The sequence below is a fragment of the Chelativorans sp. J32 genome (assembly GCF_000518985.1).
GTDB lineage: Bacteria > Pseudomonadota > Alphaproteobacteria > Rhizobiales > Rhizobiaceae > Chelativorans.
Window position 1 is genome coordinate 1 of the sequence record NZ_JAEQ01000019.1, and the last position, 56440, is coordinate 56440.

At 61.0% G+C, this 56440-nt stretch carries 55 protein-coding genes (1 of these 55 cut by a window edge); 24 read left to right on the top strand and 31 right to left on the bottom strand.

All coding sequences use genetic code 11. The features are described 5' to 3' along the window. On the top strand, positions 1–508 hold a 508-nt coding region (locus CHEJ32_RS25360), incomplete at its 5' end, for a cbb3-type cytochrome c oxidase subunit I (protein ID WP_034658807.1). Between the two features lie 49 nt (positions 509–557). Here CHEJ32_RS25360 and CHEJ32_RS0119510 read toward each other — a convergent pair. Continuing rightward, positions 558–1211 carry a PQQ-binding-like beta-propeller repeat protein gene (locus CHEJ32_RS0119510; RefSeq protein ID WP_028035297.1) on the bottom strand — a complete coding sequence of 218 codons (654 nt, stop codon included), beginning with the start codon at positions 1209–1211 and terminating at the stop codon, positions 558–560. Positions 1212–1251: 40 nt separating this feature from the next. Further along, positions 1252–2472 (bottom strand): hypothetical protein, encoded by a 1221-nt coding sequence (locus CHEJ32_RS0119515; protein ID WP_028035298.1) that lies wholly within the window; start codon positions 2470–2472, stop codon positions 1252–1254. Between the two features lie 92 nt (positions 2473–2564). Between CHEJ32_RS0119515 and CHEJ32_RS0119520 the strand changes: the two genes are divergently transcribed. Beyond that, a complete protein-coding gene (locus tag CHEJ32_RS0119520) occupies positions 2565–3362 on the top strand; it encodes a thioredoxin family protein (protein ID WP_028035299.1) in 798 nt (265 codons plus the stop codon). Between the two features lie 330 nt (positions 3363–3692). Here the strand turns inward: CHEJ32_RS0119520 and CHEJ32_RS0119530 are convergent, their stop codons facing one another. From CHEJ32_RS0119530 to CHEJ32_RS0119555, 6 genes are read right to left on the bottom strand one after another with little or no spacing between them, the layout of a single operon-like run. Continuing rightward, entirely contained in the window at positions 3693–4259 is a 567-nt protein-coding gene (locus tag CHEJ32_RS0119530) for an ATP-binding protein (RefSeq protein WP_028035301.1), read from the bottom strand. A gap of 6 nt (positions 4260–4265) precedes the next feature. Continuing rightward, positions 4266–5111, bottom strand: a complete 846-nt coding sequence (locus CHEJ32_RS0119535) for a class II fructose-bisphosphate aldolase (RefSeq protein ID WP_034658809.1) — start codon at positions 5109–5111, stop codon at positions 4266–4268. After that, positions 5108–5908 carry an ROK family protein gene (locus CHEJ32_RS0119540; RefSeq protein ID WP_028035303.1) on the bottom strand — a complete coding sequence of 267 codons (801 nt, stop codon included), beginning with the start codon at positions 5906–5908 and terminating at the stop codon, positions 5108–5110. Before CHEJ32_RS0119540 ends, CHEJ32_RS0119535 begins: the two co-directional genes overlap by 4 nt. Continuing rightward, the gene (locus CHEJ32_RS0119545) at positions 5905–6723 is read right to left on the bottom strand and encodes a carbohydrate ABC transporter permease (protein WP_028035304.1); all 819 of its coding nucleotides are present in this window, start codon (positions 6721–6723) and stop codon (positions 5905–5907) included. Before CHEJ32_RS0119545 ends, CHEJ32_RS0119540 begins: the two co-directional genes overlap by 4 nt. Further along, the gene (locus CHEJ32_RS25365; protein WP_034658810.1) at positions 6716–7600 is read right to left on the bottom strand and encodes a carbohydrate ABC transporter permease; all 885 of its coding nucleotides are present in this window, start codon (positions 7598–7600) and stop codon (positions 6716–6718) included. The genes CHEJ32_RS0119545 and CHEJ32_RS25365 overlap by 8 nt, the downstream gene beginning before the upstream one ends. Before the next feature lie 10 nt (positions 7601–7610). Beyond that, a complete protein-coding gene (locus CHEJ32_RS0119555) occupies positions 7611–8876 on the bottom strand; it encodes a sugar ABC transporter substrate-binding protein (protein WP_028035305.1) in 1266 nt (421 codons plus the stop codon). Between the two features lie 180 nt (positions 8877–9056). On the opposite strand from CHEJ32_RS0119555, the gene CHEJ32_RS0119560 reads away from it, so the two are divergent. The 6 genes from CHEJ32_RS0119560 to CHEJ32_RS25370 all read left to right on the top strand — a co-directional run bounded on the left by CHEJ32_RS0119560 (position 9057) and on the right by CHEJ32_RS25370 (position 15041). Further along, the gene (locus CHEJ32_RS0119560) at positions 9057–9881 is read left to right on the top strand and encodes a MurR/RpiR family transcriptional regulator (RefSeq protein ID WP_256375695.1); all 825 of its coding nucleotides are present in this window, start codon (positions 9057–9059) and stop codon (positions 9879–9881) included. A 253-nt stretch (positions 9882–10134) separates the two neighbouring features. Next, on the top strand, positions 10135–10965 hold the full coding sequence (locus CHEJ32_RS0119565; RefSeq protein WP_028035307.1) for an alpha/beta hydrolase: 831 nt from the start codon (positions 10135–10137) through the stop codon (positions 10963–10965). Positions 10966–11180: 215 nt separating this feature from the next. After that, the gene (locus CHEJ32_RS0119570) at positions 11181–12104 is read left to right on the top strand and encodes a dihydrodipicolinate synthase family protein (protein ID WP_028035308.1); all 924 of its coding nucleotides are present in this window, start codon (positions 11181–11183) and stop codon (positions 12102–12104) included. Then, positions 12101–13300 carry an FAD-binding oxidoreductase gene (locus CHEJ32_RS0119575; RefSeq protein WP_028035309.1) on the top strand — a complete coding sequence of 400 codons (1200 nt, stop codon included), beginning with the start codon at positions 12101–12103 and terminating at the stop codon, positions 13298–13300. The genes CHEJ32_RS0119570 and CHEJ32_RS0119575 overlap by 4 nt, the downstream gene beginning before the upstream one ends. Positions 13301–13302: 2 nt before the next feature. Continuing rightward, positions 13303–13605 carry a (2Fe-2S)-binding protein gene (locus CHEJ32_RS0119580; RefSeq protein WP_034658826.1) on the top strand — a complete coding sequence of 101 codons (303 nt, stop codon included), beginning with the start codon at positions 13303–13305 and terminating at the stop codon, positions 13603–13605. Beyond that, on the top strand, positions 13605–15041 hold the full coding sequence (locus CHEJ32_RS25370) for an FAD-dependent oxidoreductase (RefSeq protein ID WP_051469777.1): 1437 nt from the start codon (positions 13605–13607) through the stop codon (positions 15039–15041). The genes CHEJ32_RS0119580 and CHEJ32_RS25370 overlap by 1 nt, the downstream gene beginning before the upstream one ends. Here the strand turns inward: CHEJ32_RS25370 and CHEJ32_RS25375 are convergent. Next, positions 15038–16012 carry a LysR family transcriptional regulator gene (locus CHEJ32_RS25375; protein WP_051469778.1) on the bottom strand — a complete coding sequence of 325 codons (975 nt, stop codon included), beginning with the start codon at positions 16010–16012 and terminating at the stop codon, positions 15038–15040. The genes CHEJ32_RS25370 and CHEJ32_RS25375 overlap by 4 nt on opposite strands. 189 nt (positions 16013–16201) lie before the next feature. Here CHEJ32_RS25375 and CHEJ32_RS0119595 point away from each other — a divergent pair, with 189 nt between their 5' ends. The 5 genes from CHEJ32_RS0119595 (at position 16202) to CHEJ32_RS0119615 (ending at position 20000) form a co-directional block, all read left to right on the top strand. Continuing rightward, complete coding sequence (locus CHEJ32_RS0119595; RefSeq protein WP_028035311.1) at positions 16202–16684, top strand: TRAP transporter small permease; 483 nt, start codon at positions 16202–16204, stop codon at positions 16682–16684. 3 nt (positions 16685–16687) lie between these two features. Then, a complete protein-coding gene (locus CHEJ32_RS0119600) occupies positions 16688–17977 on the top strand; it encodes a TRAP transporter large permease (protein WP_028035312.1) in 1290 nt (429 codons plus the stop codon). Positions 17978–18001: 24 nt separating this feature from the next. Next, positions 18002–19045, top strand: a complete 1044-nt coding sequence (locus CHEJ32_RS25380) for a TRAP transporter substrate-binding protein (protein WP_051469779.1) — start codon at positions 18002–18004, stop codon at positions 19043–19045. Between the two features lie 71 nt (positions 19046–19116). After that, positions 19117–19524 (top strand): RidA family protein, encoded by a 408-nt coding sequence (locus CHEJ32_RS0119610; protein ID WP_028035313.1) that lies wholly within the window; start codon positions 19117–19119, stop codon positions 19522–19524. Then, on the top strand, positions 19524–20000 hold the full coding sequence (locus tag CHEJ32_RS0119615; RefSeq protein ID WP_028035314.1) for a VOC family protein: 477 nt from the start codon (positions 19524–19526) through the stop codon (positions 19998–20000). The genes CHEJ32_RS0119610 and CHEJ32_RS0119615 overlap by 1 nt, the downstream gene beginning before the upstream one ends. Before the next feature lie 113 nt (positions 20001–20113). On the opposite strand, the gene CHEJ32_RS25385 is transcribed toward CHEJ32_RS0119615, so the two are convergent. The 12 genes from CHEJ32_RS25385 to CHEJ32_RS0119675 all read right to left on the bottom strand — a co-directional run bounded on the left by CHEJ32_RS25385 (position 20114) and on the right by CHEJ32_RS0119675 (position 31375). Beyond that, positions 20114–21286 (bottom strand): PLP-dependent cysteine synthase family protein, encoded by a 1173-nt coding sequence (locus tag CHEJ32_RS25385; RefSeq protein WP_371179815.1) that lies wholly within the window; start codon positions 21284–21286, stop codon positions 20114–20116. Positions 21287–21298: 12 nt separating this feature from the next. Continuing rightward, complete coding sequence (locus tag CHEJ32_RS0119625) at positions 21299–21673, bottom strand: Rid family detoxifying hydrolase (RefSeq protein WP_084032871.1); 375 nt, start codon at positions 21671–21673, stop codon at positions 21299–21301. Positions 21674–21694: 21 nt separating this feature from the next. Then, positions 21695–22273, bottom strand: coding sequence for a peroxidase-related enzyme (locus CHEJ32_RS0119630; protein ID WP_028035316.1), 579 nt, complete (start codon positions 22271–22273; stop codon positions 21695–21697). Further along, positions 22270–22761 carry a CMD domain-containing protein gene (locus CHEJ32_RS0119635; RefSeq protein ID WP_028035317.1) on the bottom strand — a complete coding sequence of 164 codons (492 nt, stop codon included), beginning with the start codon at positions 22759–22761 and terminating at the stop codon, positions 22270–22272. Before CHEJ32_RS0119635 ends, CHEJ32_RS0119630 begins: the two co-directional genes overlap by 4 nt. Positions 22762–22791: 30 nt before the next feature. Further along, a complete protein-coding gene (locus tag CHEJ32_RS0119640) occupies positions 22792–23724 on the bottom strand; it encodes an ABC transporter ATP-binding protein (RefSeq protein ID WP_051469781.1) in 933 nt (310 codons plus the stop codon). Next, a complete protein-coding gene (locus CHEJ32_RS0119645) occupies positions 23717–24733 on the bottom strand; it encodes an ABC transporter ATP-binding protein (protein ID WP_028035319.1) in 1017 nt (338 codons plus the stop codon). The genes CHEJ32_RS0119640 and CHEJ32_RS0119645 overlap by 8 nt, the downstream gene beginning before the upstream one ends. Beyond that, positions 24730–25587, bottom strand: a complete 858-nt coding sequence (locus CHEJ32_RS0119650; RefSeq protein WP_028035320.1) for an ABC transporter permease — start codon at positions 25585–25587, stop codon at positions 24730–24732. The genes CHEJ32_RS0119645 and CHEJ32_RS0119650 overlap by 4 nt, the downstream gene beginning before the upstream one ends. 7 nt (positions 25588–25594) lie before the next feature. Continuing rightward, positions 25595–26512, bottom strand: a complete 918-nt coding sequence (locus CHEJ32_RS0119655) for an ABC transporter permease (protein WP_028035321.1) — start codon at positions 26510–26512, stop codon at positions 25595–25597. A 97-nt stretch (positions 26513–26609) separates the two neighbouring features. Then, entirely contained in the window at positions 26610–28085 is a 1476-nt protein-coding gene (locus CHEJ32_RS0119660; protein ID WP_051469782.1) for an NAD(P)-binding domain-containing protein, read from the bottom strand. A gap of 126 nt (positions 28086–28211) precedes the next feature. Further along, positions 28212–29717 carry an ABC transporter substrate-binding protein gene (locus CHEJ32_RS0119665; RefSeq protein ID WP_034658812.1) on the bottom strand — a complete coding sequence of 502 codons (1506 nt, stop codon included), beginning with the start codon at positions 29715–29717 and terminating at the stop codon, positions 28212–28214. 30 nt (positions 29718–29747) lie between these two features. Continuing rightward, the gene (locus tag CHEJ32_RS0119670; RefSeq protein WP_028035324.1) at positions 29748–30599 is read right to left on the bottom strand and encodes an alpha/beta fold hydrolase; all 852 of its coding nucleotides are present in this window, start codon (positions 30597–30599) and stop codon (positions 29748–29750) included. Between the two features lie 137 nt (positions 30600–30736). Then, on the bottom strand, positions 30737–31375 hold the full coding sequence (locus CHEJ32_RS0119675) for a GntR family transcriptional regulator (protein WP_028035325.1): 639 nt from the start codon (positions 31373–31375) through the stop codon (positions 30737–30739). 136 nt (positions 31376–31511) lie between these two features. Here CHEJ32_RS0119675 and CHEJ32_RS0119680 point away from each other — a divergent pair, with 136 nt between their 5' ends. Genes CHEJ32_RS0119680 through CHEJ32_RS25390 form a run of 3 tightly spaced genes read left to right on the top strand, consistent with a single transcriptional unit; the run spans position 31512 to position 36285 of the window. Next, complete coding sequence (locus CHEJ32_RS0119680) at positions 31512–33587, top strand: hydantoinase/oxoprolinase family protein (protein WP_028035326.1); 2076 nt, start codon at positions 31512–31514, stop codon at positions 33585–33587. Then, positions 33584–35248, top strand: coding sequence for a hydantoinase B/oxoprolinase family protein (locus CHEJ32_RS0119685; RefSeq protein WP_028035327.1), 1665 nt, complete (start codon positions 33584–33586; stop codon positions 35246–35248). Before CHEJ32_RS0119680 ends, CHEJ32_RS0119685 begins: the two co-directional genes overlap by 4 nt. Next, complete coding sequence (locus CHEJ32_RS25390) at positions 35245–36285, top strand: NAD/NADP octopine/nopaline dehydrogenase family protein (protein WP_051469783.1); 1041 nt, start codon at positions 35245–35247, stop codon at positions 36283–36285. Before CHEJ32_RS0119685 ends, CHEJ32_RS25390 begins: the two co-directional genes overlap by 4 nt. A 105-nt stretch (positions 36286–36390) precedes the next feature. Here CHEJ32_RS25390 and bhcA read toward each other — a convergent pair whose 3' ends face one another. After that, positions 36391–37587 (bottom strand): L-aspartate--glyoxylate aminotransferase BhcA, encoded by a 1197-nt coding sequence (gene bhcA / locus CHEJ32_RS0119695; RefSeq protein WP_028035328.1) that lies wholly within the window; start codon positions 37585–37587, stop codon positions 36391–36393. A gap of 158 nt (positions 37588–37745) precedes the next feature. Here bhcA and bhcR point away from each other — a divergent pair, with 158 nt between their 5' ends. The 8 genes from bhcR (at position 37746) to CHEJ32_RS0119735 (ending at position 46782) form a co-directional block, all read left to right on the top strand. Next, on the top strand, positions 37746–38597 hold the full coding sequence (gene bhcR, locus CHEJ32_RS25395; RefSeq protein WP_034658813.1) for an HTH-type transcriptional regulator BhcR: 852 nt from the start codon (positions 37746–37748) through the stop codon (positions 38595–38597). A gap of 128 nt (positions 38598–38725) precedes the next feature. Further along, positions 38726–40024 (top strand): amidohydrolase family protein, encoded by a 1299-nt coding sequence (locus tag CHEJ32_RS25400; protein WP_084032872.1) that lies wholly within the window; start codon positions 38726–38728, stop codon positions 40022–40024. Positions 40025–40063: 39 nt separating this feature from the next. Next, complete coding sequence (locus CHEJ32_RS0119710; RefSeq protein ID WP_028035329.1) at positions 40064–41044, top strand: BMP family protein; 981 nt, start codon at positions 40064–40066, stop codon at positions 41042–41044. Positions 41045–41085: 41 nt separating this feature from the next. After that, entirely contained in the window at positions 41086–42069 is a 984-nt protein-coding gene (locus CHEJ32_RS0119715) for a BMP family protein (RefSeq protein ID WP_028035330.1), read from the top strand. 158 nt (positions 42070–42227) lie between these two features. Continuing rightward, on the top strand, positions 42228–43229 hold the full coding sequence (locus CHEJ32_RS25405) for a sugar ABC transporter permease (RefSeq protein ID WP_034658842.1): 1002 nt from the start codon (positions 42228–42230) through the stop codon (positions 43227–43229). A gap of 9 nt (positions 43230–43238) precedes the next feature. Next, positions 43239–44171 carry an ABC transporter permease gene (locus tag CHEJ32_RS0119725; protein ID WP_028035331.1) on the top strand — a complete coding sequence of 311 codons (933 nt, stop codon included), beginning with the start codon at positions 43239–43241 and terminating at the stop codon, positions 44169–44171. A 9-nt stretch (positions 44172–44180) separates the two neighbouring features. Then, positions 44181–45737 carry an ABC transporter ATP-binding protein gene (locus CHEJ32_RS25410; protein WP_051469785.1) on the top strand — a complete coding sequence of 519 codons (1557 nt, stop codon included), beginning with the start codon at positions 44181–44183 and terminating at the stop codon, positions 45735–45737. 112 nt (positions 45738–45849) lie between these two features. Further along, the gene (locus tag CHEJ32_RS0119735) at positions 45850–46782 is read left to right on the top strand and encodes a LysR family transcriptional regulator (protein ID WP_028035332.1); all 933 of its coding nucleotides are present in this window, start codon (positions 45850–45852) and stop codon (positions 46780–46782) included. Between the two features lie 53 nt (positions 46783–46835). Here the strand turns inward: CHEJ32_RS0119735 and CHEJ32_RS0119740 are convergent, their stop codons facing one another. From CHEJ32_RS0119740 to CHEJ32_RS0119780, 9 genes are all read right to left on the bottom strand, one after another. Further along, positions 46836–47858: a GTP-binding protein gene (locus CHEJ32_RS0119740; protein ID WP_028035333.1), complete on the bottom strand. Its 1023-nt coding sequence runs from the start codon at positions 47856–47858 to the stop codon at positions 46836–46838. 1 nt (position 47859) lies between these two features. Then, positions 47860–50160 (bottom strand): xanthine dehydrogenase family protein molybdopterin-binding subunit, encoded by a 2301-nt coding sequence (locus CHEJ32_RS0119745; protein WP_028035334.1) that lies wholly within the window; start codon positions 50158–50160, stop codon positions 47860–47862. Next, positions 50157–50642 (bottom strand): (2Fe-2S)-binding protein, encoded by a 486-nt coding sequence (locus CHEJ32_RS0119750; protein WP_028035335.1) that lies wholly within the window; start codon positions 50640–50642, stop codon positions 50157–50159. Before CHEJ32_RS0119750 ends, CHEJ32_RS0119745 begins: the two co-directional genes overlap by 4 nt. After that, positions 50639–51502: a xanthine dehydrogenase family protein subunit M gene (locus CHEJ32_RS0119755; protein WP_028035336.1), complete on the bottom strand. Its 864-nt coding sequence runs from the start codon at positions 51500–51502 to the stop codon at positions 50639–50641. Before CHEJ32_RS0119755 ends, CHEJ32_RS0119750 begins: the two co-directional genes overlap by 4 nt. A 34-nt stretch (positions 51503–51536) precedes the next feature. Beyond that, positions 51537–52970, bottom strand: coding sequence for a UbiD family decarboxylase (locus CHEJ32_RS25415; protein WP_051469786.1), 1434 nt, complete (start codon positions 52968–52970; stop codon positions 51537–51539). Positions 52971–53057: 87 nt separating this feature from the next. Then, positions 53058–53975: an amidohydrolase family protein gene (locus CHEJ32_RS0119765; protein WP_028035337.1), complete on the bottom strand. Its 918-nt coding sequence runs from the start codon at positions 53973–53975 to the stop codon at positions 53058–53060. A 35-nt stretch (positions 53976–54010) separates the two neighbouring features. Continuing rightward, positions 54011–54937: an amidohydrolase family protein gene (locus tag CHEJ32_RS0119770; protein WP_028035338.1), complete on the bottom strand. Its 927-nt coding sequence runs from the start codon at positions 54935–54937 to the stop codon at positions 54011–54013. Positions 54938–55171: 234 nt separating this feature from the next. Beyond that, a complete protein-coding gene (locus CHEJ32_RS0119775; RefSeq protein WP_028035339.1) occupies positions 55172–55984 on the bottom strand; it encodes an ABC transporter ATP-binding protein in 813 nt (270 codons plus the stop codon). A 17-nt stretch (positions 55985–56001) separates the two neighbouring features. Continuing rightward, positions 56002–56440: the 3' portion of an ABC transporter permease gene (locus CHEJ32_RS0119780; protein WP_028035340.1), read on the bottom strand. Its footprint extends 335 nt past the window's final position; only the last 439 of its 774 coding nucleotides appear in the window; its start codon lies off the right edge, out of view; the stop codon is at positions 56002–56004.

The following is a 56440-nucleotide window of genomic DNA, read 5'->3' on the forward strand; positions in this document are numbered from 1 at the left end:
CCTGTTCACCGTCGGCGGCGTCACGGGTGTGCAGCTCGCCAATGCCGGCCTCGACCGGGCGATGCACGACACCTATTACGTCGTGGCGCACTTCCACTACGTGCTGTCCATGGGTGCGGTGTTCGCCATCTTCGCCGCCTGGTACTACTGGTTCCCGAAGATGACGGGCTACATGTACAACTCCTTCGTNGCGAAGCTGCACTTCTGGATCACGTTCATCGGCGTGAACCTGATCTTCTTCCCGCAGCACTTCCTGGGCCTTTCCGGCATGCCGCGGCGCTATATCGACTATCCGGACGCCTTCGCCGGCTGGAACATGGTNTCNTCTTANGGNTCNTANCTNNCNGCCNTNGGCGTGCTGGTGTTCCTCTATGGCGTGATCGAAGCCTTCGCGAAGAAGCGCGTCGCTGGCGCCAATCCGTGGGGCGAAGGCGCAACCACCCTCGAGTGGCAGCTTTCCTCTCCGCCGCCTTTCCACCAGTGGGAAGAGCTGCCGAGAATCCGATAATGAGCACAGAGGCACGGACCGTAGAAAGCCGGTCCGTGCCGATCGCCGTTCACCGCTGGGTCGAGCCGGTTGCCTTACTTGGCCGCCGGACGGCTCTCACTTTGCCGCTGTTGCCTCCGCCGCAGAAAAAGAGATCGCCGCCATCGGATTCCAGCCCTGATATGCCCGCTCCGGCGGGCATATGAATTCTTTCCAGAACCATTCCCGTTTGCGGGTCGATGCGTCGCAACTCGCTCTCGTCGCCTTCCCACGTGCCGTGCCAGAGTTGATCATGGACCCAGGTGACGCCGGTCACAAATCGATTGGATTCGATGGTGCGGAGAACGGCTCCCGTTTCGGGATCGACCTGATGGATCTTGCGGTCCCGGTACTGCCCGACCCAAAGCGTTCCTTCAGCCCAGGCAAGGCCGGAGGCCCCGCCGCTCGGTGTCGGTATGGTGGCAAGCACATCGCCGGTTTCCCAATCGATCTTCTGGATGCGATCCTCCGAGATCTGGAACAGGTGCCGACCGTCAAACGCCGTTCCCGCATGTGCAGGAACATCGATCGAGCGCAATATCTTCCCGCTCTCAGGATCGAGCGCATTGATCTTGTCTCCCGAGGCGAACCAGACATTGCGGCCGTCATAGGTGAGGCCGTGCACGTTGTCGACGCCAGGAAATGGGCCGTATTCGCTAAGGATTTCCGCTTCTTGTCGGTTCATGACTTCACTCCGTGCGGGTTCTGGTTCTGCCACGGTCATATTAGCCACCAGGCAGCGCGGCAGGGAGTAACAAGGTTGTCGGGAATCCTGGGACCGGCGGGGTCATCCACCGGCGCGCCCGCGCGCGGCCGAAAGACTGCACCTTTCCCTGCGCGGCGAGTTGCTCGAGCGCCCGCTGCACGGTTCTCTGGCTGGTTCCGAGCGCAACAGCCAGGGCAGAGCTGGACCAGGCCTCGCCGTCCGCCAGCAGGGCAAGCACCGCTGCGTGCTCTTCCTCTACCGGCTGCGCCAGGACGGCCACCTCCCTCGCGCCCCGCGGCAAAAGTTGAAATCCGTCAGGCGTCGCGTTTACTCCAGCAACCGCCTCAATTTCGGCCCGGAGCCGTCCGATCTCGACACGCAGTCGCGCCCGATGCGATTCGTCGGCATGCCTTGCCCGGAAAGCACGTGCAAGAAGTGTAGCCCTCGAAACATCCCCGGGCCATGCTTCAGCCAGCGCACGCGCAAGGACGAACAGGACCGGGCGTCTCGCGAGCGAAATGGTGGTGCCCGCGTGGCGCACAGCAAAACGGCATGCATCTATGATGAGGGTTTGCGATGCCAGCAAAGCCTCAACTTCTTCGAGCAGGACAGGGCGTTCGTGCCCATGTTCGAAAAGACGCGCCGCAGGCTTCTCCATCACGAGAGAAACGCTTTCGACCTCCGCGGTTAGCGCGGGTATCGCAGCGTGGATTGCCGCACGCTCCGCCCTTGCCAGCGCTGCGCGGGCAGGCTGTGACCGGAGGCGGCGCATGGCAATGCCTGCGACGACAAGTTCGTATGCCGCCCGCGACGCCGGGGGAAACGGAGACGAATCCATCTCGGCGAGCCCACGCTCCGCCTCGTCGAGGCGGCCGATCAGGAGGAGGCGCCGCACTTCTAGATACTGCGCATAAGAAGAATTGAGCTGGTCGCCATGTCTTTCCAGCGTGGCCCTGGCTTCTCTGAGCAACTTCGTAGGCCATGCGAGATCGCGCGAAACGAGCGCGATCTCCGCTTCGGCGACGATGCAGCGCGCGCGTGCCGCCGCTTCCTTCGGTCCAAAGGCGCGCGCGGCCTCTTTCAACAGGGCCTTCGCGCGGGCGAGATCACCGAGTTGGGCCATCGCGATGCCGCGAAGCGCGAGTGCCGGGGGATCGTCGCGCAAGGCCACGCGGTTGAGTGCGCCGAGGGGATCGCCTCCGGCGAGCGCGCGTGCTGCCGCCGTGATCAATGAGTCCATCGGAATCCCGTCACACTTGTAACTCCCGGCCTTTCCGCCAGAGGCCTAACCTATCTCACGCATGACGATAGCCAAGACAAGGAATGAACGAGATGACGACGCATATAATTGGAACGCGTGAACAATGGCTTGCGGCAAGGCTCGACCTGTTGGAGGCCGAGAAGGAGCTGACCCGCCGCAGCGACGAACTGGCCAAGCGGCGGCAGGAACTGCCCTGGGTCAAGGTGGACAAGGATTACCGCTTCGACACCGACGAAGGGAGCGCAACATTGCCGGATCTCTTCCGCGGACGTTCGCAACTCCTCGTCTATCACTTCATGTTCGGTATCGATTACACGGCGGGATGCCCGTCCTGCTCTTCGATCGCAGACGGGTTTAATGGCATCCGCGTTCACCTGGAAAATCACGACGTCGCCTTTTCCGCCGTCTCGCGCGCACGGCTGCAGAAGCTGCAGGCCTTCAAGGAGCGGATGGGCTGGACCTTCCCATGGGCCTCCTCGGTCGGGAGCGACTTCAATTTTGACTTCCAGGCCTCCTTCACGAAGGAGCAGCAAAATGAGCAGGGGATTGACTACAATTACCGGCGCGAGCCGCCTCTGAATGTTGAGGGCGGTCAGGTTTCGGAAGAGACGATCGCGTCACGCACGACACCAGATGGACCGGCCAAGTTCGCGGCGATGACCGGGACGGATCCGGCCACCTTTGCACGCGAGCGGCCAGGCGTCAGCTCGTTTGCCCTCGAGGATGGCGTCGTCTACCACACCTATTCCACCTATTCGCGTGGCGTGGATGGTCTTTGGAGCGTATATCAGTGGCTCGACCGCGCACCGAAGGGCCGGAATGAAACCGGCGTATGGCTACGGCGCCATGATGAATATGGCCGGGACTGAGGTCAATGCGCCCCGATCACACGGATGACGCGCGGGCTCAGCCTCGAAGGCTCGCCGGCTTCGTTAGCCGCATTTCGCGGCCCGCGGCACATTGGCTGAGCCTTGCTGCGGCGCCAATCTTTGCAATCATGGCGCTGTCGGCAGGATCTGACGGGTCAAACCCGCTTTGCCTATCCCAGGCGGGGGCGTCACCCCTGAACGGGATGCCCTTCATGTACCTACTCATGAGCGCATTCCATTTGGTGCCTTGGCTGAAGCTGGTCCCTAACCGACGCAATCTTTAGGAGGCCTGACATGCCGGAGGCTACAAGCCTCCGGCTTTTCACAGCATCATCGCGGATCCGGAGCTTCCGCTGCCCTCCGGGCGACATAATCGGCGACGGAAGCTACGACGCCGTCCAGAGGCAGCGTCATGTCGACCTTGAGATGAGGTACATCGAGAGGCTCGAACTCCTCGTAGATCCTCTCCGCTTTCTGCGGCGTACGCTGCGCCCGCATATTTGCTCCGTCGGACAGATCCGCCGTCAGCCGCTGGCGGATCGTTTCGAGCGGCGCGTCGCAATGCACCACATGCACCGATGCGCCATAGCGGCCGGCAAGCTCCAGAACACTGTGAACCTCATGGGATCGGGAGAAAGGCTTTCCATCGATGATGAGGCACGGCGCTTTGTGGCGCCGCAACAGGTAATCAAGAACTCGGAGCAGCGTATCGGTCGCCACTTGGTTCTGCTCCGTGGAATAATCCAGATACTTTTCCGGAAAGATCGCATCCCGGATGAGATCGCGGCTGAGGATCTCCCCATCAAGACGCGTCGTCAGCGCTTTGGCGAGCGTGGTCTTTCCCACGCCCGGAAGGCCGACGAGCAGCACGATGTTGCAAGCGCTTACAGGCGGCATGGTCCCTCAATCCGCCCGGCCGTTCGCGCCGAACATATGGATGCGGCGCGCGACCGCCTGCTCGGCAAGCACCCGCGCTTCCGCCATCGGCTGGCGGGTGTCGACGATCGGATCCTCGACGCTATAGGCGTTGATCAGCGCCTCGCGGAATCCGCCCTTCACGGCCGCGTCGATATTGATCTTGGCGATGCCCGACTGAACCACGGCGGAAACCGTGTCGGCGGGAACGCTGGTGCCGCCGTGAAGAACGAGAGGGATGTTGAGTGCGGACGAGAGTTCCTTCACCAGCGGAACATCGATAGGGGCGCCGTCGCCGAGGACGCCCGGTGTGTTGCCGATGGAGACGGCCAGGTAATCGACGCCTGTGTCCTTTACGAAGGCAACGGCTTCGTCCACCGTCGTCTTGCGCTCGATCACCTCTTCTCCTTCTTCCGCCAGCGTTTCGCCGATCTGGGCCTCGACTCCCACGCCGTGGCGGCGCGCAAGCGCGACAACCTTGCGCACGAGCTCGACATTTTCGTCATAGGAGGCGCTCGAAGCATCGATCATGACGGAATCGAACCCCGCCTCGATGCACATGCGCACGGTCTCGTAATTGGCTCCGTGATCGAGGTGGAGGATCAGCGGCACCGATGTCCGACGACGCGCCACTTCGGCCATCGCCACGAAATAGTCGAGCCCGACATGCTTGATCCCGCCCATCGTGGTGCTGAGCATGACCGGCGCACGCGCCTTGTCGGCGGCCGTGGCGATCGCCTGGACCGCTTCGAGATGGTGGGCGTTGAACATGCCGACGGCCCAGCCCTCGCGATAGGCCTTGTTGATCCAGTAAGTTGCGCTTTCTCTGATCATGATTTCTCCATCGATAGAAAAAGAGCGCCGCAAAGATTGGGGTCCGCGGCGCTGCTGCGGACCAACTGCGGCTGTCTCGCTGCTGGGTAGGAAAAGCGCGGCAGAAGCTCCGCGAGGGCGGCGAGGTCGAACCAGGGCTGGTTCAGGGCGCCGCCGGCAAGAATGATGCGTTCGGGCTCGATGAGGGTTATCGCGTTGCCGATGGCGAGGCCCAGCGCTTCGAGCGGGGCGTCGCTTGGCGCAGTCCCAGCCTGGGCAAGACCGGAGGCGATGGTGCACATGCAGCCCCGATTACCGCAGTAGCAGCGGCTGCCCTGCGGATCGGTCACAAGGTGACCGAAAGCGTTGGCGCCGCGCTGGCTGCCGCGCCATACCTGCCCATTCAGGATAAAGGCGTGTCCAACGCCAGTGCCGATCGCAATATAAAGGGCGGAGCCAGCCTCTTTGGCGGCGCCTTCCTGCGCCTCGAAGACGGCGCCGCAGAACACGTCGGTTTCGACGACGGCCGGGCAGGAAAACGCTTCCTCGAGCAGGCGCCGCAGCGGAACGTCCTTCCAGCCAAGATTTTCCGCCCCGAAAAGTTTCCCGTTTTCATCCACGACGGCGGCAACGGAAACACCGATCGCTTCAGCCGCCCCCCCGGACCACTGACGGGTGAGGCCGGCCAGGATCTCGATGAATTCCTCCGGTGTCATCCGCCCTTCGTGGCGGGCGCGGTGCTGGTGCAGCCAGTTGCACCCGCTTTCGGCTGCCGCGATGCGTATATGCGTTCCGCCGAGATCGACAGCGTATCTCATTTGACACCTGTCGCGATCGCGCCTTCGACGAAGTAGCGTTGAAGGCTCAGAAAGAAGATGGCGGTGGGCAGGGCGCCGAAGACGGAGACGGCCATGACCTGCCCGTATTGGGTGTTGAAGCCTGCCTGGAAGGCGGCCATGCCGAGCGGCAGGGTGCGGAGCGTATCGTCCGACGTGACGATCAGCGGCCAGAGATAGCTGTTCCAGGTCAGATTGAATGTGAGTACCGAGACGACGACGATCGTGGGCAGGATCATCGGCATGATGATCGAGAACAGGATGCGCAGTTCGCCTGCCCCGTCGATGCGGGCAGCCTCGATATAGGCGTCGGGTATCGAGATCATCGTCTGGCGGAAGATGAAGATGCCGACCACATTGAAGGCCGTAGGCAGGATCAGGCCGGCATAGGTGTTCGTCCAGCCGAACGCGTGCACCTGCAGGAACAGCGGGATGACGATCGCCTCCAGAGGGATCATGACGGAGATGAGCACCACGATCCAGAAAACCGGCGCCAGGCGGTACCGGAACTTGGCGAAACTGTATGCGCCAAGCGCGCTCAAAAGCACCGTCAGCACGACCGAGACGGCGGATGCCAGGACCGAGTTCAGGAGATAGAGGAAGAACGGGCGCTCGGCGAAGGCCGATGTGTAGTTCGACAGCCCCGCCGCTCCCACCGAGAGAAGGGGTGTGGTGAAGATCTCCTGGCTCGTCTTGAACGAGGCCGAGAGCATCCAGGCGACAGGATAGAGCGTGAGCAGGACGGCCAGCCCGAGAATGGCAAAGGCCGCGAAGCGCTGGAAGCTGCTGCTAGCCATTGCGATCCCTCAGGAACCAAATCTGCAGGAGGCTTATCGCCAGGATGCCGCCGAACAGGACGACGGAATAGGCGCTGGCGCGGCCCATATCGAGATAGCTGAACGAGGTCTTGTAGATCAGAAGCGTCATGATCTGCGTGGCATTTGCAGGACCGCCGTCGGTGACGATCTGCTGGAAGGCAAAGGTTTTGAGACCGTTCACGGTGGCAAGAACCACTGCGAGCGCGATGGTGGGTTTCATCGCCGGCAGGGTGATGTAGCGCAGGACCTGAAAGCCCCGTGCGCCGTCGAGAGCCGCTGCTTCGTAATAGTCCCTTGGAATGGACAGGAAGCCGGCGAGAAAGATGATCATGTAATAGCTCACCGCGTGCCACCAGCTCATGATGACAATGGCGATCGGCGCATAAGTGCTGTTGTTCAGCCACGGCACGGCCTGCCCGCCGGCGAGCGTCACCGCATCGTTCAGCGGCCCATTGAAGTTGAAGATCAGCTTCCAGACGAGGGCTACCGACACGATCGGCATGACGGATGGGATGAAAAGCAGGGTTCGCCAGAGCCCGCGCGACTTGCGCACCTGGGTCAATGCCCATGCAAGCAGGAAGGACAGTCCAAGCACCGGCACCACCGTGTAGACGACATAGGCGATGGTGATCCAGAGCGAGTTGATGAAGGCGCGGTCGTATGGCAGGGCCGCGAAATGCTTGAAGCCGACATAGACCGGATCCGACAGGAGATCGTAGTCGTGCAAGCTGATGTAGAAGGAAAAGAGGATCGGGTAGAGCTGGAACAGCACGATGTAAAGGAGCGCGGGGAGCGCAAAAAGCGCTCCCCAGATCGGAATGTGCCGTTCACCAAATCCGCGCTTCCCGATCTTCATGATGCGAGCCTCAGCGCTGACGGACGCTGTCGATTTCCTGCGCGGCCTGGTCGAGCGCGTCCTTGACGGGAACGCCCTGCGCAAACTGCTCGATGGCAGCCTTGATCGCATTGCCTTCCTGGGTCCAGGTCGCCGAACGCCACACGAAGGAGCCGTGCTTCTGGCCTTCCGCAAAAATGTCGGAGCCGCGCGTGTTCTTGGCGGCTTCGGTATCCGCCCATCCCTTGCGCCCCGTCACATAGCCGGTCGCGGCCAGGTAGCCGTCGCTATCGGAGGTCAGGAAGTTCAGGAACTCGAACGCTTCCTTCTTGTTCTCGGATGCGGCCGTTACCGCCAGAGCGTAGGAGTTGAGCAGCGTCTTCGGGTTCTCGGGGTCGAGCTGCGGCAGCGGGGCGACCACATATTGCTCCTTCACCTCGTCGGAGAAGAGCGGCGGGGCCCAAATACCGGCAATAGCCATCGATTGGCGGCCTTCGCTGAAATCCTGGAGCGCATTGACCGGGTTGACGGTGGCCATGTTGGGGCCGCCGATATTCTTGTCGATGAGCACCTTCCAGGTTTCCGAGAAAGCTTTCACGCAAGCGTCGGAATTGATGGCTGCCTTGCCCTCGCTATCCACCACTTCGCAGCCATATTGCTGCAGGACCGGCCAGTACTGCTGCGCATACCAGTAAGGATCGAGATTCCAGACCCAGTTGAAGCCGATGCGCGAGCCATCTTCCTTCGTCAGCTTGGCGGCGAGGTCGAAGAGATCGTTCCAGGTCTTCGGCCAGTTCGCCTCGTCCTCGGCGTCGAGCCCGATCTCCTTCAGGTGTTCCTTATTGATGAACAGGGCAAGCGTGTTGAACTCTTCCGGAACACCATAGACCTTCCCGTCGATGGTGAGGCCGGAAAGGGCCTGCGGCTGGTAGAGCGCTTCCAGCTCTTCCTTGGAGTTCACGCCGAAAGCGGCGTTGTCGACCTCGGCAAGGATTCCGCGGCTGGCATATTGCGGGAAGAGATAATCGAGCACGTTGACGATGTCTGGCGGATTGCCAGCCGCGATCGCGGCGAGCAGCTTCACTTCGTAATCGCCATGCGGGTCATCGTGCAGCTTGATCGTGATGTCGGGATTCTTCGCGGTGAACTCCGCGGCCTTCTTCTCGATGAATTCGCGGGCCGGCGGATATGTGTGGTGCCAGAACGTCAGTTCGACAGCGAAGGACGCACAAACGCTCGCCAGCATGGTCGCTGCCGACAATGCCGCGACGGCAGTCCGCTTCTTCGTGAAACCCATTAGCTTTCCTCCTTATTCGATGACGGGCTGCTTTCAGCCTCGATTAGGCTGCAAATGCGTAGATGAGATTTTCTGTTTCGCAAAGAGGTTTTTTATGTTTAACATGAGACAAAACGCATCATACCGGGCGCAACAAAGCACATGCCTGACAACGGCTCTCTTCTGCATCGTGTCTCGCGAATGACCTTTTCCGCAGCGGAAAAGAGGGTGATCGAACTGCTCTTGAGCATTGCCGAATATGAGGTCGCCGGGCTCACTTCGATGGGAATTGCCGAGAGGGCTCGGACGAGCCGGTCGACGGTCGACCGGCTGTGCAAAAGGCTCGGCTATCGGGGTCTGAAGGAACTGCGCAGGGCTTTGCTTATCGAAAGCCGAGGAATGCAGGCTCCGGTGGCCTCAGGAACGGCCTCGGATGCGATCGCTCAGTCAGACAGTTTTGCGGAGATTGCCTATAAGGTCTTCCATACGGCGTCGGTGCGGGCGCTTAGATTCGCCGATCTTCTGTCCCATTCCAGTGAGCTTGACCGGCTGGTCAACGCGATCAAGGATGCCAAATCCATTCAGGTTTTCGGTGCGGGCGGTTCTGCGGTGGTGGCGCTGGACCTGCATCAGAGATTAATGCGCCTCGGCATCCGCATCAGCTTCTCGGAGGATCACCACAACCAGATCGCCGGAGCCTCGCTCATGGAGCCCGGTGACCTTGCCATCGCGGTCTCCTATTCCGGCCGCACACGCCAGACATTGCACGCCGCCCGTATCGCCAAGGCGCGAGGGGCCACGCTCGCAGCCGTGATCGGCGTTTCGAAATCATCGCTCGAGGAAATCGCCGATATTCCGATCATCACACCGCCGGGGATCAATCTTTTCGGCGCGGACGCCGTCATGACGCGCGCGCTGGAGATCATGTTCAACGAGGTTTTGTTCCACTGCCTGGCATTCGGAAATGCCCGCATGATGCAGAATGTTTCGCGAATCGAGGAAGATCTGCGCGGCGAGCGCGCATAAAGTTGTTCAAAACAGCGATAGCGCGGAGTAGGTAGGGCCGCCGCTTCACCCGGCAGGTCTGTCTAGGGGTGCGCGGGGGTGCGGAGGATGTCCCGGGCCGGACATGGCGAGGGGGGGGGCCAAGCTGCATGTCGAAGGGTAGAGCGCGAAGCTTCTTTTCGGATTTGCGCGTACCTGACATGCTTCCTGAATTGCCTCTCTCCGCCTTGGCGTGCGGAAATTCTGATTCAGTGACGAATGCAAGGAAGATGCGATGATCTATTACTCGGTTTCTGACTGGTCGGACGCCTATTCCAATGCCACGCACATCGCCGGGGGTTCCCGCTGGCCGGAGGCTTGGGTGCAGCCCGCCGCCGCCTACCGCGATCGGATGGCGGCAGAGGGTCGGGCCGAGTTCGGCGTGGCCTATGGTGACCACCAACGCATGCGGTACGATCTTTTCAGGCCACGCTCCACCGCCCGCGGTCTGGTCGTTTTCGTTCATGGCGGATATTGGATGAGCCTGGACAATTCCTACTGGTCGCATCTGGCGGAAGGGTGCGTGCAGAATGGCTACGCCGTCGCCGTGCCGGGCTATGTTCTGTGCCCCGAGGTGCGGATCTCGCAGATCGTGCGCCAGATCGGTGCGGCAATCACCGCCATAGCCGGAAGAGAACAGGGGCCCATTCACCTTGTAGGACACTCCGCTGGCGGCCATCTCGTCTCTCGGATGATATCCCATACGACGCCTCTGCCGGACGATGTCGCCCGGCGAATTTCAAATGTGGTGTCTGTTTCCGGCGTGCATGATCTCCGCCCGCTTCGCCGTACCGCGTTGAACGACACGCTTTCGATCGATCATGAGGAAGCGCAAACCGAAAGCCCTGTCCTGCTGGAGCCGCGCCCAGGTACCCGCCTGTTCTGCTGGGTCGGGGGAAACGAGCGGGCTGAATTCCGGCGCCAGAATGCCTTGCTTGCCAATATTTGGGCAGGGCTTGGGGCGGAGACCGCAAGCTTTGAAGATCCCAACAAGCACCATTTCGATGTCGTCGATGGGCTGATCGATCCGAAGCACCCCCTTACGAGAACCTTGCTGGACGTCTGAGCCAGCGCGGGATGGTGATCCATTCGCAACGGTGGTCAAATCGTGCTGCAACAAGACGCGCCGGGCCCACCGGTGCGTCCTGCGGATATGCGATCCAGTGTTGTCTAAACCGCAACCAAACCGCTTAACCGTTGATATTGATCGAACGTCAGCCTCCTGCAAATGGAATGCTTTCGATTACGACAAGGCATTCCAATAGGAAGAGGCATATCGGAATGGATAGAAACACGGTCGACTGGAAGGGATACATTCCGGCAATCACAACGCCTTTCAAAGAAGATGGTGCTTTCGACGTCGCTGCGTTTTCTACTCTTCTGGAATGGCTGCATGGCGAGCGCATGCATGGGCTGGTCATAGCTGGAACGACCGGAGAGTGGTTCAGCATGACGCGCGCCGAGCGCGCCGAGCAGATGAAAATGGCAGGGGCCCAGCTCGGCGGCAAGACGACGCTTCTGGCGGGCTGCAACGCCTATACCGCAGCCGAGGCGATCGAGCTTGCCGGTATTGCCCATGGCGCGGGGTTTGACGGCATCTTGCTGACGCCTCCCCCCTATGTGGTTCCGACCGAAGACGAGACGTTCGCTTACTACAAAACCGTGAGCGACGCGATCAAGCTTCCGATTTGCGTCTACAATTGGCCGCGCGGCACAGGGATAGACATGTCGGTGCAGTTGCTCTCGCGTCTGGCTGAGCTGGACAAGGTCGTTGCGATCAAGCATTCGACCGGCAATATCGGACATTTCCTGAACGTCTTTTTCGCTCTGCGCGACCATGTCCGGGTCTTCGGCTTCACGATGGACGAACTGGGCCTTACCCTGGTGCATAACGAGGGCGGCGACGGGACCATGGGCGCAGGCGGCGTTCTCGGCAGCGCCCAGCCGGATTTCTACAACGCGATTTGGCGTGGTGACCTGGATTCCGCGCGTCGCTGCGGCGCGCAGGATCGTGCCATCATGACCAACTGGTTCAACTCCGATTATTCCGCACGCTTCGGCTCGCCGCAATCCGTGTTCAAGGCGGCCCTCAATGTACAGGGGCTGCCCGGCGGCTATGTGCGGCCGCCGCTGCTCGATCTCTCCTCCGCGGATGAAGAGAAGATCCGCGGTGTCCTCGGCGCATTGGGGCGCAAGCTGGTTTGAGCAAAGCGGACTGGGACGTCGCTGTAGTTGGGGGAGGCTTGGTAGGCGCTGCCAGCGCCTACTATCTCTCAAAGCGCGGGGCGCGCGTCCTTCTCCTCGAAAGGAGGGAGCTTAACGGCCAAGCCTCCGGCCAGAATGCAGGCAGCCTGCATTTCCAGATCGAACAACGCCTCGTCTCCCACGGCGAAGCCATGACGCGGCAGGCGGCGACCATATTGCCCTTGATCCTCGATGCGATCGAGAGGTGGCGCGGCATCACTGCCGAGCTCGGAGAAACCGATCTCGACGTGGTGCAACATGGCGGGCTCATGGTTGCTGAAACGCCCCAGCAGGTCGCTACTCTCGAACGCAAACTGAAGCTCGAGACCCAGGGCGGTCTGCCGACTCGCATCATAGACGGTGAGGAGTTGCGCTCGCTCGCCCCTTATCTCAGCAACTCCGTCCTGGCTGCGACCTATTGCGCGGTCGAAGGGCACGGAAATCCACGGCTGATAACGGCGGCGCTGGCGCGCGGCGCGGCCCGGCAGGGCACCGCCATCCGCACCTGGACGACCGTCACCGGTCTTCGCCGCGAGGAGGGATGCTGGCGTATCGAAACCGAGAATTCCGACGGTTCGGTCCGCAGGGAGTACGCTAGCACGATCCTGAACGCCGCAGGGGCCTGGGCACGCGAACTTGCAGCTTTGGCCGGCGTTCATCTGCCGGTGTTTCCGGTGGCATTGACCATGAACGCCACCGATGCGGCGCCGCCTTTCATTCCGCTTCTGATCCAGCATGTGGGGCGGCGGTTGTCGTTGAAGCAGATGCGTGAAGGCAATCTTTTGATTGGCGGCGGTTGGCCCTCACGCTTCGAGCGGGACAGAAATGGTTTGGTGACCACGCGCGCCGCGTATCCGCGGATGGAATCGATCTATGGAAATATGGCGGTTGCGCTGGACGTGGTGCCCGCGGTCGCACGGCGCACGCTCCTTCGCAGCTGGACCGGTATCGTCGGCATCACGGCCGACCAATTGCCACTGTTGGGCGAGGTGCCCGAGGCTCCGGGCTTTTTCGTTGCGACCGGCGGATCGGCCTTCACCCTCGGCCTCACTTATGCCGCGCAGATTGCCGAGCTCATCGATAGCGGGCGAACGCCGCTCGATATCGACATCTACGGTCCCCGGCGTTTCGGCCATCTCAACGCATATATGGGGTGATGATGCGGCGCATAATCCCTGTCGAAAACGGGTCACTGACGATCAGCCTCGAACTTGATGGTGTCCGCGTCCAAGCGATACCGGGCGAGTCCCTTGCCGGAATGATGTTCGCACGGGGTGTCGGAATTTTCCGCTGGACCAGCGGCGGCAAGCCCCGCGCACCTTATTGCGCAATGGGGACGTGCTTCGAGTGTCGCGTCGAGGTGCGCAGGGTCGGGCAGGAGCCTGTGGTCGCTCGGGCATGCATGACGCCGGTCGAGGATGGCATGGTCGTCAACACCGTGGCCCCGCGAGAGAAACTCTGATGGAAAACAGTGTCGACATCGCCATTATTGGCGCCGGACCTGGTGGCCTTGCGGCGTCGGAAACCTGTGCCCGGTTTGGTGCATCGGTCACCGTCATCGATGAACAGTCGGCGCCGGGCGGGCAGATATACCGTCAGGCCCCAGAGAACCTTCGCCAGCGCGCGGAAGGTTTTGGCATCGCCTATGTGGACGGGGTCGCAAAAGCCAATGCCGTCGCTTCCATATCTGCGATTGAATGGCGGCTGGGCCATGCGGTTTGGAATGTGCTCACACCGCAGCGAACACAGAGCGAGGCCTTTCTGATTTCCACCGTCACCGATGACGGCCTGTCGGAGATCGAGGCAAAGCGCGTGATCGTCGCCACGGGCTGTTACGATATGCCCGTTCCCTTTCCCGGATGGACGCTTCCGGGCGTCATGGGCGCCGGTGCCATTCAGGCCCTGATGAAGGGGCAGCGGGTCGTGCCTGGCAAGAAGATCGTGCTTGCCGGCTCGCATCCTCTGCTGCTGATCATCGCCGAGCAGATGCTCGCTTTCGGAGAACGGCCCGCCGCCGTTGTTTTCAGCCAGCCCATGTGGCGCGCCGGCCGCCTTCTGTCGCGACCCGGTGTGGCTGTAAGCTTTGCAGAGCCTCTCGCGCAGGCCGCCCGAGCCTATGCCAAGCTCCTGCGCGCCGGCGTTCCGGTCATTTTTAGCGGCGCCGTCCTTCGAGCTGACGGAAACGACCGTGTCGAGTCGGTTACCCTGGCCCATTTGAACCCGGCGACGGGATTGCCCCAGCCTGACAACACCCGCGAAATCTCCTGTGATGCAGTGGGGATAGGGTTCGGGTTCACGGCTTCCAGCGAACTGGTTCGGCTCGCAGGTGCGGCGACGCGATGGTCACGAACGGGCGGTGGGTGGATCGCAGTCCATGATGGCGAGATGCGTTCGACCGTTGCGAATCTGTATGTCGCAGGCGAGGTTGCGGGCATCGGCGGCGCCAAGACCGCAGCTGCGGAGGGAGCGCTCGCCGCGCTGTCAGCACTTCGAGACGCCGGCTATGGGGTCGACGCGGCCGAACTGCGCAGGGCGCGCTCCAACTGTCGGCGCAACAGGGCCTTTGCGGCGCTTCTTCAGGAGCTCGCCGATCCCGGTGACGAACTTCTTCGCGCTCTCCGCGATGAGGGGACGGTCATCTGCCGGTGCGAGGAAATCACCAAAGGGCAAGTCGAGGAGCTCCTTGGACAAAACCCATTTCTCGGCACCTCCAATGCCTTGAAACTGCTGGGACGAACAGGCATGGGAGCCTGCCAGGGCCGCTACTGCTCACGCAGTGTCTTGGAGCTCATCTCTTCCGCGACAGGTCGTGGCGTCGAGGACATCGGCCAATTCACGGCCCGGCCGCCCGTAAAGCCCGTGCCCATACACCACTTCGGCGGCGGTGTGCGAGATTAGGGCTTAATTCCTGAATAGGAAGGAAGGTTCAGAGGATTAGCCGGAGCATGCTCGGCAGATCCGGAATATTTCGCAACGGGGCCGAGACGCTCCCGCACCTTCTGCATCAACGAAAGAACAACGGGTGAGAGTTGCCGTCGCTGCCGTGTGATCAGATGCACATAGAGCGATTGAAAATATATCGAATCGATCTCCACCGCTACGAGACGCCCGGTGTCGAGTTCCGTGCGCACGCTGAATTCCGGAAGCACAGTGGCCGCGCGTTTTGCGCGAGCGGTCCGGATGAGCATCGCGATCGAGTTGGTCGTGAGCACGGGTGATATGTTCTGCCCGCAATCGCTTGCGGCGAGATCCACCGTCTGCCTGATCCTGAATCTCTGATCCATCAGTGCCAATGGGTGCGCGCACAGCTCCGCCAGGCCGATCTTGCTCTTCCCGGCCAATGGATGGTCGGGATGGACAATTGCCCTGAGAGGCACGGTCGCCCGAAAGCGAGACAAGATCTGCTGTTCTGCAGGGGGGTGGAAGGCGAGCCCGAAATGCACCTCGTCTTCCGCAAGCAGCCGCAGCATTTCGGTCGTGTCGGTCACGCGCACCGACAGGGTGAAACCGGGATGGCTGTCCTGGAATTCGTCGATCGTCGAATAGAGGGCCTCACCGAGGAAACCTTCCCCGAGGGCAAGCTGGACATGGCCTGTACGCATGCCTACGAGATCCAGCAGCCTGCTTCTTAGTGATTCCTGGCTGGCGAGTTGGTCCTGATAATAATCGAGCAGAAGACGGCCGGCATCGGTCAGATGGATCTCACGCCGTCCATGCTCGATGAGCCTGATTCCGATCTCGCTTTCGAGCTGTGCGATCTGCCTACTAATGGAGGACGGCGCCACGTCCAGCACTTCGCTCGCGGCCCGCATCGAGCCGCTGCGCCATGATTGATAGAGAAATCGGATTCGATTGTCGTTGAGCTTCAAGCTGCAAATCCTGTCTTACCAGCCATGGATGCCGGGTTCCGGTATGGCAGTGTTGCGTAAAACGCAATGTTTTAGTCATTTGCACGACATTGCATGAAAGGGAAATCCTCTGTGGTATGTCAAGCCACAAGGCAAGGGGATCGCGAAGCCCGCGAGAGGAGATCGGCGCCGCGCAATCGGGAGCAATCAATGCATGCACTAATATCGAAGCTGGTCGCGGCTACGCTATCCCTCGTAGCCGCCGTGGTCGTCGCGGGCATCATGATCGTGTCCTTTGGAGACGTCACGGCCCGGACCTTCGCAAGACCTTTGAGCGGCGCCTATGAGATCACCGAGGTGCTTGTCGGGCTCATGGTTTTCGCTGCCCTGCCACTCGTCACTTATAACGGCAAGCATGTGACGGTTGGATTTCTCCGCACCCAGTTCGAACGGAATCCGGCACTGAGCCTGGCGGTGAAGATCTTTTCGCGCTGTGTCGTGATGGCGGTCTGCATCTTCCTGGGCTGGCATCTCTGGCAGCTGGGCAATCAGTTCGCGGCGCGCAAGGCGAGCGCGATTTTCGCCGGACTGCCTCTGGCCCCCTTCGCCTATTTCGCTTCTGCGATGTGTTTCCTCTCGGCATTGGCCGCCATCATCCGCCCCGACAACAATCCCGCAGGCGAAGAGATTTAAGCTATGACAGTCGTTGCCGTCGGAATTATTGCGCTTTTCGCGCTCATGCTCCTGGAGGTGCCGATCGCCATAGCAATGCTGGCAGTCGGGATTGCCGGCTTCGCCTATGTCGTTGATTGGGGCCCGGCCGCGTTCATGGCGGCGGATACGGCCTACCGAACCGTTCATAACTACAATCTCTCCGTGATCCCCCTTTTCATCCTGATGGGAAATCTGATCACGCGGGCTGATATTTCCAAGGAATTGTTCGACCTGGCCTACCGTTTTGCCGGACATCTCCGGGGCGGGCTGGCGATTTCGACCGTGTTTGCAGGTGCCATGTTCTCCGCCTTGTGCGGTTCGAGCCTGGCGACGGTGGCCACTTTGGGAAAGGTCGCCTACCCGTCGATGAAGCGGTACGGCTATTCTGATACTCTGGCAGCGGGTTCCGTCGCTTCAGCGGGAACGTTGGGCATCATGATCCCGCCCAGCGTCGCCTTCATCGTCTATGGCGTGATGACCGGTACCGATATCGGCAAGCTTTTCATTGCCGGCATCCTCCCAGGGCTTTTGGGCGTTCTGCTCTATGTCGGCGCGATCGTGGTTGCCACCCGCATCGACCCGGAATCCGGTCCCGCCGGTGCGCGCAGCACCTGGCGTGAGCGCATTGCCGGCTTGCGGGGGGCTGGCGCTGTCATCCTCCTGTTCGGCTTGGTAATCGGCGGCATCTATGGCAACTTCTTCACGCCGACCGAAGCTGCCGGCGTCGGTGCCGTCGGCGCACTCGTCATCACGCTCTGGCGCCGCAAGCTCACCTTCCGCCTTTTCTATATCACATTGGCCGAGACGGCGGTCACGAGCGCGGTGATCTTCGTCATCATGGTCGGTGCGCAGATCTTCGGCACCTTCATCAATGTCGCAGGTTTCACAAGCTTCCTTTCCAGCACCATCAGCAGCATGGATCTTTCACCCTGGGTGGTGATCGCCGGAATCATCGTGCTGTATCTCGTGCTCGGCTGCCTTCTGGAGGGCATGTCGATGCTTCTCCTGACCCTGCCGATCGTCTACCCGCTCGTCACGGGGATGGGCTTCGATCCGATCTGGTTCGGTGTCCTGGCGGTGACGCTGATTGAGATCGGACTGATTACGCCCCCGCTCGGCATGAACGTGTTCGTGCTCAACTCCGCTCTTCCGCAGATCCCGCTGCGGACGATCTTCCGCGGGGTGATCTACTTCGTTCTCGCAGACATCGTGCGCATTGCCTTTATCATTCTGTTCCCGGCCGTCGCGCTATTCCTGCCGTCACTCATGTAGCTGCTAATAATGGGAGATAAACACATGATCAGACTGTCCAAGAAATCGCTTCTTGCGGCATCCATCGCTTTGCTGGCCAGCCACACCGCAGCTTTGGCGCAAGAGGTGACCTGGCGGTTCTCCAACTGGCTTCCCCCGCAGCATGCGGTTGTGACGAAGATGGTCGAGCCGTGGGCGCGCGATGTGGAGGCGGCGACCGAGGGGCGCGTCAAAATCCAGATCCTCCCTGCATTGGGCGCTCCAGCCGCGCATTATGAGCTGGTGCGCAACGGCGTCGCCGACATTGCATTCGGTGTCCATTCCTATTCGCCGGAGCGTTTCAAGCTCACGGAAATTGTCGAGGTTCCTTTCACGGCCGAGAACGCGCTGGTGAATTCGATCGCCTATTGGCGCACCTACAATCAGTTCTTCCTCGACAAGAACGAGCATGAGGGCACGAAGCTTCTGGGCCTTTGGGTTCCGGGTTCCTATCAGCTCTTCACCAACAACAAGGTCGATGACCTGGAAGACCTGGACGGCATCAAGATCCGCATACCGGGCGTGCTTGTCGAGCGCCTCGCCAATGCACTCGGCATGGTAACCATCTCCTCGCCTCTGACCGAAGCCTATGATCAGGTTTCACGCGGAATCATCGACGGCATGTTCCAGAACTATGTGACCGTGATCGATTTCAACATGACACAGCACATGCCGCAGCTCTTTACGCTGCCAGGCGGCTTCTCGGCATCGAGCCAGTTCCTCGTCGTGAATGAGAATTCCTGGAACAGCATCTCCCCAGAGGATCAGGCCGCCATCGAGAAGCTGAGCGGTGAGGCCATGGTGCGCCGTTTCGCTGCCGTATGGCAGGAGGACAACTCGGCCGCTTTTGCGAAATTGGCCGAGGCCGGCGTGACGGTCCATCCAATCGAGGGAGACGTGTTGGAGAACATCCGGTCCAAAATTTCCTTCCTCGAAGAGGAGTGGGTCGAGGAAGCATCGGCCAAGGGGGCGGATGCCAAGGGCGCGATGACCTTTTTTAGGGAGGAGATCGACCGTGTTGCCTCCGAACTCGGCGTGCCAAAAGATTGACCGGCGCGGACTGGCCGGTCAGGCAAGACGCAAGCCGCGTCATCACACGACGGACAACGGAGGAAGACAACATGGAAACGCGAACAATCAATCCCTGGAGCTGGCAGGAAGGCTTCGGCTTCTCACACGCCACTGAAGTCACCAACCCTTCCCGCATACTCACGCTCTCCGGCCAATGCGCAACCGGCCCGGACGGCGCCCCACAACACAAAGGAGATATGAGGGCGCAGCTGAAGCTCACGATGGAAAACATCGCCAAGGTGCTGGAGGACGCCGGTTACAGACTCACCGACGTCGCCGGAATCCGCGTCTTCACCACGGACATGGATGCAACGCTCGCCAATTGGGGTGAGATTGTCGGCCCCTTCAACGCGCTTGGCCATCGTCCTGCCAGCACGCTGATCGGCGTCACCAGGCTCTTTTCGCCCGATCTTCTGGTCGAGATCGAAGCCACCGCCTATGCGGGAGGTGAGAGCTGATGATCCGTGGAATCCATCATCCATCCATCACCACGGGCGATCTGGATAGGGCTCTCGGCTTCTATAAGGACCTGCTTGGATTTCAGGAGGTGTTCTCGTTCGGCTGGGAAGCGGGAACCGAGATGGCGGCAATGGCGGGGAAGATCACCGGTATCCCCGAGTCCACAGCGCGCGCCGTCGTCCTGAAAGCAGGCAACGCCTTTCTCGAGATTTTCGAGTACAGGGAACCGGCATCCCGCCGTGGCGACGATCGGGCACTCTCAAATCAGGGCTTTTCGCATGTCTGCTTCGACAGTGACGATGTGATGGCCGATCACGCCAGGCTATCGGCAGCTGGAGTGGTCTTCACGTCCGATCCCATGGATGTGGGGCCGATGCGCATCGCTTATTGCCGGGATCCTGACGGAAATTTTGTCGAGCTCCAGCAGATAACCGATCCGTCCAGCGATTTGGTTCTGAATGGATCAGGGGCCTGAGCGTATCGACGGCCAGGAGCCGGCGTGAAGCTGATCCTTTGAAACAGCGGGCGGGGGTAACCACCGCCCGTTGCCGTATCGGCAAAATGAACCTGAATTCCTATCGCGACGTCTCAGCCTGCACTGTTGCGGTTGGCCGGTAGCCGGTCCAGGAGCAGGCTTTTCGCATCGAATTCGCCCGTGTCGAGGAATGTCTCGAGCATTTCCCGGTAGGGTTCGATGTCGATGTCGTTCTTCGTCAGCCAGTCCGGATCGTAGTAGGTGGAGGTGTAGCGATCGCCACTGTCGCAGATGAGCGAGACGAGGGAGCCTTCCTCTCCTTCCGCCATCATGCACGCGGCAATCCAGCAGAGGCCGAAGAAATTGGTGCCGGTTGAGCCGCCGACGCGGCGGAAAAGCCGCTCCGACAGGACATACATTGCCGCGATCGAGGCTGCGTCCGGGATCTTGATCATGTGGTCGATTACGTCCGGCACGAAGGATGGCTCCACTCGCGGACGACCGACGCCTTCGATACGGGAGGCTTTGCTGCAGGTGGCGTCCAGATTGCCGGCGAGATACGCCTCATAGAAGGCGGAGTGCTCCACATCCACCACGCAAAGGCGCGTGTCGAGATTGCGATAGCGGATGTAGCGGCCGATCGTGGCCGACGTGCCGCCCGTGCCAGCGCTCATCACGACCCATTTGGGATGCGGGTACTCTTCCGCGCGCATCTGCTCGAAGATGCTCTCGGCGATGTTGTTGTTGCCGCGCCAGTCGGTTGCCCGCTCGGCATAGGTGAACTGGTCGAGATAGTAGCCGTCGGTCTCCCGCGCGAGCCGCGCAGCTTCGCTATAGACCTGGGCTGGGTCGTCCACGAAATGGCAACGGCCGCCGAAGCGTTCGACGGCCGCAATCTTCTGCCCGCTCGTGGAGCGCGGCATGACGGCAATGAAGGGAAGATCGAGGAGGTGAGCGAAATAGGCTTCGCTCACCGCCGTCGAGCCCGAAGAAGCTTCCACCAGCGTCGTGCCGCGCCTGACCTTCCCGTTGCAGATTCCATAGAGGAAAAGCGAACGCGCCAGGCGATGCTTGAGGCTCCCGGTCGGGTGGGTGGACTCGTCCTTCAGATAGATCGAGATGCCCTTCAGGCCGCGGAAGACCGGCTTGATCAGATGCGTATCCGCAGAGCGGCGCCCATCCCCTTCGAGAATGTCGATCGCCCGGCGAGCCCAGCTCCTGTCCTCGTTTTCGGGCAGGCGCATCAGGGGAGGGCAGGGTGGGCAAACGGGGCCTTCCGCAACCATCTCGGTGTCCTCTTAAAGCAGAATAACCGCTTCTACTTCGACCTTAGCACCTTTTGGTAGGGCGGAGACTTCATAACACGCCCGCGCCGGATAGGGCTCGCTGAAAGCCTTTCCGTAGACCTCGTTGATCTCCGCGAATTGGGAGAGATCCGTCAAAAGGATGGTTGTCTTCACGGTCTTGGAGAGGCTGGTCCCGGCCGCTTCCGCAATCGCGGCGATGTTGGCCAGGCATTGCTGCATTTGCTGTATGGGATCCTCAGAATTGAAAGCGCCCGTCGAGGGGTCGATGGGGAGCTGGCCGGAGACGAACAGGAGGCCGTTCGCGCGATAGGCTTGCGAGTAAGGCCCGACCGCTGCAGGGGCTTTCTCTGTGGAAACAGCGCTCATTATAGTCCTCTTTCTTCATGATCACTTGGTTTCGACGGGCGTCGAATGACCGAGCGTGTGCATCAACCGGTTGGCCCAGCCGAAAATGGCCGCGGCATGGATGAGATCGACGATCTCCGCTTTCGACATCCCCTGATCCAACAGAGCCTGCGCCTGGTCCTTCGTGACCCTTGAAGGGGTTTCCGACAGGCTTCTGCAGAAATCAACGATAGCCTGTACACGAGGCTCGAACGGTCCGTCGAGACCCTTCAGGTAAATGGCCTCCACCACGTCGGAACGCCCGGAGAGCTCGATATAGCGGCGCGCATGTACGGATGCGCAATAGACGCAGCGATTGACGGCCGAGGCGACAAGCGCGCCGAGTTCGCGTTCCGCGCGATCTAGGCCGCCCTTGGCATACATGATCGCGTTGAAGAGCTTGGTGCGCGCCACGTAGGACTCTGGATCATGCGCGAGCGTGCGCACATAGGGCGAGACTTTCGTGTTCGAGGGCGTGACCTGCATGGCGGCCAGCTGCTCCTCGCTCGCCGTCTCCACGCTGACTGGTTCTATATAGGGCGCCCATGAAAGCGCCTTTACCTTGAAGCGCTGTGTGCTCATGCGATTTCTTCCAGGACTTTTAGCCCCGCGATGACGCGGGCTTCGAAATTCACGAAAGCGATCAGTTCGGAAAGGGCGATGATCTGCGGATTCGTGAGGCCGGCTTCTTCAAGCCGCTCGATGTCGGCGCGGGTGCAGTCGCGAGGCGATTTGGTCACCAGGTCGGCATGGCGAACCAACGCGATCGTGAAGCGGTCTGCCGTGGAAGGCAAATCATCACCTGCGGCAATCGCCGCAAGGAGTGCGTTTCCTTCATCCTCCAGCAATGCCTCGTAAGTAGACGCAAGCTCACCAAGCCCAACCATGCGCGCCATGCGGGCAGCAAGTGCGGTGCGCATAGAATGGGTTATTCCAAACCCTGCGTGCGGTCGGAGAACGGCTTCCCGGCAGATCTCCGTACCTTGCACGAAATCCGGACGTTCCCGCCGGATGCCGTACAGTTCGGAGGCCGGCTCCAAGCCGGAGAGGATGTCTATCTGGTCGGACATGTCACTCCTTGGGGAAACGAGAAAACGGCCTCAGCCGCGCAGCACGAAGTGCCCGTCGCCTACCGGTTCAAGCACGGCTGATTGCGGCGGCAGATTGGCGTTCACGTCGAAGGCGATGGGATGCCGTTTGCTTTCCAGGTCCGGGTCCGGAATCGGGATCGCCGAGAGAAGCGCGCGCGTGTAGGCGTGCTGGGGATTCTCGAAAATCGCCTCGCAGGGGCCGATTTCCACGATCCGGCCGCGCAGCATGACCGCCACGCGATGGCAGAGGAAACGGATCATGGAAAGGTCATGCGCTATGAAGAGATAGGCAAGCCCCAACTCGTCCTGAAGGTCCTGGAAAAGATTGACGATCTGCGCCTGGATCGAGACGTCGAGCGCGGTGATCGGTTCATCGGCGACGATGAAGGCAGGATTGAGCGCGATTGCCCTAGCAATGTTCACGCGCTGGCGCTGGCCGCCTGAAAATTCATGCGGGTAGCGTTTCATGAAGGCTGGATCGAGCCCAACTTTCCTGAAGAGAGCAGCCACCTTGTCCTGACGCTCGGACCTGTTCGGGCACACGCCGTGGACGATCAAGGGCTCGCTCACGAAATCGCCGACCGTCATGCGCGGATTGAGCGAGGCGTAGGGATCCTGGAAGATGATCTGCATGTCCCGGCGGTAGGGCCGAAGCAGATGCTTGGACAAGCCGGTGATGTTGCTGCCCTTGAAGAGGATGTCGCCGCTGGTCGGCGCTTCCAGTTGCAGGAGCACACGGCCCGTCGTGGATTTGCCGGAGCCGGATTCGCCAACCAGCCCCAATGTTTCTCCAGGCATGACTGCGAAGCTGACGTCGTTCACCGCCCTCAGCTGTGGCTTGGCTGCGCCGAGCAGGCTGCGCTCTCCGCCATAGGTCTTGCAAAGCCGCTCCACCTGAACGAGCGGTGCAGGGCTTTCCTGAGCGGTGACCATTTCAGTCATGGGATGCCGCCTCCAGCTTTGCGAGTTCTTGCCTGAGGTCATACCAGGCGGCAACCTTGTGGCCGGAAACGCTGTCCGCAGCGTCGACGAGCGGCGGGGTTTCGCGGAAGCAGCGCTCGGTGGCAAACCGGTTGCGCGGAGCGAATGGGTCTCCCACGGGCTCGCGCGTCATGTCCGGCGGATTACCGGGTATCTGATAAAGTCGCTTCACTCCGCGCTGGCTCCCATGGGGAAGAGATTTGAGGAGCCCCCATGTGTAGGCGCTGCGGGGATCGTTGAAGACTGCACGGACCGGGCCGCGCTCCATGATGCGGCCGCCATACATTACCTGCACGGTATCGGCGAGGCCTGCAACCACGCCCATGTCATGCGTGATCCAGATGACGGTGGTGCCGATCTTCTTCTTGAGGTCGCGGACGAGTTCCAGGATCTGGGCCTGTACGGTGACGTCCAGCGCCGTTGTCGCTTCGTCGGCGATCAGGAGTTTGGGATTGCAGGACACGCCTATGGCGATCATGACGCGCTGGCGCATCCCACCGGAAAATTCGTGCGGATACTGGCCGGCGCGGCGCTCCGCGTCGGGTATGCCTACGAGTTCAAGGAGTTCGACGACCCTCTTTCGGGCCTGACTGGCAGACAGGCCGAGATGCCTTCGCAACGGTTCGGCGATCTGGCGCTCGATCGTCAGGACGGGGTTGAGCGAGGTCATCGGGTCCTGGAAAATGAAGCCGATCTCCTTGCCTCGGAGGTCGAAAAGCTCTCTTTGCGACAGCGCCAGCAAATTCCTGCCGTTGAAAAGCACCTCGCCTCTCACGACCCGCCCCGGAGGCATCGCGATCAGGCCGACCATGGACAAAGCGTGCACGCTTTTGCCCGATCCGGATTCACCTACGATTCCCAACGTTTCTCCTTCCGCGAGCGTGTAGGAGACGTCGTTCACCGCGTGAACCGTGGCCGAGGCCGTATTGAACTCGACGGTAAGATTACGGACTTCCAGAAGCGGTTTCATCGGGACGTCCTCAGCTTCGGATCGAAATAATCGCGCAGCCAGTCTCCCAGAAGGTTCACGCTGAGAACGGTGAGCAGGATGGCGATGCCGGGGAAGGTGACGATCCACCACGCGGTGGAGATATAGACGCGCCCGTCCGACAGCATGCGTCCCCAGCTGGGGTTCGGCGGCTGGATTCCGAGGCCCAGGAAGGAAAGCGCCGCGTCCATGATGATGATGCGGGCGAGCTCCAGGGTGGCGATGACGAGCGCGGGCGTGAGCACGTTCGGCAGGAGGTGGCGCAGCATGATGCGCCATGTGCCGGCACCGATCGCATGGGCGGAGAGGATGAACTCGCGTTCGCGCAGGGCAAGCACCTGACCGCGAATGATCCGCGCGTAGCGCAGCCAACTCGTCAGCGCGAGAACGATAATGAGGTTGCGCGTGGAAGGCCCGAGCGCGGCCACGACCAGGAGTGCCAGCAGCATCAGCGGTAGGGCGAGCTGGATATCGACGATCCGCATCAGAACCCGGTCGACGATCCCGCGATAATAGCCGGCGATGATGCCGAGCAGGACGCCGACCACGCCGCCGAGGACAACGGCCGAGCACGCGACGATCAACGTGACCCGGCTGCCATAGACAATGCGCGAGAGGATGTCGCGGCCCAGCTCGTCAGTACCGAGGGGGTGTGCGCCGGGCGAGAAAAGGCCTGTCCAGGTGGGTGGCGCCATGCGCGCAAGGAGATCCGAACGCGTGGGCGAGGGGAGGCCAAGAAACGGCGCAAGGATCGCCGCAAGGACGAAGACCGTCACAAGGACGAAGCCGAATAGTCCGGCGCGGCTTTGCAGAAGCGCGGAAAAGAAGGATTTCATGAGTTCCTCACCGCTGGCGAATGCGTGGATCGAGCACGCCATAGAGGAGGTCGACCAGCAGGTTTGTTACGACGAAGATCACGGCGACCAGCGCCACGCCGGCCTGGATGACCGGAAAATCCTGCGCCTGGATAGCCTGCATGATGACGCGGCCCACTCCCGGCCAGGCAAATACCGTCTCTATGACCACCGACCCTCCGAGAAGCTCGCCGGCAATGATGCCGATCATGGTCACGACGGGAATGAGAGCGTTGCGTGCAATGTGCCAGAAGAAAACGGTTCTCGGCATCAGCCCCTTTGCGCGCGCTGTCCGCACATAGTCTTCGCGCATGATGTCGAGAAGGGAAGAGCGCAGGAGGCGGGCGATCGAGGCCGACACGAAGACCGAAAGCGTGAGGCCTGGCAGGATGAGATGGGCAAGGCTTCCCGAGCCTCCGGTTGGGAGCCAGCCCAGTTGCACGGAGAAGAACAGGATGAGCATGATGCCCAGCCAGAAGACCGGCGTGGCCTGCCCGAGAAGGGCCGCCGTCATCACGACGAATTCCGAAATCGTGCCGCGGCGCAGCGCCGCGATGGCGCCTGCCACAGCACCGATGAGCGTGCCGAAGAAAAGAGCCGTACCGGCGAGCATGCCTGTCGCCGGCATGCGTTCGAGCACCACGTCGAGCGCCGGCCGCGTATGCTGGAAGGAGATTCCAAAATCCCCCCGCAGCATGGAAAGGAGCGCAATGCCGTATTGCTCCAGGATCGGCCGATCGAGGCCGAGTGCTGCGCGCAAGGTGTCGATATCCTGCTGGCTCGCGCCCATGGGCAGCAGAAGCACTGTCGGATCGCCCAGCACACGGCTGACGAAGAACACGATCGTCACCACCCCCCAGATGGCCAGGGCGGCTTCAAACAGTTTAGAGAGGAGGTAGCGAGCCATTAAAGCCTCGCCCTCGCAAAACGCCGCGCTCGCACGACCGGGCTTACACCCGAAGGCGGTGCAGGGCACACGGGATCAAACACGGTGCTCAACCTTTTCATCCTGCGGTATCTTGCTCCAAAACGGCATTCTCTCCGGCATCTGCCCATTCGTCGCCCAGCAGTTCAGGCGTGTCGAAGCCAACGAGGCGTTCGAAGTGAAGCTGGCAATCGGCCACGAAGAGGCTTCGAGCGATGCTCTTGGCCAGGCGGTTTGCCCCGTCGCTAACGGCGGGAATATCGCCGGAAAGCTTTCCGTGGCTCAGTGTGGCCGGATAATTGAAGCAGTGGATCTGCTTGAGGGCGGGGCAGCTTCCCGGTGTCTTTTCGGTGAACTCGAAACCGGTACCCAGATAGGGCGAAGTCGCAAGCTCGCTGTTGTCCATCCCCGGCTGCGGCGTGAAGCTGTCCTGCCAGAAGCGAATGTACGGCGCGAAGTGTTGCAGCTCGGGCCGCTGGGAGAGGTCAACTTTGAACCCGGTCGCAAAGATCACGAAATCGAGGTCAAAATCTCCCTTAGGGGTCTTGATGACCGCTGCTCCGCCGCGTTCCTCGAAGCCGATGACCGGCGTGCCCAGATGGAAGCGGGCGTTCGGATGGCGGGAGACGCGAAGCGTGGAATCCCGAGGAGGCGGGGTCTGGGCGCGCAACACGTAATCGAGAAATTTCCATTTCCATGCATCTTCAAGGCCGGCGAAGCCGTGAACCACTCCCTGGCTTGAGATGCCGGTGAACTTGTTCACCCGGGGCAGATCCTTGCGGCGTATGAAAAGGTCGAGGCTCGCCGCTCCTTCCTCCAGCGCCGTGGCGGCATTGTCCATGGCGGAAGCGCCCGCGCCGACGACGCCGATCCGTTTCCCCTTCAGTTGCGCGAAGTCGATATCGTCGGCCGAATGGGCCCAGAATTTGCGGTTCACGGTCCGCACGAAGTCGGGCACATGGCCGCCGCCCAACCCGTCGCGACCGGTTGCAAGCACGACATGGCGCGCATAGAGCGTCTCCACCGAACCAGCGGCATCGTCTCGCACCGCGATCTCGATGAGGTCGTCACGGGCTGGCTTGAGTTCCAGGACGGTGACGCGGTTACGGACGGGAAGCGACAGGACCTTCCTGTACCAGACCAGGTATTCCATCCACTGGGTTCTCGGTATCTTGCCGAGCGCCTCCCAGGCCTGCTCGCCAAATTGCGCCACATACCACGCCCTGAAGGTCAGGGCCGGCAGTCCGAGTGCAGGTCCCGTGAGCTGCTTCGGCGAACGCAGCGTCTCCATCCGCGCGAACGTCACCCAGGGGCCTTCCAGTCCCTCGGGAGCGCGGTCTAGGCAGACGGTGTTGGTGATGCCGAGCAATTTCAGGCTGGCAGAGGCGACCAGTCCGCACATGCCGCCACCGACGATGGCGACGTCCAGAACCCGCCTTCCGTTGAACTCCGTTACCGGCACCCATTCCGCTGCCGGGAGCTGCAGGTAGGAAAGGTCTTCGGCAAGCCTCTTCTCGAGGTTGGCAAGCCCCTCAAAGGACTTTTGCTGAATCAAGTTTCTTGCTCCTGTCTTCCGACGCAAGCTCGGGGTGGCCCGATCGCAGGCGATCGGGCCATGTGGAACATCATGCGGTGGCTTCAGTCGAGCTGAATTGGCCGATGGCTTGCGCCATCCGCAACGTTAGTTCCTCAGCGTCATGTCGAACGCACGCACCCAGTCGTCGCCCCGCGACTGCCAGCTGATGCGCTTCGAAATGCCATAGGTGGCCGGCTGCGCATAGAGGAACAGAGCGCCTGCCTCTTCGCACATCAGCTTGGTGGCGTCGGCATAGATCTTCTTGCGCTCTTCCGGATCCACCGAGGCACGGCCCTTGTCCAGGAGAGCCCCGAACTCGGCATTGTTCCAATAATCGTAGACATTTCCGGGAGCAAACATCGTCAGCATGCCATCGGCATCGATCGTGGGCCAGGCGAGCCCCTGGACGGCGATTTGTGCCAGGTCGCGCGCCTTCAGCTGTTTGTTCATGAAGGCACCGAACTCGATTTCGGTGATCTTCACATTGAGGCCCACCTCCTGAAGCTGGGAAGCGATGACCTGGGTGACCTCCTCGCCCTGCAGATAGGTACCGACGGGGATCTCGATCTCGATTGGCTGGCTCAGGTCCACGCCGGATTCGGCCAGAAGCTCCTGCGCCTTTTCGGGATCATAGGGATAGGGCTTCAGGTCAGGATTGTAGCCGAAATAGGCAGGGGTCAGGAGTTGGCAGTTGGCAACCGTCGCATTGCCGTCAAAGATGGCCTGGGCGATACCTTCCTTGTCTATGGCATAATTGATCGCCTGACGGAGCTTCAGATTCTCCATCGGCGCCTTCTGGTGATTGAACTTGCCCAGCATCATGCGGATGGAGTCGATCGCGCCCGCCTCGGCGGCGCCTCTCTCATTGATCCGCTTGATCTCCGTGGCAGGCACGCCCGTGATAAGATCGACCTCGCCGGCTTCCAGTGCAGCGGTGCGGGCCGCGGATTCCGGAATAGTGCGGAAGATAACCGTCTCGAATTCGGGCTTCGGCCCCCAGTAGTCCGGATTGGCCGCAAGGGTGATGTGGTCGCCCGGCACATTCTCTTTCACCACATAGGGACCGCCCGACATGGTTTCGTTCGCGGGATTGTGGGTCTTCGCCCATTCCGGCGGCAGCAGGAGGAACATCGAGAGCTGGTCGGCCAATGCCGGGTATGGCGAGGAGGTCTTTACTTCGACAGTCGTTTCGTCGATTGCGGTCACCTCGGAGACCAGTTCGAACCAGGCTGCAATGCGTGCTCCCACGGCGTCGTCGCGCACGCGGTCGAGATTCCATTTCACCGCGGCCGCATCCAGCTTTTCGCCATTCGCGAAATGTGCACCCGATTTGAGCTTGAACCGCCAGGTGGTCGGATCCGTCATCTCCCAGCTTTCGGCGAGCGCCGGCTGGAGCTTCAGATCGGGACCGCGGAGGATAAGCGCGGGATAGATATGGCTCAGAACGCTGAGGTCGGAGCCGACGGAAGCGGTCATGTGCGGATCAAGAGTGTTCACTGCCACCCGCAAAGCGATGGTGACGGTATCGTTCTCCTGCGAGAGGGCCGGTGATCCGATCAGCGCAACCGCCGTTGCACCCATAAACACTGTAGTGCGGAATATCCCATTCATTTTGGTTCCCTCGTTCTTCTCGATTGCCTCTTAGCTTTGGGATGGCTGTGTGCGGGCCAGAAAATCCCGCACAGCGGCGACGACCACGTCGTTCGCTTCGATGTGAACAGCGTGATTGGCGCCCGGCACTTCCAGCAATTCCGCATTGGGAATTTTCTCTGCGATCAGCCGGGAGTGGTTGGGCGGGCAGATCCAGTCTTCCGCCCCGCAGATCACAAGTGTGGGGACCGCGATGTCCTTGAGCTGGTCCCGGACGTCATAAATGCGCTCGGCAAACAGCGCATTGTGGGTTTCGGCATGCAAATGCATGGTCCGGGTACGTTCCAGGGCCGCATCCGGATCGAAATTCTCGTAATAGAGCGGCTGGAGCGCAAGCCAGATAAGGCGCAGCTCCATGTCGTCCTTCACCTGGTCGGAGAAGAGCTTCTCCAGCATGCGCACAGAAGCGCTCGGCGCCTTGTGGAGACGCTGCTTGAAGGTGACGAATGCGTCATCCTCGTTGTGGTGGCTCGCAGCGGTGCCCCGCAGGATGAGTCGTGACAGCCCTTCGGGATGTCTTACCGCATAGGTGAGCGCGATCATGCCCCCAAACGAGCCGCCGAGGAGAATGATCTTGCGACCGCCGCAAAGATTTTGGCGGAACGCTTCCACATCGTCGGCGAACTGCTCGAAAGTGTATGGCGGCGTCAGGCTCGTCTCGCCGCAACCGCGCTGATCGTAGGCGATCAGGCGATAATTGTCCGAAAGCGCCTTGTACGCGGAGAACTCTCCGCGGCGATCGCCGATGCCTCGGCCTCCATGAAGGGCTACGATGACGTCTGCATCTTCATCGCCGATATCGTCGTAGACGAATGTTGCCCCGTTGAGTGTCACTGTCGGCATCTTACTCCTCCGGACATGCAGCCGAGAGCTGGGCGCCGATGCTTGGCGCCAATCTCATACTAAAAAGATAGAACATTAAATGGCGCCAATTTCAAATATAATTTTTCCGGGTTGCCTGACGTCCTTAGAATCGGAGTCTACCGATCACCGGATCCGAAGTGGTACTGGCTCACATGCCGCTCGGTGATCATGCGCAGGCGATCCGCGTCTTTGGTGCGCAGAGCTTCGATCATTTCGAAGTGATCCCGCGCCGAGCGTTCAAGCTTTGCAGGGGTGTTGCTCGCCCGCTGTGCGGCAAGGGGGACACGCATTCGCAAGTCCCAGATGATTTCCACCATCACCGAATTTCGGCAGGATTTAAGCAGCTCCCGGTGGAAGGCATGGTTCGCGCTGTCCTGCTCCAGGACCGTACCGGTCTTGACCGTTTCTGCGAACACGCTGGCGAGGTAGGAAAGGCGCGCCAGGGATTCATCTGTAATATTTTGAATCAACTCCTCGACAACGGACATTTCCACAAGCGCGCGTGCGCGCAGGATATTGTGGACATGTTCGCTGTCGATGGGAGGCACGTAATAACCGCGATTGGGGATATGCTGAACCACCTTGCGCGAATGGAGCTGCTCCAGCGCGTGACGCAAAGCGAGACGGGCGCATTTGTAGCGCTGCTCCAGATCGATCTGCTTGAGCCACATCCCGGGCGCAAGCGCGCCGCTATAGATGTCGGCTTCGATCAGTTCGGCGAGAGAACCTGATTCTCGAACCGCGCTCGTACTCACAAATCCTCCATCCGTTGCTGCGACTGCACGTCCGAAAAGACGCGGACAAATTTTCTAGCACAACTTTCCTTGGTTGACATTGGCTAATTTTGGCGCCAATTTTTGAACAAATCCAATCAGACCCAAAGAGGCTTGCTTGTTAAAGGATAGGGGTTCCCGTTTTCGGGTCGGCGTCGATTCAGGCGGTACTTTCACTGACATCTGCATATTCGACGAGGAGAAATCGGAAGTCTTCGTCTGGAAGATCTCCAGCACTCCGTCCGATCCCTCGGAAGGCATTTCGGAGGGTGTCGCACAGGGCCTCGGTGCTATGCCCGGGGGAGGGGATCCGGCCTCCGTCGTTTACTTCGGCCACGGCACGACCGTGGGCACCAATGCGCTCATCCAGGGGCGCGGCGCCGATTGCGGTTTGATCACCACCGAAGGTTTCCGCGACGTTTTGGAAATCGGCCGGCAGAAGCGTCCCGAACTCTATTCGCTCCAGAGCGTAAAAGCACCGATCCTTGCCACGCGTGACAAGCGCATGGAGGTGCGCGAGCGGGTCCTTTTCGACGGTACGATCGCCCAGGAACTCAATGAGGACGACGTCCGGAACGCCGTTCGTGAACTCAAGGCGAAGGGCGTCAAGGCAATCGCCATCTGCACCCTCTTCTCCTTTATCGAGCCCGGGCACGAGAAGCGCATTCGCGAGATCGTTCTAGAAGAGATTCCGGATGCGTTTTTGAGTGTGTCCCACGAGATCGCACCTGAATTCCGCGAATATGAGCGGACCTCCACCACGGTGGTGAACGCCTATCTCGGACCCGTGATGCGCACCTATCTCGACCGCCTCACTCCGAGATTGCTGGAGGCCGGCATTTCCGCCGAGCCGCATCTGACGCAGAGCAATGGCGGTGTCATTTCCTGCGAAACGGCGAAGAACCAGCCGGTGCGTACCGTGCTCTCCGGGCCGGCCGCTGGCGTCACCGCGGCCGTCGAGCTCGGCCGGGCCACGGGCATCGAGAACCTCATCACCTTCGATATGGGCGGAACGTCGAGCGATGTCGCGCTCATCGATCGCGGCCAGCCGCAGATGGCGAACGATATCGTGGTCCACGGCTATCCCCTGAAAGTGCCGATGCTGGATATCCACACCGTCGGTGCTGGGGGAGGCTCGATTGCGTATGTGGACAATGGCCTCCTCAAGGTTGGGCCGCGCAGCGCCGGCGCCAATCCCGGCCCCGTCTGCTACGGGCTCGGCAATGAGGAGCCGACCGTCACCGACGCCAATATCGTGCTCGGCATCCTGAACCAGACGCACTTGCTCAATGGCCGGATGGCGATCGACGCAGAAGCTTCCAAACAGGCTGTGGCGCGCTTGGCCGAGCAGCTTGGCATCGGTGTGATGGAGGCTGCACAAGGTATCATTCGCGTGGTGACCGCCAATATGGCAAAGGCCATCCGGGTCATCTCCGTGGAGCGTGGCTACGATCCGCGCGATTACACGATGCTGGCGTTCGGCGGGGCGGGCCCGATCCATGCCGCGCGCCTTGCCAAGGAACTTGAAATACCGAAGCTTCTCATCCCGAAGCACCCCGGCATCATGTGTGCCATCGGTCTTCTTCAGGCAGACCTGCGGACGAACATCTCGCTCACCCGTATGTCACCGTTGTCGCTTGAAGCTCTGCCGATGATCGAGGCTGGTTTCGCACAGCTTCGCGAGCGTGCGGATGAGTGGTTCGAGGCGGAGGCGATCCCGCCTGCGGCGCGCACGCTGCGGCTTGCGATCGATGTGCGCTATGGCGGCCAGGCATATGAATTGACGATCGACTGGCCGGAAGATTCCACGGGCGAAGCACTGATCAAGGCGATCAGGGAGCGGTTCGAAGGCGCTCACAAGCAGCTCTACGGTTATATAGCCGAGGAAGAGCCGATCCAGGCGACGACGCTACGCGTCGAGGCGATCGGCCATGTGCCGAAAGCCGAGCTGAAGCGCTATCCGCCTGCTGCCGGAAAGGCTGAGGACGCCATCGTCGGAACGAGGAAAGTATATCTGCCCGAACTCGGCAGCTTCACGGAATGCCCCCTCTACGAGCGCGAGCGGCTCGGGCCCGGGCATGTCGTGGCCGGCCCCGCCGTCGTCGAGCAGATGGATTCCACAACATTCATCCTCCCTGGCCAGAAAGCCACGGTGGATCCTTACCTCAATCTCCTGATCGAGTGGAAAGCATGAACCAGAACTCCAATCCTACTGCCGCGTCAGGCCTTTACGTCGATCCCGTCACCGTGGAGGTGATCGGCAGCGCGCTTTCCACCATTGTAGAGGAGATGGGCAAGGCAATCGTCCGCGCCGCTTACTCCACAAACATCAAGGAGCGGCAGGACTGCTCGACGGTGCTTTTCGACGCGGAAGGCCGCACGATCGCACAGGCCGAGCGGATCCCCATCCATTTGGGCTCTCTCCTGGGGATCGCGGAATATGTGCTGAAGCATGTCGATATCTCGACGGTCGAGCCGGGTGACGTGTTTGTCGGCAATGACGCCCATACCGGCGGCGGCACGCATCTCAATGACATCGTGTTCCTCGAGCCGGTCTTCTTCGAGGGGGAGCTGGTCGCATGGGTCACGAATCTGGCGCACCATTCCGATTTCGTCGATCGCGGCCATAAGCATATCTTCCAGGAAGGCCTGCGCATCCCGCCGATCAGGCTTTATAGAAAGGGTGTCCTGCAGCAGGACGTCATGGATCTGATCCTGTTGAACTGCCAGGTGCCGCGGGAACGCATCAACGACTTCCGCGCGCAGATGGCGGCCAATCGGCTGGGCGTCCAGCGTTATCAGGCACTGTGCACCAAATACGGCAAGGAGGTCGTGAAGGCGGCGAGCGCCGAAATCCTGAACTATGCCGATCGCAAGACGCGCGCGGGCATAGCGAAGATCCCGGACGGGGTTTACGAGCATAGCTGCCGTTTCGATAGCAATCTGGTTGATGAGGTGATGGACCTCAAGGTCAGGATCGAGGTGCGCGGCGACGAGATCTTCTTCGATCTCTCCGGCAACCCGGAACAGGTGCGCGCACCGATCAACATGGTCTATACGGCAACGCTTGCCACGGTCTATTTCGCCGTGAAAACCCTTGTCGACCCCGACATTCCCGCCAATTCAGGCTTTCACCGGCCCATCCATGTCGCCGCGCCGGAGGGCTCGCTCTTCAACGCAGTCGAGCCTGCTGCCGTCTATAGCCGCACAGACCCCGCTCAGCGTCTTGTCGACCTCATCTTTGCAGCCCTCTCCAAGGCAATTCCGGAGGAGGTTTGCGCCGCCTGCACGGGCGGGGGGCTGATGACCTTCAGCGGCATTCATCCGAGGACGAACCGCTTTTACGTCTATAACGAGATGTGCGGCGGCAGCATGGGAGCCCGCGCCGGCAAGGACGGCTTGGATGGAGTGCAAGTGCACACCACCAACACCGCGAATATCCCGATCGAGGCGCTGGAATTCGAACACCCGATCATGGTCGAGCGGTATGAACTGGTGAAGGATTCGGGCGGCCCGGGCCAGTGGCGTGGTGGAATGACCATTCGGCGCAAGGTTAAGGCGCTTGATCATACCGCTACTGTTTCGGCCGGTGGGACCAATGCCATAGTGCCGCCTTGGGGCCTCTTTGGTGGAATGGACGGCACCACGACGAATGTTGAGCTCGGAGAGGGCGTGGCACCGCTTCACAGGCGCGTCGGGCAGGTCGGTCCCGGCCAGTCGATCGCTATGGTGGCGTCTTCGGGCGGGGGATATGGCGATCCGAAAAAGCGCGATCGCGCCCTCGTTCTGAAGGATCTGCGGGAGGACCGCATTTCCGAGGAGGCTGCCCGCGAAATCTACGGCCTGGAACTATGAAGGTCGGCATTGCCGGGTGCGGCGGCATAGCGCTTGGCTATGCCGCCTTCCTTCTGAAGGAAGGACATCAGGTAACGGTCTGGTCTCCCTCCGGCGTCAGTTCCCGCCCTCTCGTTGGCACGGAACTCGAAGTTTCCGGCGTGTTAGAGGGCAGGTTCGCAGTCAAGGTCAGTGCGTCGGCAGCCGAGATGATGGCGTCGTCCGATGTGATCATCATTGCCGTGCCGGGCTATGGTCATCGCAAGGTCATCGACGTCATTGTCCCGTTCGCCCGGGACGGCCAATCCCTCATCGTCAGTGCGCAATTGTCGCTTAGCGCCTATTACCTGAGCCGCGCCTTGGCTGCGCGCGGTATTGCAGCCGACGTCGCCGCCTGGGCGACGACAGTATTGATGAGCCGGCGTACCGGACCCACCAGCATTGCCGTTGGCGGAGTAAGGCAACTGCTCGAAATCGCAGCGCTTCCCGGCGAGAGGGGAGAGGCGTGCCTGGACCTGTGCAGGTCCCTGTTCGGGGAGCGCTTTCGGCTTGTTCCAAACATATTTGCGATTGCCCTCGGCAATCTCAACCCGCCCATCCACTTGGCAAGCGCTCTGTGCAATTTCACGCGGATCGAGAAGGCGGAATACTGGGCGAATTACGACGGCATTACGCCCTCGGTCGCTCGGCTGATCGAAGCGCTGGACAAGGAACGGGTGGCCTTGGCCGACGCCTATGGTGTCAAGGTTCGAACGGTCGAGGAACATTACCGGCTCACCTTCGGGTTCCCCGAAGGACACCCGATCGCCGAGATGGCCGCGATGGTTCACAAACAGCGTCAGGGACCACCCGGTCCCACATCGCTGGAGACGCGCTTTATAACGGAGGACGTGCCTTTCGGGATCGTGCCGCTGGTCAAGCTGGCCGAACGGAAAGGAGTCGCCTTGCCGCTCCACCAGGCGGGTGTCCAGATCTTCAACGCCTTATGCGGGCGAGACTTTGTTCGAGAAAACGACTTGTTGGATGAGATCATCGATCATTTAGGCGCGATGGCCTGACACGTTCGGTCGTTTGCAATGAGGCGTGGATTGGAGTCCAAGCCACGCCTCATTCGTTGATACTGCTCCGGCGACCGACGTCCTCAGCAAGATGTCAGCCAACCGTCATGCGGCTTTTGAGAGGCCAATGTCGGTCGCTGCGGTCTGGCGGTAATAATCCTGAGCTGCTGCGACACCAGTCCCCAGATGGATGGGAAAGCCCAAATCGGCCATGACCATTTCCGCCGTCGCTATGCCGGAAAGCGCCATCACGTCGGTCATGGCGCCGAGATGCCCGATGCGGAAGACCTTCCCCGCCACATCGCCCAGCCCGACTCCAAAGGCGACGTCGTATTTCTGCGCTGCAAGCGTGACGACTTTCGTCCCGTCGAAACCTTCCGGCACGCGGACGGCGCTTACGGTATCCGAGTATAGCGACGATTCCGCAGCGCAGAGTTCGAGGCCCCAGGCCGATACGGCTCGGCGCACGCCCTCGGCGATGCGGCGATGGCGAGCGAAGACTTTCTCCAGCCCTTCTTCCTCCAGCATAGCGATCGCCTCGGCGAGGCCGCGGATCAGGCTGACGGGTGGCGTGTAGGGATATCCGCCCGCAGAATTAGCACTTAGCATCGCGCGAAAATCGAAGAAAGCACGTGGACACCCGGCTTTCTCGGTTGCAGCAAGCGCCTTGGGGCTTACACCGAGGATCGCCAGGCCGGGCGGGAGCATAAAGCCCTTTTGCGATCCGGTGACGGCAATATCCACGCCCCATTCCTCCATACGGAAATCCATGGACGCGATGGAACTCACGCCATCAACCAGGAGTAGGGCGGGGTGGTCGGCCGCGTCGAGAGCGTGGCGCACCGCGGCCACATCCGAGCGAACGCCGGTAGCCGTCTCGTTATGGGTGACCAAAACCGCCTTGATCTTATGCTCGCGGTCGGCAGCCAGAGCTTTTCCGAAAGCATCGACCGGAGCGCCTTCGCCCCACGGACGATCGATCACTTGCACGTCGAGCCCATGCGCAAGGCAAAGGTCGATCCAGCGGCGGGAGAACATGCCGTGACGGGCGGCGAGCACGCGGTCTCCCGGCGACAGTGTATTGGTAATGGCGGCTTCCCAACCGCCGGTACCCGTCGATGGGAAGATCAGGACTTCGCTATGGGGTGCCTTCAATACGCGCTTCACACCCTCACGGGCGGGCTCGAACATCTTGGCGAAAGCTGGCGAACGATGATCAATGGTCGGGAAATCGACTGCCCGGCGCAGCCGCTCCGGTATGTTCGTGGGGCCCGGAATAAAGACGGGATTTTCGATGCGCATCGCAAAAGCCTCCTCATAGCGACCTCAATGTGAGCAACCATAGCTGGGCTGGACATATGCAGCAATTTTTTTGAAAAAATATTTTATTCTACCCGGAAAAATGCCAAGTTGCTGAAGCAAAAAAGATTTATAGTTTTTCAGCTTCAGGGGAGGGCAGGATGGAGACGTCGAGAGCGCGGGGCAGGCCGAGGTCGTTCCACGACAGCGGGCTCGGTACTCGCATTCGAGCGCTCGACCGGGCCATCGACGTGTTGCGGGTGGTGGCAGGCGGCGACGGCATGTCGCTGACGGAGATTTCAGGCGCCGCCGGACAGCCCGCTGCAACGGTCTACCGTATCCTGATCACGCTCGAGGCGCACAAGATCGTCACCTTCGACGAGGGGTCGCAGCTTTGGCAGATCGGTATCGAGGCCTATCGGATCGGCACCGGTTTTCTGCGCCGCACGAAACTCGTTGAGCAGGCGAGACCGGTTCTGCAACGCATCATGCATGAAACCGGTGAAACGGCGAATATGGCCATTATCGATCAAGGCGAGGTGGTGTTCCTGACACAAGTGGAGACGCATGAGCCCATTCGCGCTTTTTTCCGTCCGGGAACGCGCGGGCCGATCCACGCGTCGGGCATAGGTAAGGCGGTGCTGGCCTTCCAGCGTCCGGAGCGAATCGAGGCATTGCTGAATGGGCATCGGTTTGAAACCTTCACCGACACGACCATCACCAACCGGGAGAAGATGCTGGAAGCATTAGCACGTATTCGCGCGCGCGGCTGGGCCGTGGATAATGAGGAGCGCACGAGAGGCATGCGTTGCGTGGCCGCCCCCATCTTCAACGAATATGGTGAGGCGGTCGCGGGGATCTCGCTATCAGGTCCGTCCGTTCGAGTGACGCCAGACAGGGACGAGGCTTTCGGACGAACGATACGTGCTGCGGCCGACGAGATCACCCTCGCCACAGGTGGAACTCCGGAAAAGCGAATAGGCGGCGCAACCGCTGGATTTTCCGCACCATAATCATCGACGCTGCATCGCCGCAATTGTTCAAAAACGACAAACAATTTATATGAATAATAAATTTGCCTGATGAATGGGCCGTCGATAAACTCCAAAAATCCTGAATGAACGGTAGGGTAAATCGGCTGATGCGGGCATCTTGCTGGAACCGTTTTAGAGAGAGCAAGGGTCCGTACGTGCTGCTCGGCGGACGCGTCGTCGAAAGCGGCGGCGCTGCAAGGCGGGCGGATGTCCTGGTTTCCGAACGGGGCCGGATCGAGCGGATCGCCGAAGACATCGAGGCGCCATCCGGAATAGAGCGGATCGACGTTAGCGGCGCGCTGATTTCGCCCGGTTTTGTCGATGCTCACCAGCATCTCGACAAGACAGGCGTGCTTCGCTTCGCTCCCAACCCTTCCGGCACTCTGCAGGGGGCACGGGAAGCGTTCGCGGTCTACGCGCGCAATGCGCCTCCAGAAGACATCACCCGGCGTGCGGCCCGCACCATGTCCCGCTGCCTGCGCAGGGGCACCACGGCCATTCGCAGCCACATCAATATCGACAAGGATGCCGGCTTCAACGGTATCAACGCGCTTGCAGCGTTGCGGCAGGAATGGAGCGATCGGCTGACGTTGCAGCTCGTTGCCTTCATGACGCCGCACCCAAACCAGGATCTCGACTGGCTGGAGGAGAATATCGACGCCGCCGTCGAAAACGCCGATGCGGTCGGCGGCACGCCGGCCGTGGCCGAGGATCCGCTGCGCTATATGGATATCCTCTTCGAGGCGGCCGTCCGACATGGTCGACCGCTCGACTTTCACCTGGATGAGCATCTGGACACCTCGCGCCCGCTTTTCGATGCGGTCTTCGAACGGGTTCGCAAGTATGGCATGCAAGGCCGAACCGTGCTCAGCCATTGCTCCGTCTTGAGCGCATTGCCACGCTCGGACTATGAACGGATACGCGACGAGATGCTGGAGCTGGATCTCGGGGTCGTAACGCTGCCAGCCGCCAATCTCTACCTGCAGGGCCGCGCCCACGATGTGCTGCCCCCGCGTGGGCTTACGCGGGTGGCGGATCTGGTGCGTTCCGGCGTGCCCGTGGCGACCGCTTCGGACAATATCCAGGACCCCTTCGTGCCCACCGGATCCGGAGACATGCTGGAAATCGCGCGCTGGACGCTTTTGGCGGGCCATCTCTATGCGTCCGAATTTCCGGCCGTCTATTCGATGATCACGGACATTCCTGCCCAGCTTATGGGGCTTGAGGGATACGGGCTGAAGGAGGGATCCTGGGCCGATATGGTCGTCACCGATTGTGAGGACGTGGACACGCTTGTGGCGGGCGGGCCTGACCGAGTGCAGGTCCTCGCCAGAGGGAGGCCCGTTTTTGTGGACGAGAACGAAACCGCAGAAGCGGAGGGGAGAATGATCGAAAAGGTGAGCTGAGGCCTTCAAACCAGCGCATGATGAAAAGGGAGGAGCATCATGAAACTCAAGAGACGGGGCTTCCTGGCGGGAGCTGCCGTGCTGGCCGTAGCCATTGGCTTTGGTCCCGCAAAGGCCCAGAGCGAATTCAAAATGGGCCTGCTGGTGCCAGGCAGCGTGGCGGAGGAGGGCTGGAACCGCATCGCCTATGAGGCGCTGAAGCGCGTGGAGAAGGAGCTGGGCGCCAAGATCAGCTATGTGGAGCTGCATGAGAATCCGGCCGCGTTCGAGAATGCGTTTCGCGACTATGCGAGCCAGGGCTATCAGGTCGTCCTGGGCCACGGCTTCCAGTTCCAGGATGCTGCGCTGACGGTCGCGCCGGAATTCCCCGATACGACTTTTCTCATCTCGTCGAGCTATGTGCACGAGGGGAACGTCATCGGTCTCAATACCGACGCCAGCCAGCCTTTTTACCTCATGGGCGTGATCGCAGCAAAGATGGGGAAGGGCGCGGGGCTGGTTGGTGGCATCGAGATCCCCCCGATCAAACAGGCCTTCGAAGGTTTCATGGACGGCGCCAAGAGCGTCGATCCGAACTTCCCTGTCTCTACGGTCTATATCGGCAGCTTCACCGATGCGACGGCCGCCAAGGAAGCCGCGCTGAGCATGATCTCCCAGGGAAGCGATTTCGTCGTGCCCAATGCGAATTCGGCGGGGCTGGGCGTTATCCAGGCGGTGCGGGAAGCGGGGACCGGCATCGGCACCTTCAGCGTCTATAGCGACTACACCGAGGTCGCTCCCAAGAACATAGCCGGCACTTTTGTCGCCGATTACGGGCAGGGCATCGTGCGCATCGTGTCCGGGATCAGAGATGGCGCGGTGCCGGAGACCAATGTCGATTTCGGCCTCAAGGACGAGGACGTGATCAAGTTCACCTACAATGACGGGGCGGACAAACCGGTCCCGGAAGACATACGCAAATATGTCGAGCAGGTAAGGGCGAAGATCGTCGCCGGGGAGATACAGACCAGAGCGAAGTGATCCACGCCTTTTTCAGGGGAACAAATAAAGGGAGGAATAGCATGAATCTTACACGGAGAGCATGCCTGGCAGGAGCGGCAGGGCTGCTTCTCGCCGGCATTTCTGCCTCGGCAATGGCTCAGGACGGGGAGTTCAAGATGGGCCTCCTCGTGCCGGGCAGCGTCAGCGAGGAAGGCTGGAACCGCATCGGCTACAATGCGCTGAAAGGTGTGGAGGAGCAACTCGGCGCCAAAGTGAGCTATGTCGAATTGCAGCAGAACCCGGCTTCCTTCGAGAAGGCATTTCGCGATTATGCGAGCCAGGGCTTCAATGTGATCCTAGGCCATGGCTTCGAGTTTCAGGATGCCGCCCTTACGGTCGCGCCGGAATTTCCCGACACCACATTCCTCATTTCCTCGAGCTATATCCACGAGGACAATGTCATCGGGCTCAATACGGATACCAGCCAGCCCTTCTACCTCATGGGCTATATCGCCGCGAAAATGGGTAAGAAGGCGGGTCTCGTCGGCGGCATGGAGATCCCCCCGATCCAGCAGGCCTTCGAAGGGTTCGTGAATGGAGCCAAGGGCGCCAACCCGGCTTTCGAGGTCAATCAGGTTTATATAGGTAACTTCACCGACATTTCGGCAGCCAAGGAGGCAGCGCTCGGCATGATCGCGCAGGGTGCTGATTTCGTCGTGCCCAATGCGTCCGGTGCGACAGTGGGCGGATATCAGGCGATTGCCGAGTCAGGTCCCGACGTCAAGACCTTCAGCATTTTCAGCGACTTCACCGAGGTAGCGCCCAAGAACATACTGGGGCTATATGTCGCCGACTATGCCCAGGGCGTCGTGCGCATCGTCAAGGGGATCATGGAAGGCCAGCGGCCGGAATCCAATGTAGACTTCGGTCTGGCGGATGCGGACGTGATGAAATTCACCCTGAGTGACGAAGCCGCACATCCCGTTCCTGAAGAGCTGCGTAAGGAGATCGAGGACGTCAAAGCGAAGATCGCGGCCGGCGAGATCGTGACACGGCAAAAATGATCCTCGCCAGAGCATTCAAGGCCGCCGGCACGGGCGGCCCCATCCAACTGCGATAGACGTTCATGGCCAACATCGATAGCGAACGCTCGCCGAGCGCGGGTTCGGATATTTTGAACGGTCTCGGCCGCGCGTTCACCAAGACGTGGCAGGCCGTTGCCATGCCTGCCGCCGCCGTGCTGGTCTCAATGGGGTGCGGTGCGCTGCTCCTCGCTCTGAATGGCTTCAACGGCTGGGACATCTTCACGGTTATGCTCAGTGGCGTGTTCCAGGATACCCGCTCCATTGCCGAAGTGCTGCTGAAGGCCACGCCGCTGATCCTGATCGGTGTCGGCCTCTGCGTCGCTTTCCGCTGCAGCATCTGGAACATCGGTGCCGAGGGACAGCTTTATGCCGGTGCCGTGGCGACAACCGCCGTCGGCATCGCTTTCCCAGGGCTGACATCCTGGATCTACGTACCGCTGGTGATCCTTGCGGGTGCCTTGGCCGGTGCGGCCTGGGCAGCGATCGCCGGTCTGCTCAAGATCTATTTCCGGGCCAGCGAGATCGTCACGACGATCATGCTCAACTATATCGCCATCATAGCCACAAGCTGGTTGGTCACCGGGCCGCTAAAGGACGCGGCCGCCGCCTATCCGCAGTCGGCCCGGCTGCTTCGAGAGGCGTGGATGCCGAAGATCCTGCCGCCCACAAGGCTTCATATCGGCATACTCATCGCCATCGCTTTGGCGATCGCTGCTTACATTTTCCTCTTTCGTAGCAGCGCCGGTTACGCTGTGCGCGTTGTCGGGATCAGCCCGCATGCGGCGCGATACGCCGGCATGAGCGTCTCGCGCAACATCCTGCTGGCGATTTCCATCAGCGGCGCCATGGCCGGGCTGGCCGGCGCGTTCGAGATCGCCGGCGTCACGTTCCGTCTCTATCAGAACATCTCCCCGGGCTATGGTTTCGAAGGCATCGCCGTGGCGCTGCTTGCCAACAACAATCCGGTCGGCGCGATCTTCTCCGGCACACTTTTCGCGGTGCTCCGCTCGGGCTCCGAAATCATGCAGATCAACGCGCAGGTGCCGCAGGTCCTGGTCTCGGTGATCCAAGGCATCGTCATTCTCTCGGTGGTCGGCTTCGGCGTCTACCGGTTCCGCTCCGCGCGGCCCTCGGAATAGGAGAGGTCCATGGACGACATCGTCACACTCGGCTTTATCGCCACTACGCTCGGTGCCACCTGGCGGCTTGCTGCTCCCTTGGTCTATGCCTCGATCGGAGAAGTGTTTTCGGAGCGCGCCGGTGTTCTCAATATCGGCATCGAAGGCGTGATGCTGGTGGGTGCGTTTGCCGGTTTTGCCACCGTATTCTGGACCGGCAGCCTTGCGCTGGGCCTGCTCATGGCGGTCGCCGGCGGCGCGCTCATGGGTTTGCTCTTCGGCCTGTTCACAATCACCATCAAAGCCGACCAGATCGTGGTTGGCGCGGCGATGAACCTGCTGGGCCTGGGACTCACAGCCTTTCTCTACCGCACATATTTCGTCTCGACCGGCCGCGGCGTGGAAATCGCACCGTCGCTGAACCTGCCGGGCTTGAGCGATCTGCCATTCGTCGGCGAGGCGTTCTTCCGGCACAACATCCTCGTCTATGGCACCCTTCTGGTGGTGATCGCGGCCGTATTCATCCTCCACCGCACATCCTTCGGCCTTACCCTTCGAGCGGTGGGCGAGCATCCCAAGGCCGTCGACATCGCCGGAAGGAGCGTCGCGCTTTATCGTTATGGGGCCGTGCTCATCGGGTGTTCGCTCGCGGGTCTCGGAGGTGCCTATCTGACGCTCGGCCACTCCAACCAGTTCGTGGAGGGGATTGCGTCCGGGCGCGGTTTCATCGCGCTCGCGGTCGTCGTCTTCGCCCGCTGGTCTCCGATAGGGGCGTTTTTCGTTTCGCTGCTCTTCGGCCTCTTCTATGCGCTTCAACTCCAGCTCCAGGCTCAGCCGGCGCTGCACATCCCCTATCAGGCGCTTCAGGCGCTCCCCTATGTGATGACCATCGCGGCGCTCATCCTGGTCCGCAACCGTGTGGATACACCGAGCATGCTTGGCGTGCCTTATCGCAAGGGTTGAGGGCGGATCATGGGTGCGACACCTTTCCTGCGCATGGAAAACATTCACAAGCGTTTCGGCCCGGTGATCGCCAGCGCCGGCGTGAATCTCGAAGTAGAAGAGAAGGAGATCCATGCCCTTCTCGGCGAGAATGGCGCCGGCAAGAGCGTTCTGATGAACATTCTCTGCGGCGTGCTCTCGCCGACTGAAGGTCAGATCGTTTTCAAGGGCAGCCCGCTGAGGCTGGGCTCGCCCAGGGAAGCGATCCGCCACCGCATCGGCATGGTGCATCAGCATTTCATGGTGGTCCCGAACCTCACGGTTGCGGAGAATTATGTACTCGGCCACGGTTCGCCGCTGCGCGTCATTCGTGACATGAAGCAGGTGAGTACCCGTATCCGCGAACTGAGCCACCGCTACGGGCTAGACGTGCGGCCGGATGCCCGTATCCACGACCTTTCCGTCGGGGAGCAGCAACGTGTGGAAATCCTCAAGGTGCTTTATCACGGGGTTGACCTGCTGATCCTCGATGAGCCGACAGCGGTGCTGACCCCTCAGGAGGCGGACCGGCTTCTGGCACTCCTGCGCGACCTGGTGGCAGACGGCAAGACGGTCATCTTCATCTCGCACAAGCTGGACGAGGTGATGCGCGTGAGCGACCGCGTCAGCGTGATGCGGGACGGCAAGGTCGTTTTCACGACCAGAACTGCCGAAACCAATCCGCGCGAGCTTGCACGGATGATGGTGGGTCGTGACGTCCTGATGGACCTGCCGCGCGCGCAGACAAGCCCGGGCCGGGTGGTGCTCGCCGTTGAAAATCTTTCCTGCAACAACGAGCTCGGCCTGCCTGCCGTGCGCGGCGTGTCCTTCGAAGTGCGCCAGGGCGAAATCGTCGGCGTAGCCGGCGTTTCAGGCAATGGGCAGAGCGAACTTGCTCTCGCCCTGGTGGGCTTGCTGCCGGCGGCCTCCGGCAGTATCCGCCTCAATGGCGAGGAGATTTGCGGCCTGACATCGAGCGAGATCAATCACCGGCCGCTTTCGCACATCCCGGAAGACCGGCACAAAATGGGCATCGTGCTGCCGCTGCCGCTCACCGAAAACGTAATCCTGCAGCGCTATGACCAGGCGCCGTTTTCCTCGCGCGGCATGCTGCGTTTCGGCGAAATCACGGAGCACACGCGCGATTTGATCCGGCGCTTCAAAGTCAAGGCTTCCCACCCGGGTGAAGCGATCCAGAACCTGTCCGGCGGCAACCAGCAGAAACTGGTCGTCGCGCGCGAACTCGCCCGCAACCCGGATTTCCTGCTCATCAATCAGCTCACGCGCGGCATCGACATTGGCGCAACGGAACTGGTGATGCAGGAGGTGCTGAAGCAGAAGGAGAAGGGCAAGGCGATCCTCCTCATCTCTACGGAGCTGGAGGAACTATTCGCAATATGCGACCGCATCCTTGTCATGTTCGAGGGCCAGTTCCTTGGCGAGGTTCCGCCCGACCGAGCCCGGTTGGAGGAGATCGGCCTTCTAATGGCAGGCAATAGAGAAGAAGCCCAGCGATTGCATAACCGCGCAGGTGCGATAGAGGCGTGATGCCACCGCTCATTCAATAATTTGAAACAATCCGAGCTTTTCTGCCGGATTGAAAAAGAATTCGAATGCAGCCTATCCTGTAAGGGATACTCCGTTGAGAGGCAGCTAGCGGTTGAACGTAACGCTCCGGCAACTCCAGGCATTCGTGGCGGTCGCTGAACTCGGCCGCTTCAACCTTGCCGCCGGACAGCTCAACCTGACGCAATCCTCCGTCAGCATTCTGATCAGGGAACTTGAAGCGGCGCTCAAGCACAGATTGTTCGACCGCCACACCCGCATGGTCGGTTTGACGAGCGCGGGTCGGGAATTCCTGCCTCAGGCCAGGAAAATTCTCGAGGATCTGGAAATCGCTGTGGCGAGCGTGCAGGACCTTGCCTTTCTGCGGCGCGGCCGGGTGACTGTGGCTTCGGCCATCGTCCTCGCAGCCACGCTACTGCCGCCGGTTATTGCGCAATTTGTCCGGAGATATCCGGACATCTCCGTCGAGATCCGGGACATGCCCGAGGAGGAGATACGGCCGGCCTTGAAGCGCAACGAGGTCGATCTCGGAGTCGGTACGGTCTCGGGCAATGACCCGGAAATCGAGACGACGTTGATGATGCGAGACAGGTTGATGCTGATCTGTCCGGCGGCTCATCCCTTGGCCGAACAGACGCAGGTACGCTGGTCGGAGCTCGCGGACGAGATCGTGATAGGGCTTGCCAAGGAAAATCCCTTGCGCGACATCGTGGACCGCACATTCATATCCATGGGCGCCGAGATCAGGACGAAATACGAGGTGCGTTTTTCAACGACGGCGATCGCCATGGTTGCCGAGGGACTGGGCGTTGCGGTGCTGCCGGAGAATTCACGCCAACTCGCAACCAATGTGGACGTCGCGGCGGTGGAATTGATCGAGCCGGCAATCAGTCGTGAAATTTCCCTTCTGCAACGCCGCCAGCGGATGCTCTCCCCGGCGGCGGCGCAGATGAGGGATTTCCTGATCGAAACCGCCAATCCATTGGCGATGAACGGGAGAACCCGCCGCCGTAGCACTCGGGTTTGACGCGAGATCGCCTTGGACATGGCAATGCAGCCGCTGCCATGTCCGCCGCTGGCTTACGCCAGACAGGCGACGAGCCCTCGCTTCAGTTCCGCCCGATCGAGGTTTCGCCCGATGAAGACCATCTTGGTATAGGGACGGTCTTTTCCCCAGGGATGATCGGGCCGCAGGTCCAGCAGTCTGTGAACCGCCTGCAGAACGTGGAAGCGCGGATCGTCTTCGACGGCGATAATGCCCTTCAGCCGGAAGATATCGTCGCCTCGCGCGTCGAGCAGTCCGGTGAGATGCCGCCGAAGCTTATCTTCATCGAAAGCCTGCTGGAATATGAAGGATTCGGAGGTCACGGTGGCATCATGGACATGATGGTGGTGATGATGATGATCGTGTCCGTCGAGATCGAGCAGCTTCGCGCGCTCGGAAACATAGGAGGGTGTGAACCCGCTGATGCCCAGAATGCTTTCCAGCTCTACCTTCGCGTAGCTGGACCGTAGAAGCCCCGCGGTCTCATTGAGCTTCCTGATGTCCTTCTCCAGCGCAACAAGGTCGGGATCTTCCACCAGGTCGATCTTGTTGATCACGATCCGGTCGGCAGCCACGATCTGGTCGACGGCCTGATTGTCGCGTCCATCGAGCAGCGGATCGTTGACGTGTTGCTGGATGTGCTTCGCATCCACCAAGGTGACTATGGCATCGAGCTTCACATGTTTGCCGACGTGTTCATCGACGAAGAAAGCGGTGGCAACGGGGGTAGGATCGGCTAGCCCGCTGGTTTCGACCAGGATGTGGTCGAAACGATCCTTTCGCGCGAGCAGCTTTTTCACAACGTCGATCAGATCATTTCTCACATCGACGAAGCAACAGATGCAGCCGTTCTGCATCTGGAAAATCTCCTCTTCCGACGACAGCACCAGGTCGGAATCGACATCCACCTCGCCGAACTCGTTTTCGATGACGGCAATGCGGTGGCCGTGCCGCTCTGTGAGGATGTGGTTGAGGAGCGTCGTCTTCCCCGACCCGAGGAATCCGGTCAGGATCGTGACCGGGATCTTGTCCGGTTCGACTTGATGAACGAGCGTCATGTCAGGCTACCTCCTGCTTCTTGGTTCTCAAAGCTGCAAGCACATGTTCCGGCGTGATCGGATAACGACGGAAGCGCACTCCGATGGCGTCGTAGACCGCATTGGCAATGGCCGGGCCGATGGCGATGATCGGATCTTCGCCGACCCCCTTTGCCCCATAGGGGCCTCCGGGATCGGGGGCGGTCTCCAGGATGATCGTGCGGATGGGCGGCATATCCATTGAGAGCGGCATCTTGTAGTCGACAAAACCGGCGTTGAGGGAGCGCCCGGTCTGATGATCGATCACATAGTCCTCGCTCAGCGTGTGTCCGATCCCCTGTTGTATGCCCCCTTCGATCTGGCCTTGCGCGGCGATCGGGTGGATCACTTTGCCGATTTCGTGCACCGGGATGACCTGGAGCACACGAATCTCACCCGTCTCCGTATCGACTTCGACTTCCACGAAATGGGCCGCGAAGGAGTAGGATTTCGTGGGGGTATAGGTGCCGACGCCGACGAGTTGGATCGCAGGCATTCCCCTCTGTGGCGCGACCGCCTCGGCAAGGGTCATGGAACGGTTAGAGCCCTCCACGACGATAACCCCATCGCGGATGGTAAGTTCTTCCGGGGTTGCGCCGAGTTGCGGCGCGGCATGCGCCAGCACCTGCCGCCGCACGTCGGCGGCAGCGATCTGTGCCGCCCTGCCGCCCATATAGGTCGTATGGCTGGCAAAGGCGCCGATGTCCCAGGGCACCACATCCGTGTCACCCTGCACCACTGAGATCGTCTCGAACGGAACGCCCAATTCCTCCGCGACGATCTGCGACAAGGCGGTGTGCGCCCCGGTGCCGAGACCGGCGGTGCCGGTGAGCAGTGTCACCGTGCCGTCCTCGTTCATCTTCACGATCGCGTTGCCCTGCTCCTTGATGCCGGGATAGGCGCTGGACCCGTGCATTTCGCAGCCGATCCCCCAGCCTCGTCGCTTGACGCCCGTGTCGCGGCCGTGACGCCGCACCGCGGGCCAGCCGGTCTCTTCCATGCCGCGGCGGATGCAGTCCTCAAGCCCATGCCCCACGATCGGATGATTGGAAGGGGCGATGTCTCCCTCCCTGACGGCGTTTTTGAGCTTGAACTCCGCCGGGTCGAAGCCCAGCTTTTCAGCCGCTTCGTCCATCTGCAGGTCGAGAGCGTAATAGGTCTGCACCACCCCATAGCCGCGGAAAGCTCCTGCTATTGGCGCGTTGGTGTAGATGCAGCGCCCTTCCAGCCGCACATTCTCGCAGCGATAGAGCGAGGTGAGTGCGGCCGTGCCGACATTGGTGACGCCGGGCCCGTGCGAGCCGTAGGCGCCCGAATTGAAGAGCACCTTCGCCTCCCGCGCGGTGATCGTGCCGTCCTTGCGGAAACCCTGCTTGAGCCAGATGCGACCGGGATGGCGCGTGCGGCCGCCCAGGAATGTCTCCTTGCGGGTGAACTCCATGCGTACTGGCCGGTTCGTCTCCCGCGCAAGCAATGCGCAGAGGAATTCGTGCTGAAACAGATCCTGCTTGGCTCCAAAGCCGCCGCCCATATGATCCACGAGCACGCGCACCTTGTTGAGCGGAATCCCCAGCACCTCTGCCAACGCGCCGCGCACCATGAAGGCGGTCTGCGTTGAACTCCAGAAGGTAAGCTTTCCGTTGCCGTCCCACTGCGCGACGCAGATATTGGGCTCCATATAGGCGGGTGTCGGCCGCCCGAGTTCGTATTCGCCTTCGATGACGAAATCCGCATCCGCGAAACCCTTCTCCACATCGCCGCGCTCGACGATCACGGGGGGGAGCACCTGGTTCTGTGGCAGGCCATTGTCGTGGATGACAGGCGCGCCATCGCGCATCGCATCTTCAATAGTAAAGACGGCAGGCAGCGGCTCGTATTCCACCTCGATCAGGTCGAGCGCTTCTTCGGCGATCTCCTCTGAAATTGCAGCGACGGCAGCGACGCCTTCGCCCCAGTATCGCACACGGTTGTCGAGAATATATTGGTCGCGCGTGACGGAGGCGGAGCGCGGATGCGGTGAGCCGTAGTGCAACACGCGCGGCACGTTCTCGTGGGTTAGCACAGCCTTCACGCCCTTGAGCGCAAGCGCCTTGCTCACATCGATCCTCTTGATGATCGCATGCGCAACAGTGCTGCGCTTGGTCTTGCCGTGCAGCATGCCGGGAAGCGCCACATCGCCGGCATAACAGGCCGTCCCTGTCACTTTTTCCAGCGTGTCGGAGCGTTTCACGCTTCGCCCGACGACGGCAAACTTGCTCTCGAAGGTCTTGTCGTGGATGGTCATGCGCTCTTCGCCCTCTGCAGATCCGCGGCTGTAGCGAGGATTGCTTCGATGATCTTGGTGTAACCAGTGCAGCGGCAGATATTGCCGGCAATTCCGAAGCGGACCTCGTCCTCGGTGGGGTTCGGGTTCTCGTCCAGCAATGCCTTGGCCATCATGATGATGCCCGGCGTGCAGAAGCCACATTGCGCGCTGCCATACCGCATGAAGGCTTCCTGCAGCGGGTGAGGCTTGTCGGGCGCCAGCTGAAGGCCCTCGATGGTTTCGATCATCGCGCCTGCCGCTTCCACCGCGAGAACAAGGCAAGAATTGACCGGCTTACCGTTCATGATGATGGTGCAGGCGCCGCAATCACCTACATCGCAGCCTTTTTTTGTTCCGGTAAGCCCGCCTTCGTTGCGCAGCGTGTCGAGCAGGCTGCGATAAGGTTCCAGCGCCAGTTCACGCTCTTCCCCATTGATGGTCATGGAAACGATCTGACTCATTGAATGGCCTCCATAGCCAGGGTGATGGCCCGGCGGGTGAGCACGCCCACCATCTCGCGTCGGTACTCCGCGCTGGCGCGCACATTGGAAATGGGGGTGGATTCCGTCATCGCGGCTTCCGCCACGGCGGCCACGCGTTCGGGGGTGAATGCCTCGCCCCGCAACAGCGCCTCAGCCTCGCGGGCGCGGATGGGGGTAGGGGCCACCGCCCCGAGTGCGATGCGGATCTCGCGGCAGTGCCCGGCCTCTCGCTCCAGAGTGACTGCGACCCCGACCGTTGCAAGCTCCATCGCCTTGCGCCGCCCGTGCTTGATATAGGCGCGGCCACTATGCGCGCCCGGTGGAGGAACGCTGATGCCGGTGACGATCTCGCCGGGGCGGAGGACTGTGCGGCCCGGCCCCGTGAAGAACTCTTCGAGTGCAATGCTCCGTTCGCCATTGCCATTGAAGACCGAAAGGCGCGCTCCGTCTGCGATGAGCGGCGGCAGGGTGTCGGCCGAAGGAGAGGCGCGGCAGATATTGCCCACCACCGTCGCGCGGTTGCGTACCTGAATGGAGCCGAGCTGGCCGACGGCACTTACGAGATTTGGAAAAAGGCGCGCCACCTGTGGTGAGGTTTCAACCTCGCGTGCGGTAATCAGCGCGCCGACGCGCAAGCCCTGAGCGTCGTCACAGGCAAAGTCGCGCAAGCCGGGAATGCGCTTGATATTGACCACATGCGTCACCGGCCTCAGATGCTCCCTGATCTCCACGAGCAGATCAGTGCCGCCGGCGAGAACCTGCGCCGTGGCTCCAAGCTCGGCAAGCAGGCGCGACGCCTCTTCCAGGCTCGCCGGTTCATGATATTCGAAACGCTTCATTCGCTTCCGTTCCTCCCCAGGTGCGGACTAAAGCTCAAGGCAGCTTCTGGCCCGCATCACGTTGATTGCTGATCGGCGCATGAGCTACCGCCCCCATCCTCCGCAGGATCGCCTCCGCCCTTTCGAATGCGGTGCTGCTGATGCGAGCCAGCGCGCCTTCGAAATCCGGCCCGCGCGTGGCATCTAGCCCCATGCGGGAGGTCGTGCCGATGCCTGTTGCAGACGGGTCGAGCGCATTGCCCGGCAGTCCGTCGATTATGACCACGTCGCGATGCGGCTGGAAATGGGTTGAAAGCGCCCACAGCACGTCCGAATCGCGCGTGATGTCCACATCGGAATCCACCGCGATCACCGTTTTGAGATAGGCGTCCCAGCCGAGCAGGCCGAGCATGATCTGTCGCGCTTCACCAGGGCGTTGCTGGTTTACGGCCACATAGGCGTGGAAGTGCGTGCCTGAGCTCGGATAATGCACCGCCGTCACGCTGGGGAAACGCTGTTTGAGTTTCTCCACCATCTCCGATTCACGCGGCACGCGACCGAGATTGAGATGCTCGGCCGAGTTGCCTCCTGCCACGCTTACCAGCATGGCCTCGCGCCTGCGCATCACGGTCTCGACCTTGAAGAGATTGTTGGTCGACCGGTTTGAGGAATAGCCGGTGAACTCGCCGAATGGCCCCTCATCCACCTGCGCCTCATGGTCAATGACACCTTCGAGCACCAATTCCGCGTAGGCCGGCACGCGCAGCCCGTAGCGGGGCGTCCGCACGACTTTGAGCGGTTCGCCGAGGAGGCCACCTGCCACATGGCGCTCGTCCTCGCCGAAGGCAAGCCGGGCAGAGGCGGCGATCATGAAGCAGGGATGGGCGCCGATCACCATGGCCACCGGGAGCGGCTTTCCCTCTTCCCGAGCCATGTTGAGCAGACGCCAGAGATGTCCGCGCGAATGCAGGCTTGTGGCAAGCTGATCGCGCGAATGGATCATGGCACGGTGATAGCTCAAATTTCCCGCCCCGGTGTCGAGATGCTCCGCCAGCACGATTCCGTTGGTAATGTATTTGCCCCGATCGGTTTCGAAATGGCGGATCATCGGCAATGTCGAGAGGTCGATATTCTCGGTTTGCACGACCTCCGTCACCGGCCCGTCCGCCACTTCCTGCGGAGCAACAGCCTCTCGCGCGCGGGCCTGATAGCCTTCATGAAGCTGGCCGGGCGCGGCTCCTAAAAGCCGCTCGATGCGGGTGCGCGAGCCAAAAATATTGCTCACCACCTCCACACCGATCCCGGTCACCTTTTTGAAGTGCAGAAGCGGTGCGCGGCCTTCACCTGCAAGCTTCCAGATGAAGGCGGTAACATCCTGATCGTCGGAGATGGCCTCTTCGATCGTCAGCACATCCTCAGGATGGTTTGCGCGATATTCAGCGAGGAAATGCCGAATATCCTGTCTGTCGAAATCGGACGCGGCGGTCATACTTCACCTGTTCGGCTGTCCTGCCGGCATAATCTTCGGTCTCTGGGCGCGGCGGTCCACGAAGGACCGCCGCCTTCAAAGCAAAGCCTAGCGCTTCACGCCTGCATAGGTGTCCTTGAGCCTTGCTTCGGCTTCCTCCAGGTTTCTCGGCGGCGGAGTCGGGTCGATGCCGACCAGCTTCGCTATGTTGTTGCCGAGATAGCCCTCCAGCGTGTCCTCATCGATGCCGAGGCCCTGTGGCGGCTCGTGACAGAGCACTTCGAGCTCGCGCAGCCATATGCCGGGTTCGTTGGGGGGTGAGTCCGTACCGAAGACGATCTTGTCCTTGGGCAGTTCCTTGGCGAACTCGACGATGCGCGATTGGAAGCACCAGCCGGACTCGCAATAGACGTTCGGCGTGTCCATCGCCATCCAGAAGGCTTCGAAGGAGTAATTGCCTCCGGTCTGAATGCCGAAATGGCCGATGATGAAGTTCACCATGGGGAATTCGCGTATGATGGGATAGAACATGGTGGGGATCGTATACGGGCCGTCGCCCGTGTGGATCAGCACCACCACGCCCAACTCCGCGCATTTCTTCATGGCCGGCCGCAACCAGTCGAGCGCGCGATCGGGGCGGTAGCCATGCATGTTCGCGTGCAGCTTCAGCATCTTGAAGCCGTATTCCTTCACATGGAATTCCAGCTCCGCGGCCCCGTTTTCCGGGCCCCAACGCGGATTGTAGGTGAAGTTGCCGATGAAGCGATCCGGGTATTTCTGGCAGAGCTCGGCGATGTAGCTCATGTAATCACGGATTCCGTCGCGCCCCATGCGGTTGCCGTCGCGATAGCCGGTGTTGCCGGGGGGCGGCTGGATGAAGCCCATATCGATGCGGCGCGGCTTGCCGTTGATCATGTAGGGACCGTCCATGAGCTTCAGCATTCGCTCGCCGTTGAAAGGCGTGCCCGTGTGCCGCCAGGCTTCATCAACGAGGTTGGTCGGGTGAAGATGCGTATCGATGATCATGTTCTTTTCCGGAAATTCGTGTCGCGAAGGATGGCTCAGGCGGCTTCCGCCGATGCTTTGACGTCTCTGAGATACGCCTCGGCTTCTTCCTTCGTGCGCGGGGGCGGGGTGGGCTCGATCCCGATCATGCGGGCGACATTGTTGCCGAAATAGTCCTCCAGCGTATCCTCATCGAGATTTAGCCCCTGCGGCGGCTCGTGGCAGAGCACTTCCAGAAGCCGCAGCCACATGCCCGGCTCGTTGGGAGGCGTGTCGGAACCGAAAAGGATCTTCTCCTTAGGAAGTTCCTTGGCAAACTCGACGATGCGTGACTGCAGGCACCAGCCGGACTCGCAGTAGACATTGGGGGTGTCCAGCGCCATCTGGTATGGCTCGAAGCAGTACACGCCACCCGTCTGCACCCCGAAATGCGCCATGATGAAGGGAACCGACGGGAACTCGCGGATGATCGGGTAGAACTCGGTTGGAATCGAATAGGGCCCGTCGCCCGTGTGGAGTTTCACCATCAGGCCCAGGTCGGCGCACTTCCTCAATGCAGGCCGCAGCCAGTCTAGGGCGCGGTCCGGACGGTAGGCGTGCATGTTGGCCTGGAGCTGCACCATCTTGAAGCCGTATTCCTTCGCGTGGTGCTCGATTTCAGCTGCACCGTTCTCGGTGCCATAGCGCGGGTTGTAGACGAAACAGCCGATGAAGCGGTCTGGATGACGCTGCACGAGCTCGACCGTGTAGGCCATGTAGTCGCGGATGGCTTCGCGGCCGGTCAGGTTTCCCATCCCGTCCGTATAAATCGTGTTGCCCTGCGGCGGCTGGATGAAGGCCTTGTCGATGCGGCGGGGTTTGCCGTTTACCCAAAATGGACCGTCCATCATTTTCAAAAGACGCTCGCCGGTAAAGGGAGGGCCGTCATGTCGCCAAGCGAGGTCAGGGATCTTGGTCGGATAGCAGCTAAGGTCGATTATCATTGCTCGTCTCCACGGTTTCTTCACGCGCGACGCCACTAGGCGCCGTTTGACCGGTGACCCGACGACAGTCCTGCAAACTGGATTTCATTTCCTGTCGGTCGGGCTGCGGATTGGCCGCTTGCCAGCAATTCCCGACCGAACCCGCTTGGTGCGGGGAGCGGCTGCTGCTTATACTGGCAATGGCGATCGAAAATGCGATCGCAGACTCGGGTATTCTGGTGTCAGTCCTCCTTATCAGCTTGGCGCCGGTTCATAGGCCACGGCATCGGCTCGGGCCTCGGCGATCTTCTCGCGCAGCTCATGCACGATCTCGTTGAACTCAGCCTTGTAGATGAGGTCGATCGGTCGCGGCCGTGCAAAGTCGATGGTTCGTTCCTGGATCACCCGACCGGGCCGCGCGCTCATCACGAAGACCCGGTCCGCGAGATAGACCGCTTCCCGGAGATCATGCGTAACCAGGATCACCGTGAAGCCCTTGGCAGCGTGCAGGTCGCGAATAACGCCCCACAACTCCTCGCGCGTGAATGCATCGAGTGCGCCAAAGGGTTCATCCAGCATGAGCAGTGCCGGGTCATGGATCAGCGCCCGGCAGAGATTGGAACGCTGCTGCATCCCCCCGGATAGCTGCCAGGGGAATTTTGCCCCGAACCCCTTGAGACCGACCAGTTCTAATACGGACTCGGCCTTTGCGACATATTCATCGCGGTGCCTGCCGAGCCTCTGCCGGTGCGGTTCGACGATCTCCAGCGGCAACATGATGTTGTCGAGCGTCGTGCGCCAGGGAAGCAGCGACGGATTCTGAAAGGCCATCCCGACGATGCTGATGGGGCCGAAGACGCGCTTTCCGTCCACGGCGATCTGCCCCTTCTGCGGCCGCACCAGACCGGTGGTGAGCTTCATCAGGGTAGACTTTCCGCAGCCCGAGGGACCGACGACGGCTGCGAACTCGCCCTTTCGCACCGACATTGAAAGCCCGGAAACCGCGAGCAGCCCTTGTTCGCCGCCATAGGAGAGGCTGACATCGTTCAGGGAGACGAAGCTTTCCATTCTTCTCTCCTCCTCTCTCAGAGGTTCTGCTGGGACCGGAAAGCCCAGCCCGTATAGCGCCGTTCGACCAGTGCCGTGACCGCGTAGAGGAGGATGCCCAGCACCGACAGGACGATGAGACAGGCGAAGACCACCGGCACCTGGAACGCAGCTTGCGCGTCCAGCATCAGCTTCCCGAGCCCCTTGCTGGCACCTGCCGTCTCCGCCACCACCGCACCTACGAAGGCAAGAGTGATGGCCACCTTCAGCGAGCCGAAGAAATGCGGCAGCGAGCGCGGAATGCCGACCTTGCGCATGATCTGCATCTTCTTTGCACCGAGCGCCCTCAGCACGTCTTCGAGCTCCGGTTCCACGGTCGCAAGTCCCGTCGCCACATTGACGATGATGGGGAAGAAGGAGATGAGGAAGGCGGTCAGGATCGCCGGCATGGCGCCAAGGCCGAACCACAGGATCAGC

Coding starts and splice junctions, on each gene's coding strand:
- CHEJ32_RS0119510 (WP_028035297.1), bottom strand. CDS start 1,211: ATGAACCGACAAGAAGCGGAAATCCTTAGCGAATACGGCCCATTTCCT.
- CHEJ32_RS0119515 (WP_028035298.1), bottom strand. CDS start 2,472: ATGGACTCATTGATCACGGCGGCAGCACGCGCGCTCGCCGGAGGCGAT.
- CHEJ32_RS0119520 (WP_028035299.1), top strand. CDS start 2,565: ATGACGACGCATATAATTGGAACGCGTGAACAATGGCTTGCGGCAAGG.
- CHEJ32_RS0119530 (WP_028035301.1), bottom strand. CDS start 4,259: ATGCCGCCTGTAAGCGCTTGCAACATCGTGCTGCTCGTCGGCCTTCCG.
- CHEJ32_RS0119535 (WP_034658809.1), bottom strand. CDS start 5,111: ATGATCAGAGAAAGCGCAACTTACTGGATCAACAAGGCCTATCGCGAG.
- CHEJ32_RS0119540 (WP_028035303.1), bottom strand. CDS start 5,908: ATGAGATACGCTGTCGATCTCGGCGGAACGCATATACGCATCGCGGCA.
- CHEJ32_RS0119545 (WP_028035304.1), bottom strand. CDS start 6,723: ATGGCTAGCAGCAGCTTCCAGCGCTTCGCGGCCTTTGCCATTCTCGGG.
- CHEJ32_RS25365 (WP_034658810.1), bottom strand. CDS start 7,600: ATGAAGATCGGGAAGCGCGGATTTGGTGAACGGCACATTCCGATCTGG.
- CHEJ32_RS0119555 (WP_028035305.1), bottom strand. CDS start 8,876: ATGGGTTTCACGAAGAAGCGGACTGCCGTCGCGGCATTGTCGGCAGCG.
- CHEJ32_RS0119560 (WP_256375695.1), top strand. CDS start 9,057: ATGACCTTTTCCGCAGCGGAAAAGAGGGTGATCGAACTGCTCTTGAGC.
- CHEJ32_RS0119565 (WP_028035307.1), top strand. CDS start 10,135: ATGATCTATTACTCGGTTTCTGACTGGTCGGACGCCTATTCCAATGCC.
- CHEJ32_RS0119570 (WP_028035308.1), top strand. CDS start 11,181: ATGGATAGAAACACGGTCGACTGGAAGGGATACATTCCGGCAATCACA.
- CHEJ32_RS0119580 (WP_034658826.1), top strand. CDS start 13,303: ATGCGGCGCATAATCCCTGTCGAAAACGGGTCACTGACGATCAGCCTC.
- CHEJ32_RS25370 (WP_051469777.1), top strand. CDS start 13,605: ATGGAAAACAGTGTCGACATCGCCATTATTGGCGCCGGACCTGGTGGC.
- CHEJ32_RS0119595 (WP_028035311.1), top strand. CDS start 16,202: ATGCATGCACTAATATCGAAGCTGGTCGCGGCTACGCTATCCCTCGTA.
- CHEJ32_RS0119600 (WP_028035312.1), top strand. CDS start 16,688: ATGACAGTCGTTGCCGTCGGAATTATTGCGCTTTTCGCGCTCATGCTC.
- CHEJ32_RS25380 (WP_051469779.1), top strand. CDS start 18,002: ATGATCAGACTGTCCAAGAAATCGCTTCTTGCGGCATCCATCGCTTTG.
- CHEJ32_RS0119610 (WP_028035313.1), top strand. CDS start 19,117: ATGGAAACGCGAACAATCAATCCCTGGAGCTGGCAGGAAGGCTTCGGC.
- CHEJ32_RS0119615 (WP_028035314.1), top strand. CDS start 19,524: ATGATCCGTGGAATCCATCATCCATCCATCACCACGGGCGATCTGGAT.
- CHEJ32_RS25385 (WP_371179815.1), bottom strand. CDS start 21,286: ATGGTTGCGGAAGGCCCCGTTTGCCCACCCTGCCCTCCCCTGATGCGC.
- CHEJ32_RS0119625 (WP_084032871.1), bottom strand. CDS start 21,673: ATGAGCGCTGTTTCCACAGAGAAAGCCCCTGCAGCGGTCGGGCCTTAC.
- CHEJ32_RS0119630 (WP_028035316.1), bottom strand. CDS start 22,273: ATGAGCACACAGCGCTTCAAGGTAAAGGCGCTTTCATGGGCGCCCTAT.
- CHEJ32_RS0119635 (WP_028035317.1), bottom strand. CDS start 22,761: ATGTCCGACCAGATAGACATCCTCTCCGGCTTGGAGCCGGCCTCCGAA.
- CHEJ32_RS0119640 (WP_051469781.1), bottom strand. CDS start 23,724: ATGACTGAAATGGTCACCGCTCAGGAAAGCCCTGCACCGCTCGTTCAG.
- CHEJ32_RS0119645 (WP_028035319.1), bottom strand. CDS start 24,733: ATGAAACCGCTTCTGGAAGTCCGTAATCTTACCGTCGAGTTCAATACG.
- CHEJ32_RS0119650 (WP_028035320.1), bottom strand. CDS start 25,587: ATGAAATCCTTCTTTTCCGCGCTTCTGCAAAGCCGCGCCGGACTATTC.
- CHEJ32_RS0119655 (WP_028035321.1), bottom strand. CDS start 26,512: ATGGCTCGCTACCTCCTCTCTAAACTGTTTGAAGCCGCCCTGGCCATC.
- CHEJ32_RS0119665 (WP_034658812.1), bottom strand. CDS start 29,717: ATGAATGGGATATTCCGCACTACAGTGTTTATGGGTGCAACGGCGGTT.
- CHEJ32_RS0119670 (WP_028035324.1), bottom strand. CDS start 30,599: ATGCCGACAGTGACACTCAACGGGGCAACATTCGTCTACGACGATATC.
- CHEJ32_RS0119685 (WP_028035327.1), top strand. CDS start 33,584: ATGAACCAGAACTCCAATCCTACTGCCGCGTCAGGCCTTTACGTCGAT.
- CHEJ32_RS25390 (WP_051469783.1), top strand. CDS start 35,245: ATGAAGGTCGGCATTGCCGGGTGCGGCGGCATAGCGCTTGGCTATGCC.
- bhcA (WP_028035328.1), bottom strand. CDS start 37,587: ATGCGCATCGAAAATCCCGTCTTTATTCCGGGCCCCACGAACATACCG.
- bhcR (WP_034658813.1), top strand. CDS start 37,746: ATGGAGACGTCGAGAGCGCGGGGCAGGCCGAGGTCGTTCCACGACAGC.
- CHEJ32_RS25400 (WP_084032872.1), top strand. CDS start 38,726: ATGCGGGCATCTTGCTGGAACCGTTTTAGAGAGAGCAAGGGTCCGTAC.
- CHEJ32_RS0119710 (WP_028035329.1), top strand. CDS start 40,064: ATGAAACTCAAGAGACGGGGCTTCCTGGCGGGAGCTGCCGTGCTGGCC.
- CHEJ32_RS0119715 (WP_028035330.1), top strand. CDS start 41,086: ATGAATCTTACACGGAGAGCATGCCTGGCAGGAGCGGCAGGGCTGCTT.
- CHEJ32_RS25405 (WP_034658842.1), top strand. CDS start 42,228: ATGCCTGCCGCCGCCGTGCTGGTCTCAATGGGGTGCGGTGCGCTGCTC.
- CHEJ32_RS0119725 (WP_028035331.1), top strand. CDS start 43,239: ATGGACGACATCGTCACACTCGGCTTTATCGCCACTACGCTCGGTGCC.
- CHEJ32_RS25410 (WP_051469785.1), top strand. CDS start 44,181: ATGGGTGCGACACCTTTCCTGCGCATGGAAAACATTCACAAGCGTTTC.
- CHEJ32_RS0119740 (WP_028035333.1), bottom strand. CDS start 47,858: ATGACGCTCGTTCATCAAGTCGAACCGGACAAGATCCCGGTCACGATC.
- CHEJ32_RS0119745 (WP_028035334.1), bottom strand. CDS start 50,160: ATGACCATCCACGACAAGACCTTCGAGAGCAAGTTTGCCGTCGTCGGG.
- CHEJ32_RS0119750 (WP_028035335.1), bottom strand. CDS start 50,642: ATGAGTCAGATCGTTTCCATGACCATCAATGGGGAAGAGCGTGAACTG.
- CHEJ32_RS0119755 (WP_028035336.1), bottom strand. CDS start 51,502: ATGAAGCGTTTCGAATATCATGAACCGGCGAGCCTGGAAGAGGCGTCG.
- CHEJ32_RS25415 (WP_051469786.1), bottom strand. CDS start 52,970: ATGACCGCCGCGTCCGATTTCGACAGACAGGATATTCGGCATTTCCTC.
- CHEJ32_RS0119765 (WP_028035337.1), bottom strand. CDS start 53,975: ATGATCATCGATACGCATCTTCACCCGACCAACCTCGTTGATGAAGCC.
- CHEJ32_RS0119770 (WP_028035338.1), bottom strand. CDS start 54,937: ATGATAATCGACCTTAGCTGCTATCCGACCAAGATCCCTGACCTCGCT.
- CHEJ32_RS0119775 (WP_028035339.1), bottom strand. CDS start 55,984: ATGGAAAGCTTCGTCTCCCTGAACGATGTCAGCCTCTCCTATGGCGGC.